Raw genomic sequence first — 57,671 nt, forward strand, 5'->3', positions numbered from 1 at the left:
GGGCACGGGCCTTGGACTTTCCATCGTTAAACATCTGGTGGAATTGCATCATGGCAAATTGTCTGTAGAGAGTGAACTGGGCATGGGAACAACGTTCCGGGTTATCCTTCCATTCATTCAGGATGAAGAGATGTAGGCTTCTGGTTAGGGCATGTCTCAAAATTCGCTGAAGTGCATCTTTTACCGCCTTTTCGCCCCCTGCTGCGTCACTTTCCCTTGACGTGCCCCGGCACGCCTGCGGAAAACTTCCTGGCTTGGAACGAAAATTCGGAAAAATCTGCTTCCTTCAGAATTTTCAGACACGCCCTATCAAAATGTAAAAAGTGTGTATTGTTTTACACCGCGTTAACAAATTAGTGCTATGATAGAAAAAGTGTTGTGGCAACAGACAACCTATGAAGAGAGAAGGGGTATCATGGCACAGCGTTTGCTAGTTATTGAAGATGAACCTACATTATCGAGATTACTCACGTATAACCTGACACAGGAAGGTTACGACGTTACGGCAGAGGATCACGGATCTGCAGGATATGATCGGGCCTTGTCCCAGGAATTTGATCTCATTTTGCTGGATCTGATGCTTCCGGGCATGAATGGTCTGGACATTCTGAACAAGTTAAGAATACAGGGTGTCAGTACACCTGTCATCATTCTGACGGCCAAGAACGGTGAAGCCGAGGTTGTACAGGGACTGAAATCGGGTGCCGATGATTATATTACCAAACCCTTTGGTGTATCTGAGTTATTAGCCCGAGTGGATGCGGTATTAAGACGTTATTCCAATGGCGAAGATTTACCACAGCTTGAGGACAAAGATGGCTCGCGAATTATTCTGGGAGAGCTGGAGATTTATCCTCTGAAATATGAAGTGACACTGGGTGGACAATCCATCAGTCTGCGTCCGAAAGAGTTCGAAGTACTTCTATATTTGGCCAAAAAGCCGGGTGTTGTACTGACAAGGGATGATCTGATGAACGCTGTGTGGGGCTTCGATTATATTGGAGGTCAACGAACGGTGGACGTACACGTCAGCTCATTACGTAAAAAGCTGGAGCTGGACCCGGAATCGGTTCACATTGATTCCATTCGTGGTGTAGGTTATAAATTGGTTGTCAAAAGAAAAACTCCCCATCATTCAAGTTAGCAATGATCGGGGAGTTTTATTTTACGTTCGTTTAACATAAAGGAAGATTTTACTTTACGTAGAGGGAGTAGCATGGACTTATCTGGGTGATACTTTATACCTACATAATCTATCTCAAGACGGAGCTAATACGTAAAGGAGATTGCGCATTTATGCCCATGTTGCTCGAAGTGAAACCTGACCAGCCTCATGTTGTTTTACATAGTGAAGAATTAATAACATCCGAAATGAAGCAGAGTGAAGAAACGGTTGTTGCTGAAAAACCTTTAATCCATTTGCATGATTATTATCGTCAGGTACCTGTCGCAAGCGTCCATACGACCTGTGGAGAAGCTGCCACGATGATGAATCAGGATCAGGAGCACCCATGTATCGTATTGTGTGATGATCAGATGAAACCCACTGGATTGTTAATGCGAGAGACGTTATATCGGATGTTAAATGGCCGTTTTGCCGCAGATCTATTCTACCGAAAGCCGGTCATACAAGTAGTGAATAAATCTCCCGTTATTGCAGATATTCATATGGAAGCCTCAACAATTATTGATATCGCACTTGGACGGGATGAACAGCATTTCTACGATTGTCTGCTGGTTACGGACCAAGGCAGACTGCTTGGTGTGCTGACGATGCGTGACGTAATGTCGCTATCCCGCAGACTGCAACAGGTTGTTACGGAAGAACGCATACGTACAGTAACCGAGAGCAGACAGGAGATATCCAGAATCAACAATGCGGTCACCAAGCTGGTGAATGCAGCGAATCAGACCGTTCATGAGGCCCGTGGGATCATGGCATTGTCCAAGCGGGGCGAAGAGAGTTTGAAGCACGTCGATGCTTCCTATAACCGGGTACATCAGCATATGGAGAGTCAAGGACAACATGCGGATCACATGCTGAATTCGATCAAAACAGGCTCAGGCATGGCACATTCCATTCGCTCCCTGGCAGATCAGAGTGGTCTCCTTGCCCTGAATGCTTCCATAGAAGCAGCTCATGCCGGTGAATATGGACGAGGTTTTCAGATTGTTGCAGGCGAGATTCGAGCGCTCGCGAAACAGACCCGTGAGGTTGCGGGGAACATGTCTTCATTGCTAGAGAATATTGGTGGATTGACCCTTCAGACTGTTGAACTGGTTAAGGCAAGCGGAGCGGAGATTGACGACAGTTCGGTACATGTCACCGCAGGGGGAGCAACTTTCCGACAACTGAACAGTGCGGTGAGAGATTTGTCTCGTATAGCAGAGGAGATCGCCATGGAAGGCGGGAAAGCTGGAGAAGTGGCAGAGCACATTCGTACGAAGCTGGATGAGATGGTTTCGAATAGTGAGTAATATAAAGTAGTCAATAAGGCAGACATCAGGAATCAGATTGATCCATCAAGCAGATCATGAAGGTTAAGGATGTCTTTTTTACATTCCGTTAACATGAAAGTGATACTGTTTTTACAATGAAAGGGTAGGATATTAAAGATGGCCGAGCAGCGATGAAAGATTATCAGCATCGGTCTCAACGTAAAGGGAGTTTTCGTGTCCCTGCAGCGAAGGAGAAGTGAACATCCATGAAGGACCTCATTCACATTGAAAATCTTAATTTATATTATGATACGCATCACGCGCTTAAAAATATATCGATGGATCTGCCGGAAAAAACCGTTACTGCGTTCATCGGGCCGTCAGGTTGTGGTAAATCGACATTGCTTCGCACGTTAAACCGGATGAATGACATGATTCCGGGTGTTCGTGTGGAAGGACAGGTTATGCTGAATGGCTCTGACATTTACAGTAATGAGATTGAAGTGGAGACACTGCGTAAACGAGTTGGCATGGTGTTTCAACAACCGAATCCTTTTCCAAAATCCATATACGATAACGTCGCTTATGGGCCGCGCTTGCACGGGGTAACCCAAAAGGCTGAACTGGACCAGTTGGTGGAACAAAGTCTTGTCCATGCTGCACTGTGGGATGAAGTGAAGGATGTATTGAAAAAGTCGGCACTTAGTTTGTCCGGCGGACAACAACAGCGTCTCTGTATTGCACGGGCGCTGGCTGTACAGCCTGACGTTCTATTGATGGATGAAGCAACGTCTGCACTCGACCCGATCTCCACATTGAAGATTGAGGAACTGGTGAAGGAATTGCATCACAAGTACACGATCGTTATGGTTACCCACAATATGCACCAGGCGGCACGGGTATCTGGACGCACGGTATTTTTCCTGAATGGTGAAGTGGTGGAGGCAGCTGATACGGAGACGTTATTCTCCACACCGCAAGATTCCCGGACCGAGGATTATATATCTGGAAGGTTCGGTTAAGCGAGCTGAATTGGAATGATCCCGGCATACCCGGAGATGATGGATAAGGAGGACATGAAATCTATGATTCGCAGAAAAGAATTTGATCAGGAGCTTGAAGAGCTGCGTACCTTGCTCAAACAAATGGGTGAACATGTAGGAGCAGCATTGGATGGTGCTATTGAGAGTTTACAAACGATGAACGCGGAGAAAGCTCAGGTCATCATCAAGAATGATGCGAATCTGAATGCCCTTGAAGACAAAATTATGGAACTTGGCTCCAAACTGATCATCACACAACAGCCGGTGGCGAAGGATCTCAGACGTATTATCGTGGCATTCAAAATCTCCAGTGATCTGGAGCGTATGGGAGATCTTGCGCTCGATGTGGCGAAGGTGACACTCCGGATGGATGGACAGAAGCTGATTAAACCTCTGGTGGATATCCCGCAAATGGCAGAAATCGTGAAATCCATGATCGATGAATCCATCGAATCTTTCCTGAAAGAAAACACAGATCTGGCCTACAAAATGGCTCAGACGGACGATCAGGTCGATCAACTGTACAGCCACATGATCAGTGATCTCTACACGTTAATGACTGAGCACCCTAATCAGGCTTCTCAGGCTATGCTGTTGATGATGGTTGGACGTTACATTGAACGGATTGGCGACCATGCAACCAACATTGGTGAGAGCACGGTATACCTGGTGACAGGTAAACGCCCGGATCTGAATCAATAGAAGAGTATTGTTTTAGAATTGGGAAATCAGTGCTGATTAAGTAATAAAATCATATGAATGGAAAAGGACTTTCACTCAGGTAGGCTGTGTCACAGGCTGTCTGCGGAGAAGGTTCTTTTTTGCGAATAAAATGAAGTGAAAAGAGGCTATTCTTTTTGATGTGACAGGTGGGTATGGTATCATGAGAGTAGATGTAATTTGAAGAGGTTGACCATATAATACGCGAGGTGCTGGAATGGACAAGTTTATTCTCATAGATGGAAATAGCATTATTTACAGGGCGTTTTTTGCAATGCCGCCTCTGACCAACTCGAAAGGTTTGCATACCAATGCGGTGTATGGCTTCACCACGATGCTGCTGAGACTGCTTGAAGAGCATAAGCCTACACATGTCATGGTTGCATTTGATGCAGGCAAAATCACGTTCCGCCACGAAGGGTATCAGGAATACAAGGGCGGTCGGGAGAAAACACCACCAGAGTTGTCAGAGCAATTCCCGTTGCTCAAAGAACTGCTGAAAGGACTTGGCATCGCTCAGTTTGAGCTGGCTGGATTCGAAGCGGATGACATCATCGGAACGTTAACCAAACGCGCAGATGAAGCGGGCAGACAGGTGCTTGTTGTATCGGGTGACAAAGATATGCTGCAGCTTGCTTCCGAACATGTACATATCGGGTTGACGCGTAAAGGGGTAACCGATATTGAGCTGTATGATCCTACTCAGATTAAAGAGCGTTATGGTCTGACTCCGCTGCAAATCATTGATCTCAAGGGTCTGATGGGCGATGCGTCCGATAATATTCCGGGTATTCCCGGGGTTGGAGAGAAAACAGCATTGAAGCTGCTGCACCAGTTCGGATCCGTAGAAGATGTTCTTAACGGCACAAGTGAGCTGAAGGGTAAGATGAAAGAGAAGATCGAGGCTCACGCCGAAGATGCCCGGATGAGCAAACAACTCGCGACGATTCATCGGGAAGTTCCGCTGGAGCAGACGTGGGAGGATATGCAATTCGCTGGATTAAAAGAAGAACATGCCGGCCCTGCATTGGCCAAGCTGGAATTCAAATCCTTGCTCGAACGCCTGTCGTTCAGTGGCAGCATCGGTTCTGAACAGGAAGCGGTCCCTGCTGCCGAGGTGGAGTCTTCCATTGCAACAGAGGACAACATCAGTGAGCTGTTCAGTTCCCTCGATTCCATTGATGTCCTCCACGTGGAGACACATGGGGATAACCCGCACCAAGCGAAATTGATTGGACTAGCTCTAGGTTCCGCTGGAACGTATACGTTCATATCTCCCGAATTGCTTCATTCCGAGGCAGCGGCTCCAGTGCGGGCATGGCTTGGTAATACAGAGCAGCCGAAGCGGGGGTATGATCTTCATCGTGTGGACCTGGCCCTGCATGCGCATGGCATTGAATTTGCTGGTGCGTCATTTGATGTACAGCTGGCGGCGTATTTGCTTGATCCAACGGAATCCAACCAGACGATTAGTGGACTCACGACCAAGTATGGTCTGCCATCGCTTGTTGAGGATGACACGGTTATGGGCAAAGGGGCCAAGTACAAGGTGCCGGAAGTAGAAATCTTGGGCGATTTCCTGTGCCGCAAAGCTGCTGCAGTCGCAGCCATTATTCCACTTCAGGAGCAGGTGCTGGAAACGGATGAGATGAATTTGCTGTTCCATGAACTAGAGATGCCGTTGTCACGCATATTGGCGGACATGGAGAAACAGGGCATTAAGGCCAATACAGCCGATCTACAGGCTTTGGGCAGTGAGTTTGAAGAACAGATCAGCAGGTTGATGGCTGAGATCTACAAGCTGTCAGGAACGGAATTTAATCTGAATTCACCGAAGCAATTGGGTGAGATTTTATTTGATAGATTGGGCTTGCCAGTGGTGAAGAAAACCAAAACGGGTTATTCCACAGATGCTGAAGTATTGGAGAAATTGGCTCCTTATAATGATGTGGTCAAGCATATTCTGCAATATCGTCAGCTTGCCAAGCTGCAATCCACTTATGTGGAAGGATTGCTCAAAGAGATATCCGATCGGGATGGCAAGGTGCATACGTATTATCGTCAGACCATTGCTGCAACGGGACGACTTAGCAGTCAATTCCCGAACTTGCAGAACATTCCGATTCGGATGGAGGAAGGTCGCAAAATCCGGAAGGTATTTGTTCCTTCAGAGCCCGGATGGTCCATTTTGGCAGCAGACTATTCCCAGATTGAACTTCGTGTACTGGCCCACATTTCGGACGATGAGCGCTTGAAGGAAGCGTTTGTCAATGATATGGATATTCATACAAAGACCGCTTCGGATGTATTTGGCGTGAAGCCTGAGGATGTGGATGGGGATATGCGTCGTTCCGCCAAGGCAGTTAACTTTGGTATCGTGTATGGAATAAGTGATTATGGCTTATCACAGAACCTGCATATTACACGTAAAGAGGCCGCGCAGTTTATTGATCAGTATTTTGAAGTATTCCAGGGTGTCCGCCGATATATGGATGACATTGTGAAGGAAGCTCGTCAGGATGGTTACGTCAAAACGCTGTTGGAGCGACGTCGCTACCTGCCAGAGATTAATGCCAGTAACTTCAATCTGCGTTCCTTCGCAGAGCGTACGGCGATGAATACACCGATTCAGGGAACTGCGGCAGATATCATCAAGCTGGCCATGGTACAGATGGATGAAGCGCTGCGGGAACGCCAGCTGAAGAGCCGTATGTTGCTTCAGGTGCACGATGAGCTTGTATTCGAAGTGCCTGCCGATGAATTGGAACTGATGAAAGAGTTAGTACCATCTGTTATGGAAAAAGCATTGGAACTGTCGGTTCCACTGAAAGCCGAAGTCAGCTTTGGTGATAACTGGTACGAAGCGAAATAAATCAAGTGCTGCGCGGTTTTTCCGGTATTTTACAATAGGCCTTTCCATGTATGTGATATAAGAAAAGGGTCCCGCTGAGCGCCATCTTCCGTTATAATATAGGGGAGGTGAGAACATCATGCCGGAATTACCGGAAGTCGAAACAGTCAGAAGAACATTGAATCAACTTATTGTAGGCAAAACGATTGATCATGTTACCGTTAGCTTGCCGCGGATTATTCAGCGGCCGGACGACATAGATGCATTTGCAATGGAACTCGCGGGACATACCGTCATTGGGGTGGAGCGCCGCGGCAAGTTTTTGCGTATTTTGCTGGACGGGCTGGTGCTTGTCTCCCATCTGCGGATGGAAGGAAGGTACGGTGTGTACGAGCAGCATGAAGATGTGGAGAAACATACACATGTGATCTTCCATTTTAATGATGGTACGGAATTGCGTTATAAGGATGTGCGTCAGTTCGGTACGATGCATCTGTTCAACGCAGGTGAGGAACTGGTGTCCAAACCTTTGCTGAAGCTGGGACTGGAGCCGCTTGATCCAGCCTTTACGGTAACTGCATTCCGTGAGGTGGTTGGCAAGCGCACAACCAAAATCAAAGCAGTCCTTTTAAATCAGGCATATGTGGTTGGTATCGGGAATATTTATGTGGACGAGGCTCTATTTCGTGCAGGTATCCATCCCGAGACCATCGCCAAGACACTGACCGAAGCTCAGTTAACGGTGCTCCATGAAGCGATTGTGGCTACGTTGCAAGATGCAGTGAATGCAGGGGGATCTTCCATCAAGTCCTATGTGAATGGACAGGGTGAGATGGGAATGTTCCAGCATCAACTGAAAATCTATGGACGCAAATCAGAACCTTGTACAACTTGTGGTACGTTAATTGAAAAAACGGTGGTTGGTGGCCGTGGCACGCATTTTTGTCCGAACTGTCAGCTGCTGTAACATGAACTGAATGAACGAAATGATGAAATCATAGCACCCTTGGATTCCTCCCTCCATATACTGATATGGCAGAAATAAGCGGGCGTATACCCATACTGGCATCTTCAGTTGGCACGAGTACCGCACAGAGGAGGAGTCCGGGGTGCTGCATCATTTTATTTCATTGCTGGCGCTTGCTTTGGCGCTTAGTTTAGATGGTTTTGGAGTCGGGATTACATATGGGTTACGGAGGACTAAGATTCCCCTGTTATCTATCGCTGTTATTTCGATCTGTTCGGGATTGGTTATTGCCTTGTCGATGCAAGTAGGTGTGTTGTTGTCCCATGTGGTGTCACCGGATATCGCTTCGATTGTGGGAGCCGTCATATTGATAGGTATTGGTGCATGGTCACTGTTGCAACTCATTCGAAAGCAAGGCAAAGAACAGCTGGAAACAGACACTGGAATGGGTGAGGCAGCAGAAGCAACGGTAACTGGAGTGGGAGAAGCACAAGAGAGACTGTCGGATTCAAAGGGCAGAAATCAGGTGCTTGCACTGGATCTGGAGCAGTCGGCTTCAAATGGATCACTGGAACGAATGGTATTTACACTGGAACTGCGCAAGTTGGGCGTTGTTATTCAGATCCTTCGCAGTCCCTCCAAGGCGGATATGGATAACTCGGGGAGTATCTCTGCTCAAGAAGCGATGTGGCTTGGTATTGCCCTGTCTCTGGATGCGTTTGGAGCAGGATTGGGAGCGGCACTTCTGGGATTCCCTACACTATGGACAGCACTCATTATTGCACTGTTTAGTGGGGCGTTTCTGTCACTCGGTATGAAGGTGGGATTGCGATTCTCAGCTCTGCGCTGGATGCGAAGACTGTCTGTATTGCCAGCGCTATTGTTAATGATTATGGGGATAATGAAGTTGTTATGAGGTGAAACGATGAATATAGGCTTAACCGGCGGGATCGCGACAGGCAAAAGCAGTGTTTCCGCCTATCTCGCCAGTAAGGGAGCGTTGCTCATCGATGCAGACGTTATTGCCCGGGAAGTTATGATGCCCGGGCATCCCGTGTTGGCCGCCGCTGTTAAGCGGTTTGGACAAGCCATACTGAACGAAGATGGAACACTGGATCGGAAAAAGCTCGGAAGCATTGTTTTTCAACAACCAGAGGAACGGAAGGCATTGGAGGCCATTACACATCCGGCGATCCGAAGAGAGATGCGCGAACGGGCTGCTGCATACGCATTGCAACATCCGGATAAACTTGTGGTGTCTGATATTCCATTGCTCTACGAATCAGGTCTGGAGGACGGTTTCGAGGAAGTTATGGTCGTATATGTCCCGAGATCGGTGCAACGAGATCGCTTGATGAGTCGGGATGGAATGACTGCAGCACAGGCCGAGGCTCGAATGGATGTACAGATGGATATTGAGCGCAAAAAGCAGCTGGCAGACATTGTCATCGATAACAGCGGCTTATGGTCTGCGACGGAGCAGCAAATTGACTCATATCTACAGCGTAAGGGTTTGTTATGAGAGTATTGCGCAAGAAACGTGTACTGCTGTTGATGTTTGTGTCCTTTGTACTGGTGTTATTTCTGAATACAAACTGGATGGCATGGTTCTATCCAATACATTATAAGGAAGAGATCCGTGCCCAATCTCAGAGTTATGAGGTTGATCCGTTTCTGATTGCTTCCATTATCAAGGTGGAGACCAATTTCAAGACAAGCAAGGAATCCAAACGAGGTGCCATTGGTCTCATGCAACTGATGCCAGACACGGCCAACTGGATACTGGAACAAGCCAAAATTCCCGACACTTCGCTAGAGGAATTGAAGCACGAGCCTGAACGAAATATTCAGTTAGGTACTTGGTATCTGAGGAATCTGTCCGATCAATTCGGTGGCAATGAAGCGGTTATGATCGCTGCCTATAATGCGGGCCCAGGCAAAGTGAACAGTTGGCTTAGAGATGGTGTATGGGATGGCTCGTTCGATACAGTGAAAGATATTCCGTTTGGTGAGACGCGTCACTATGTACAAAGAGTCATTTACTATTATAATCAGTATGTAAAGATCTATAATACGTTCTAAGTATATAAGTAGAAGCACAGAGCAGGCCGGTTGTTCACCGGCCGCTCCATGCTCCTCTGTGTAGCGTATTACGATGCAGATATTATTGGTATTGACCTGCCAATTGCTGTTCTGCAATTGTTACCAGACGCTTCGTGATGTATCCACCGATCGAACCGTTCTCGTAAGAAGTCATGTTACCTTGGTATCCGTCTTGTGGGATGCTGATTCCGAGTTCTTGAGCAACTTCATATTTCATTTGCTCGAGTGCTGCGGAAGCTTTAGTTACCACCAAGTTGTTGGAGTTACCATTGCTTTGTGCCATTGCTGTTCACCTCCTCGCGGGTTGGTAAAAGTATTATGTGTCGGCAATGCGTTTTTCATTACAAAATCAGTACAGGGAATATGTGGTAAAAAGTAAAACGTGGGAAGTGATCTGATTTGAAGTGTCCTTATTGCGGTTATATGGGTACCAAAGTACTTGATTCGCGTCCGGCCAACGAAGCAAAATCCATTCGTCGTCGCCGTGAGTGTGAGCAGTGTGCCCGAAGATTCACAACGTTTGAGATGATTGAGGAGACTCCACTGATTGTCATAAAGAAAGATGGCAGCCGGGAAGAGTTCAGCCGGGACAAGATTCTCCGTGGGCTTATTCGTGCCTGTGAGAAACGTCCAGTCTCCGTAGAGACCCTGGAGATGATGGTATCTGAAGTGGAGAAATCTCTGCGTAATACAGCCGATGCTGAAGTTGAGAGTCGCCAGATTGGTGAGCTGTTAATGGAGCAGCTGTTTCCCGTGGATGAAGTGGCTTATGTACGCTTTGCGTCCGTGTACCGCCAATTCAAAGACATCAATATGTTCATGAAAGAACTGAAATCCCTGTTGTCCAAAGACGATCTGGAGGATTAGTGAAGTGGGGAAAGGGAGAAGAGCAGTCTGGAGTTCCAGTCCGTGTGTACCAGAGAAATCGGTTGTTCTTCTCCAATCACTTTGGATCTTAAAAAGTGATTGACAGCGAAAGCTGGATTTTATATGATATAGGAGTCGCCTGTGGAACGTAGCAGCGCTGGACAAGTTATCTATTTCATATCCTGGGGCCTTAGCTCAGCTGGGAGAGCGCATCGCTGGCAGCGATGAGGTCAGGGGTTCGATCCCCCTAGGCTCCATACCTTAAAATCGTTGAAACCCTTGTATAGCAAGGGTTTTTTTTGTTGCTTTATTAATCAGAAATTGTACTCTTCGAGCAGAATTTTTTGAACTTGGGAACGAAGTCTTAATTAATAAATTTCCATTCAATATTATATTACTGAACCTACACATGATAGGTTGTTCTCGCAAGAGTCGAATGAAATTGATGAGCATTCGACTCTTTTCTTTTTCCAAAATTAAATCAGGAAGATTCGTAACCATGCACCTAGGCGATGACCTCTCCTCCCTTGAATCGTGAAGTTTAAAGTTTTCTTTACATTTCATCTATGAGATAGCTTTTTTGATAAAATATAATGATGAATGTTGACGTAATTTTATCCTACAACAGACGAATTGGATCGGAAAAAGGCTTATTAAGGGTTATAGAGAGGACTCATTTAAAGCCGTATGACGCGATCAAAATTGCAGCATTTATGAGTCTTCGTTGGGATTACTGACAAGTCGGAGGTGGCGGTTAAAGATATAGATTCGAATATTTACAGTTTACTAGAATTTATTGTGCTCGTTTAATCGTTACTAGTTTTTTATTAATGGAGGGTGTTAGAGATGAGAGATACAAGACCCAATACCCAAGCATGGCGATTTAGTTCAATAAGCCAGATAGCAGCATGGAAGTTGTTCGTTCGGATATTATTAATTGTAACGTTGATCGTATCAATGCTTCCGTCGGCAGCATCGACCGTATCGGCGAGTACAGGGGTAACGTATTTAGACGAGAACGGCGTAGAACAAACGCAAGCTGATGTAACGATCATCGACAGCAACAATTTTGAGGATTATTCTACCCTTTCAAGCGGCTGGTATTTGTTCCGTGGTTCATGGACTAAGTCTAGCCCGATTATGGTAGGGGGCGGTGCCCATATTATCCTTGAAGATAACAGCGATGTAACGGTGTCCGGGACTGACTACGATGCCGGAATTTATGTTTCTGTTGGCAGCTTGAAGATTTTTGCACAATCTACTGGAGCAAGCATGGGCAAGCTGGAGGCTAATGGTAATCTGTATAGCGCGGGTATCGGAGGTAGTAGTGGGACGATTACGATAAATGGCGGCGTTATAACAGCCACTGGTGGTCTGTATAGTGCGGGTATCGGAGGTAGTAGTGAGACGATTACGATAAATGGCGGCGTTATAACAGCCACTGGTGGTCAGAGTGGTGGCGCGGGTATCGGAGGAGGTAGTAGTGAGACGATTACGATAAATGGCGGCGTTATAACAGCCACTGGTGGTCTGTATAGTGCGGGTATCGGAGGTAGTAATGGGACGATTACGATAAATAGCGGCGTTATAACTGCCACTGGTAGTCAGAGTGGTGGCGCGGGTATCGGAGGTAGTAGTGAGACGATTACGATAAATGGCGGCGTTATAACTGCCACTGGTCGTATGTATAGCGCGGGTATCGGAAGTAGTTATGCGATTACGATAAATGGCGGCGTTATAACTGCCACTGGTGGTCAGAGTGGTGGCGCGGGTATCAAAAGTAGTTATGCGATTACGATAAATGGCGGTGTTATAACTGCCACTGGTAGTCAGGGTGGCGCAGGTATCGGCGGGACGATCATTGTGAGTGGAACTTACGAATATTGGACGAATACTGAAAATAGCGCGCCTAGTGCGATAACGGGGCGCGGCAGTTTCGACGGAGATACTAGCACATTCGTAGGATTTGCATACGTCAAATTACGTTCAGTCGAATTAATTAACAGCGCAACGATTACGGTGACAGCCCCTGTGACAGGAGCTATGCCAAGCCTGGCAGCAGATGTCGGCACAGCGAACTTTACGTCGGAAACTGTAGCGTGGAGTCCAGCTGCGACGACATTCGGCGGAAATACGTCCTACACGGCTTCCGTAACATTGACGGCGGAAAGTGGATATACATTTGCCACCACGCTAACGACGGCAACGATCAATGGCAACACGGCTACAGTGACGAATAACACAGGCACGACGGTGACCCTATCGTATGCATTTGCAGCAACAGCAGCGGAGATTAACAGCGCAGCGATTACGGTCACTGCACCTGTGACTGGAGCTACACCGAGTACGACAGCAAATGTAGGAACGGCGAAATTTACGGCTGGAACTGTAGCATGGAGTCCAGCTGCGACGACATTCGGCGGAAATACGTCCTACACGGCTTCCGTAACATTGACGGCGGAGAGTGGATATACATTTGCCACCACGCTAACGACGGCAACGATCAATGGCAACACGGCTACAGTGACGAATAACACAGGCACGACGGTGACCCTATCGTATGCATTTGCAGCGAAGGCAACTCCTGGCGGTGGAGGCACATGGGTACCACCTTTACCCCCTAAGGACTCATCATCGCAGCCTGAACCGAAGCCTGAACCTCAGCCTAAACCGACGACGGTAGATGTATTTAACAGCAACATTTTGAATAGCGCTAGCCTGGTCGAAAAACTTGATGCCCTAGCTGCAGCAGCAGAGAAAGAGAATACGATGGCGGATTTTGCGGATACTCATGGGCACTGGGCAAAACCAACGATCGATACTTTTTTGAAATTGCAGTTGATTCAAGGCTATGAGGATGGCACATTTAGACCTAATGCAACGATTACACGCGCAGAATTCACTACGATGCTGAGTCGCGCATTCAACATCCAAACTGATATCAGCGGTAATGTGGCGTTCAAAGACCTCGACAAACACTGGGCGAAAGATACGATCGTAAGTCTTGCCGCGTTAGGGGTAATCACAGGCTATGAGGATGGTACATTCATGCCAGAGCAGACGATTACACGTGAAGAAATGATTATCATGTTGTCTCGTATCATTAACCTGAATAACGTGGCGAAAGACACATCCAAAGGCTATTTCACTGATCTGAATCAGTCCTACGTAGCAAGTGAAATTAGAACAACAGCGCAAGCGGGCATCGTCAACGGCAAAGAAAAGGATCGCTTCGATCCTAAAGGCATGGCGACTCGTGCAGAAGCGCTCCAGATCATTTTGAACGCACTGAGACTTGATCCGCAGGTGAAGTCGTTGTTGGATTCACTAACTTAATGGATTGCAGTATGTCATACTCCGTTAGTGTGAATAGATCGGAAATGAAATGGAAAAAACCTAGTCAGGACAAGGCTTCCACGGTTTTAATCGAACCACGTCGGACAGCCGTTCCATTGCTGGCAGGGATGAGGTCAGGGGGTTCTATTTCCTTAGGCTCAATAAGAGTGTGACAAAAAAACGGCAGAGATGCCGTTTTTTTTGTTGGAATCAAATGTTTCTGATGTCACAGCAGGAAAATTTGTTTCTGTTTCTCTGTGGCTAATAACGAATGTAGGTAATTGACGCACAATGTTCTAGTGGAGTACCTATCATAGCCGAGACAGGTCGCTTTCACTTAGCCGAATATTCGACGAATCTTACAAAGATCGTGGCTACTTCGGCGCGGGTGGCGGTGGCTTTGGGAGCAAAAAAGTTGTCCGGCTTGCCTACTACAATGCCGATGTCCCGCAGTGTCTGAACGGCCTCCAACGCCCAGGAGCTGATCTCACTCTCGTCCGTGAAGGATTTAGAGTGGCTTTCAGGTATCTCATAGCCTTTGTACTTCATGTAGTTGTACAGTATTACCAGCATCTGCTCGCGCGTCATCGGTGAATTGGGGTCAAACAGGTCTGCGTTTGTACCGTTGATTATGCCTTTTTCGGCCGCCCACTCGGCTGCCGCGGTGTACCATTGTCCGTCCGTCACGTCGCTAAAGCGGGAACTCGTGTAGCTGGAGAGGTTTACGTTCTCAAGATTGGCCAGTACCTGCACGAACATTGCACGCGTCATTGCGTTGCCCGGTGAGAACGTTGTGGACGTCGTGCCGTTGAAAAGATCGTATGTGTAGGCGAAATTTATATCGTTGTAGAACCAGTCGTCCATGTTGACATCCCTGAAAGGATTGCCCGATATCACGAGGAAGCCCAGTGGGATGGCGTCATCAAACGCCAGCTCCGTACCCTCACGGATGTTCAGCGACATGCCGTTGTCTAAGCCAACTCTTGCGCCGCTTGATCCTACCACAACCGTTCCGCCGCTCCGTATCTTCGATCCGCCGTGGATAAGCACCTGGTTGCCGTTTGGCAGGTTCACATGCGCGTCTTTGCCGACTACTGTGATTGTACCGTCGCTCGCGATCGTCGAGCCGCCAGAAATGGTCACCGTGCTGTTGCTGGCGGGTAGTGTCACTTCGGCGCTCTTGTCTGCCGGAATGGTTACCTTACCGTTTGAGTCTATCGATGTGCCTTCGGGCACCTTGATCTCCGTCCCTCCCTTGGTCGTAATCGTGCCGCCGCCGGGCAGGGTGGTGTTGCCATTTTTGTCTGTGATAGCGGGTTTATCCTTCGGTGTATTCAATGTGTAGGTCGATTTCGACATTCCAGCGTCTGTCCCGGTGTTCGTATTGTTAGTGTTGTGTGTATTACCACTGTTGCTTGTATTACCGTTGTTGCCCGTAGTACCACCAGAACCAGGTACGGTAGGAGTCGTCGTCTTCGTCGGCATCGCCGGTGCACTGATCTCCGCGCCGTCTCCCTTCGCGTTCACCGCAACGATTTTGAAGCTGTAATTTTGGCCGTTTGTCAGGTTCTTGAAGGTATACTTGGTCTCCGACGCATCGATTACGACCGGCGTTACGTTGCCATACCATACCTTGTAGCCCAATATCGGACTGCCACCGTCGTCAGCAGGAGCAGTCCAGCTCAATGTGACCTGTCCGTCACCCGCTGTCGCCTTGATGTTGCTCGGCGTATCAGGTACGACCGGTTTTCTCTGCGCGAACATCCAATCAAAGACATCTGTGTAGTCATTGTTCCAAGCCGGCAAGTTAGAGGATTGCGCCGTAGGTGCTATACTCCAAGTTCCCATAGTGATCTGGTTATAAAGAACCGCCGCTTCAACTTCATGCGCTATATAATCAGCCAGAACAGGTGTATTTGCAGGATTAGGCCTCAGATTCGGCTGATCAAATTGATTGTAGGGCCACGTAAGAGCCTCATTACTCTCAAAGCGTGAAGCCCTTGCGTTGATCATTTTCGGCATATTGTTATTAATGAAGTTATTGAGGTTAGTCTGGTAGCCTCCAACATTATGAGCATTTAAAAACATCCAATAGGCCAGGTTGTTGTGAGCGTCATTGTCCTTAGCGTTCGGTGATCCGCTTACCGGGGCCATAGGTGCAGCGGCAGCGAAGAAGCCAGGATAGCTGTTAACTAAGTTGTTTGTATACTGGCCGCCCCAGGAGAAGCCCGCCGCGTAAACACGATTAGGATCTACTTCACCGCTGGCAATCAGGGCGTCTATGACCTTCTTAACATTTTCTGTTGAGGGAACAGATACGCCATTATAGGAAATATTCAGTACATGACTGGCGTACTTATCGGGATTTTGCTCCATCTTTTTCATTAGAGCGACCGAGCCGTTGGCGGATTTCATGGCCGCTTTTTGGTCTGTCGCAGCATTTGTGCCGCCGCGTGACATGCCGTGAGTATAAACATACAGCGGCAATCCTTTGATCACTTTACCGTCTTCATCCTTGTGAAGGTAGAGCGAGCGATTGACCGAATTGTCCGTGAATGTTGTAAACTTGTCAAGGATCGGATTCACAACTTTTTCCTGTTCAAAAACCACGTTGCGAAGTGGACTCCCCTCTGTCAGTACGATTTCACCTTTTTGGACAATGGTGTAAACCTGCTTTGTCGAGTTACTGCTGCCATCCAGCGTTGTGTTGCCGCCGCTCTCTGAATAAAACTCGGACTCAACAACGATGTAACGACCGCTCGCCAGTCCGTCCTGATAATCTGGTGAATTGCTAACCTGCCCCACATAGCCGCGTACCTTTGGCTCGTCATTAGCGTATACCCTTGTGATCTTGCGCGTCCCTTCAAAGGTCACTGCTTCGCCGTTCAGGGTCGTGTTCCTAGCTGATAAGGCAAACAAGTCCGGATTAAGCGCGGAGCCTAACGCCGACTTCCCCTCGCCTAAATCAATGATAACAGCCGTTGTGTACTCGCCACTGGCGAAGTTGTCATTCCACACGATAAAGGGAAGTATCCCCGCGTCCGGATCATTTTTGAATGTCACATGAATGGTATGGTTAGCCTCAATATTCGAAAAGGTATACGTGCCAGCAGAGAGAGTCACGGTCTCGCCGTCTACTGTTACAGTATCTACAATTTTGCCGTAATCAGGGGTAAACGTAATGTCTTTGTTAGAGCCCCGATCAACTCTGAGAACATCGCCGGGTGGGTTGGACATGATAGAGCCGCCCGGTCCCGCAGTGGCGGTGATTGAAAATCTGGTGTCGACTTCATTGGCTGAAATGAGCTGCAGGCTGTCTGTAAATGAATCAGAGCTGGTATAAGCCGCGTCGGGAATTCCAAAAGAGGAAACGACTTCATAGCGATCAGCGCCTTGTTCTGTCGAGTTATTGATATAGACCTCAAAGGTAAGCATTCCCTCCTGTAAGATCAAATTTCTTTTGGGTATTCTCATCTCCACGATATATCCTGTTTCCGTGATCTGGGTCCATGCAGCTCTGCCTGGAGCGGCCTGCCCTGAAAACACACCCGTCGAGCTGACGCGCCATTGGTTAGAGCCGCTGGTTCCGGTGCCGACATAAAACTCTAGACTGTCATACCGGTGATCTGCGCCAGCTCCCTGATATAGATTACTGTCATTCACAACTACGCGGGCATATATGTAGTCATGATCCCAGAGGATTCTGGCTGTGCCCGTGGCATGGGGCCTTGGGTCGCTGGGCACAGTGCTTTTGTTGATGTGATGTTCCATGGTTTGGCTCCAGAGTGGGTCGTTTGACCCGAGTTCGGGAGTGCCAAAAATGGCAGTCGGTGATTCATTCGTTACTGCTGCGATCTCGATGTCTTCATTGTCGGCAGCATAGCTCGTAGGCATTAGCGACGCTGCCATTATGAAGCAACAGAGGAACGCGAGCATTCTACTAAATCGTTTTGGCATAAATGAAAATCCTCCTTATTTTTTGGTCGGTGCGCTCATGGTTTCACCTGCACCATATTTGGAAGCGTTTTACAAGCGCCCAACTATATATATTATGTTCGTCAGGGGTTCAATCCTTTAATTTAAACCTAGCGTATATTTACAAATGAAAACGATTACTTCGAAGTATAGGGATAGCGTTGCAGTCTGCATTAATTCAAATTGCAATAAAAAAGTGCACGTTATTGACAAGATAGTACATTGAATTGAAAGTCTTGAATACGTAATATGAGAAGAAATGTAAGCGCATTCTTTTTAAGGCGCTTCTCTATTTCCTTGAGCGAGGTGGTCTAGTTTTAAAGGTGAGAAGGGGTTGTATGCTTCTGAATATTAACCGAAGGGGAGAATGCTATGCGGAAGCGAATTTCAATCATAATGTTAGCTTTTCTTTTGACCTTTAGTAGCTGTTTTAGTCTTGTCCTGCCATTTAACAATCAAGCTTCAGCGGACACAATAACACCAACGATGTTGGCACATTATCCATTGCTTGAGGATGTACAGGATATATCAGGTAATGAAAAGCATGGAACGGCCGTAGGAAATATTACGTACACCGATGGTCTCACTCTACCTGGGGGAACAGATAGTAATACGAATTACGTGCAGCTTCCTACGGGCTTGTTTGATCATCAAGAAAATACAACGATTTCTGTATGGATCAAGAGTAACACGGGGAGTGGGAACTACTCTGCATTATTCTACGGTACGACAGCAGCTGGCAATAACTTGCCAACAAATTACTGGATGTTGAATCCATCGAATCCAAGTGGTGATTTTAAGTCAGTATTTACGAATAGCAATAATGTTGACCAGCCTTGGACGACTGAGGTAGGGGTATCAGGCACTTCTACGTCACAGTACAAAGGTCAATGGGTTCACTATACAACGGTTATTACAGAACGCTCTATTACAGGTTACATTAACGGTGTAAGTATAGGCACGACCGCCAAAGAGAAAACAACAGCAAGTTTTGGTACGGATTTGCAAGCTTACATCGGTCGCTCCAATTATTTGGGGGATCCTACTTTTGCGGGCAGCTTTCAAGATTTAAGAATTTATGGAGAAGCACTCAATAGTGAGGATATCGCTGTAGTATATGAACAATCATTGAATGAAAAGCAAATACAACAAAGCAAAATAGAGCTAACGTTAGGTGATATATCGGCAGTTACTGAATCTCTTGAACTTCCTTCTACAGATAAGTATGGTGCATTGATATCATGGACTTCCAGTGATGAAAGTGCGATAAGTCCAACCGGGGAAGTTTTTTTACGAGAGATGGAGCAACAAGTGACGCTAACTGCAACCATTTCTTTGGGTGGAAGCCAAGCAACGAAGGAGTTCATTGTTACCTTACTACCTAAGGGTGACTCTATTGAGCAGATTACCGTTCAAGAAAAGATGCTAAAAGATGATCTTATTCTTCATTACAACATGAAAACGACCGAAGAAGTAGACGGTCAACTCGTACTGAAGGATGTTGCCAATAAGGCAGTTACATTTGACGGAATATTTAGAAATCCAAACAATGGACAATTCATTTCAAACAGTGAGGTTGGCTTTGTTTCCTTCAATGGTGGAAGCTCTACATCTAATAGTGGGCATGTTGAGATTCCTAAGGGCTCAAATGGACTAGATCTACTACACGGTCTGAATGAGATTACAGTATCTTCAATCGTGAACTGGACGAATGATGGTACGAATCGCTGGATCTTCGGTTTGGGTACGGTATTAACACCAGAAACGAACAAATATTTCTTCGTAACACCACGTCACGGTAGTGGATCAGGTAATATGATTGCTACAGGTATCTCCAAAAATGGCTGGCCAAACGAAGCATTAGTTACAGGTAGCGCAAACTCAAACCTGATCGGTGGGCAGTGGAAGCATGTAACGGTGTCCTTGTCCGAAGCTAGCAATAGGATAACGTTATTCGTGGATGGAGTTAAGGTTGCTTCAGGTAATGCGAAGGGACTAAAGCTGTCAGAAATTATTAACTCGGATGCTCCGTTCTCTGGTTTTATCGGTAAGTCAATCTTCTCAAACGATCCGTATCTTCAAGGTAGCGTAGCTGATTTTCGAGTATATGATCGCGCGTTGACGGAGCAAGAAGTAGGCGAGTTATATCAACAAGAGGGAGCAACTCACATCTCAAAAATACGTCAGCTCACTGTTGATGATGCAGCGAATCAACTTGACATCAGTCGTTACTTAGGTGAAGGCGATAAGAGCGCTGATATGATAACAAGAAACGTTACATTACCGACAAGCGGTAAAAACGGCGTGAGCATTACTTGGAGTTCTAGTCATCCTGATGTCATTTCTAACAGTGGCACTGTACAACGTCCAGCTGTTCAGGAAGGTAATGTTCAAGCAAAGCTTACGGCCACTTTAACGTATCAAGGCGTATCGACTACAGCTATATTCCCTGTTACGATCTTAAAGCAATTCGATGATCAGCAGAAGGTTGATCTGGACGCTGAACAAATAGAGATCTACAATGCGGACAACGTTAAAGGTAACTTACGTCTTGTCACTACAGGTGAACAAGGCTCCACAATTACATGGGTATCTAGCAGACCGGCAGTTGTTAAAGGAACGGCTGAAGCGGCTGGTAACGTTACACAGCTAGGCTGGGTAAGCCGTCAAGCTGCGGATACGCCCGTTACGCTAATAGCTACAATTACGAATGGTGCAGCTTCTAAACAGCTTACGTTTAACGTTACGATTAAACAAGCAATTGCGCCAGTTCAGCTTGATGCTTACTTCTTTGCGTACTTTACAGGTGAATATGAGGGTGGTGAAGAGATTTCCTTCGCTACAGCTGAAGATCCATTGTTCTGGAAAGCGCTGAATAATGGTAAGTCGATCCTTCAATCCGATATGGGTGAAAAAGGACTTCGTGATCCATTCGTTATTCGGTCACCAGAAGGTGATAAATTCTATATGCTGGCAACCGATTTGAAAATGGGTGAAAGTACAAATTTCGACCAAGCTCAAATTACGGGTAGTCATTACATGATGATTTGGGAGTCGGAGGATCTCGTTCATTGGAGCGAGCAGCGTATGATCGAGGTTGCTCCTAAGACTGGAGGAAATACATGGGCACCAGAAGCAATCTATGATCCAGTAACTGGAGAGTATATCGTATTCTGGGCATCATCGATGAAAAACACAGAGACATATGGTGACTATAACGGAAGACCGGAAGGTCAGTACAATGTGATGTACTACGCAACAACAAGAGACTTCTACAACTTCTCTGAGCCAAAGGTCATGATTGATGAGTCACTTCCGACCATTGATACAACGTTTATTGAGCATAATCAGATGTTGTACCGATTCACCAAATCAGAAGTGAATACCAAAGTGTATGTGGAGAAAGCATCAACTTTTTACTATGACAAGGACAATATTGCAGCAAACGGCCTTCAATACAACGCTGTTCCGGGTACACGTGATAATAAACTTGGCTTGATCGGAAATAATGGAAACAACGAAGGGCAAACGATTTTTAAGGATAATAATAAAGACAAATGGTATCTGTTCCTTGATTCATGGCCATATCATGTGCGATATACAACAGATCTGGATAGTAGCACGCAATATATGAACAATGTATTAAGTAGTGATCAATATGCACTTCCGCCAGGACCACGACACGGAACGGTAATTCCAATCTCACGTGCAGAGTATAATGCTTTGCAAGAGAAGTATGCATGGAAAGGTCCAGCACCATCAACAGACCCGGTTGTACATTACTCATTCGATGCAAATACAGTGAATGGTACAACGTTGAATGACATTTCTGGTAATGGTCATCACGCAACACTCGTAGGTGGAGCAACGATTAATGAAGAGGATCGTATCGGTAAAGCTGGTGGTGCACTAGAACTTAATGGATCAACAGGATATGTGAAGCTACCAGATAACTTGATTCAATCCTTGAATCTTGAGAAGGCTACGTTCTCTACATGGGTTCAAATGGACAGAAATCAAGCAAATCAAAGAATATTTGATTTTGCTTCCGAAACAGGCAGACAGGTTAACCGCAACACCATGTACTTGAGCACACAAGGGGATACAGGTAGTCTGGAGTTTGCTGTCGTAACACCTTTTACAGAGAAATTTAGCAGTGACAGCACGCGACTGGGATCAGAATATAAATATGCGGTGAGAAATTCCGGGCTATTACCAACAAAGACTTGGCAGCATGTTGCAATTACAATGGATGAATTTGATGCCGTATTGTATGTGAATGGTCAAGAGGTTAAACGTAGCTCGACATTTAACGTTGAGCCGAGAATGTTACTGGAAACAACGATGAATTATATTGGTAAATCGAGAAACAGCTCTCATAGTTTATTTGATGGTAAATTTGATGATTTCCGTATTTATAATCGTGCATTATCCGTTGAAGAGATTGCAACATTAGCTGATGAAGACGTTACTCCTCCAGTAGAGCAGCCATCTGGGGCAGAGCTCATTCTTCACTACGATATGAATGATATCGATGGTGCGACGGTTATTGACCAAACAGGAAACTTCAACGGAAAATGGATGAATCCGTCTAAAGCAGAATGGATTCGTACACAAGATGCTGGTGTACTAAGCTTTACTGGTGGCACAACTAACTCTTATGTAGAACTGCCACAAGGAGTACTTGATGGATTAACGGATATGACCGTTTCATCCATTGTGAACTGGAGCGGTAAAAACGCTGCCGAGTGGTTATATGCATTAGGAAGACCAAACAATAATACGCACTATACGTACTTCACACCACGTTATAACGCTAACGGTCTAGCTCGCCTTGGTATCGCGACGAATGCTTGGAATAATGAGTCTTCAACTTCTACCACAGGCTTAAAGAATAATGAATGGAAAGTAGTTACGACTGTTGTTTCAGGCACGGATGGTACACTAACGCTTTATATTGATGGTGTTGCTGTTGCATCAGGCTCAACGAATGGAATGACACTAGAACAAATAAAAAATACCTTAGGTAGTAGTGGGTACATCGGTAAGTCATTCTATACAGCTGATCCATACTTCGGCGGTATGATTGCAGACTTCCAAATCTATGATGGTGCTATGACTGCGGCAGATATTACATCACTTAAGGCTCATGCAGATCAGAAGATTGCTTTGATGGAGGGCATGCTTGTATCAGCTGCGACAGAGAAATTAACGATTAATGATCTTCTTGCTTCTAATACATCAAAAGATGCGATTATAAGCAATGTCACATTGCCAACATCGGGTGCTTATGGCACAACAATAAGCTGGACTTCAGATAAGGGGAATGTCATCTCAACTACAGGTGCCGTAACCAGACCAGCTAACGCAAAAGGTGATCAAGTTGTAACGTTAACAGCAGTATTTACAGATGGTACAGAGACAGTTAACAAAACTTTTCAGTTGACGGTTAAGGCATTGCCAAACGATGTCACTTCTGTAGATGAAGCAAAAGCAACACTAGTCGTTCATAACATTAATGATGTAAGAGGTCATATAACACTACCAGCATCTGGACTATACGGAACAACAATTACTTGGGCTTCTGCTCAACCAAACGTCGTTTCAGTTACTGGAGAAGTAAAACGTCCGGCGCACGGCAGTGGAGATGTAGATGTGAAGCTTACAGCTACGATTAAGTTGAATTCAGCATCCACTACGAAGGAATTCATTGCAAAGGTGAAGGAACTGCCTGCTGATGAAAAATATGCGGGATACTTTTTCACATATTTCACTGGAGAAGGTACTGCAACAGGCGAGCAAGTTTACTTTGCACTAAGTAACGGCAATGATCCATTGAACTGGCGAGAATTGAATGACGGTAAACCTGTATTGACCTCTACCTTAGGGGAGAAAGGGGTACGTGATCCGTTCATTATTCGTTCGCCTGAAGGTGACAAGTTCTACATGATCGCTACCGATCTGAAAATTAACGGCAATGGTAACTGGGGCAGAGCACAGACATGGGGCAGTCGTTCCATTATGATTTGGGAATCGAATGATCTAGTCAACTGGACAGATCAACGCATGGTAGAGGTTGCACCGGAAGAAGCGGGTAATACATGGGCACCAGAAATTATGTACGACAAGACAACGGGTGAATATATCGTATTTTGGGCATCAAGAATGTTTGATGATGCATCCCATACAGGCAGTGCTTATCAAAAAATGATGTATAGCAAGACAAGAGATTTCTATACGTTTACGGAACCGCAAGTATATTTGGATTATGGATATTCCATCATTGACACAACGATGATTGAACATGAAGGAAAAGTGTATCGCTTTACGAAGGATGAGCAGGACAACGGAGCTGCTGCTCCATTTGGCAAGATGGTCTTCCAAGAGGTGGGTAACTCGATCTTAGATCCAACCTTCAAGATGATTAATCAAGGCGTTGGTAACATCAAATGGGTTGAGGGTCCAACGATCTTCAAATCAAATACAGATGAAAAATGGTATTTATTCGTAGATGAGTTTGGTGGAAGAGGTTATATTCCATTCGAGACAACCAATCTTGCATCAGGTGTCTGGACATTATCTTCTAACTACAATTTACCCGCGAGTCCGCGTCACGGAACGGTAATTCCCATTACACAACGTGAGTATGATGCACTTAGTGGGAAGAACGTACCCGTTAGAGGAATTAGCCTGGACCAAACGACGTTGTCCATCGTAGAAGGTAAATCAGGGCAATTGACAGCTACCGTATTACCAGCTAATGCAACGAAAAAAGCAGTAACATGGAGCTCTAGCAATCCAGCTGTAGCCACTGTAAGTGCGACGGGTCGAGTAACAGCGGTGGCAGCAGGAACAGCAAGTATTACAGTCACTACAGTAGATGGTGGGTTTTCATCCAGCGCTACAGTAACGGTAACACCATTGGTTGATGGAACACCACAAGCACCAGGCAGTGGTAATGGAAATGGTGGCGGTGACGGTAACATCCCTGCACCTACAGTACCAACAGCTCCAGGTGGAAGTGAGCCAGTGGTCATGGACAACGGCCAAATAAACATTAAACCAGTTGTAAATGAGAGCGGTACTTCTGAAGTGAAGTTAAGTGCGGATACAATGAAGCGTGCGCTTGATCAAACGACAGGCGGTAAGCTGCAGGTGCGAGTTGATGGTGATCAAAGCTTGAACGCGCTAATTATTGAGTTGGCAGTAGATGCACGTTTAACAAATGGAACATCTACGGTAGATCGCATCGAGATCAACACAGGCTCAGCAGTCGTGACCGTGGCAACCGAAATGCTTGGAACAGGAACAAACGCAGGGAAAACGTTAGGATTGTCGCTTAAGAAAATAACAGCTAATCAACTGCCAGCTGGCGCACAAGCTGGGCTAACCGGTGAGGTCGTATACGATATCGTGTTAACGATGGATGGTAAGAAGCTTACAACGTTTGATGGTAGAGATGATCTCGTGATTGCATTGCCATACACATTAAAGGCTGCCGAAAATCCAAACAACGTCATCGTATACGATGTGAAGGACAACGGTGAGCTAAGCGTGGTGACGAATGGTAAATACAATGCAGCGACAGGAAAAGTAGAGTTCAAGCCAACGTATCTGAGCAAGTATACGGTAGCGTATGTTGCAACGAGCTTTAAGGATGTGATCCAAGACTGGGCGAAGGATGCAATCTCAGCATTGGGAGCAAGAGGTATTGTGAAGGGTGTAGGCGACGGCGAGTTTAATCCGAATGGTCAAGTGACAAGAGCAGAATTCATCACCATGCTGATGAAGTTGTTTGAGCTATCGGATGAGAGCGCAACGACAAGTTTTAATGATGTGAAGCAAGGAGAATGGTACCATGGAAATATCGCAACCGCGCAGAAGCTGGGGATTGTGAACGGGAAACCAGATGGACGATTCGGAGTTCATGAGAACATTACACGAGAAGATATGGCGGTTATGGTATACAAGGCGATCCAAATAAAGCAACTGGCGTTAGCAAGTGGTGAAGCTACAGCCTTCAAGGATGTAGCAAACATCGCAAGTTATGCAAAGCAAGCGGTAGAGGCAATACAGAGAGCAGGTATAATAAACGGTGTAGGTAATGATGAGTTTGCACCGAAGAAGAATGCCAGCCGTGCAGAAGCAGCAGTGATGATCTATAATGTGTTGGGTTTGATGTAGACACGTGAAGTAAAGGGCAGTTGCTATTGATTCACTCTGATAATAAAGTTGGGCGGAAAAACTTTTTCCGTCCACTTTATTATTTGTTTAATCAGTGAGTGGGATGAAAAATGATATCAACTATGTCATAGGTCTGTTCATTTTACCTTAATACGGGCTCAATTCTCCCTCTAAGATTATCTGTATAGGCCAGATTTCCATCCGTCGTAATTACGGTAGCTTCGATATGTTTCATTTGATTTACTTGATGAATAATCGAGACCGCATCTAACCCAAATAATTCTGTCGTATATATATCGCAGTCGAGCGATCGATCCGCAATAATTGTTAAAGAAGCGATATTACTTTCGATGGGATAACCTGTTCTGCTGTTAAATATATGATGGTACTGACTCCCTTCCTTTTCTAAAACTCTCTCGTATATTCCTGATGTAACAACGGATTGCTCGCGTATACTAACGAGTGCTGCTGCATTTCCTCTAGGTAAAAAGGGATTTTGGATTCCAACCTTCCAGTGACTGGACCCGGTGGGAGAATCGCCATGAACCAAAACATTGCCGCCCATATCGACCATAGCTGATGCAGCTCCGTTTTTTTTGAAAAATGACATAACTTGATCGGCAAAATAACCTTTAGCAATCGCTCCAAGGTCAATTTCCATGCCCTTTTTGAATAAATGAACCGTTTGCTGCTCATCGTCAAGCTGTATATGCTCCGGATTCAAGAGTTCCAGCACCGCTTTAATCTCTGTATCCTCCGGCACATGTGCCTCGTGGAAACCAATTCTCCACAATTTGATCAAAGGCCCTATCGCAATATTCAGAAAAGAATCCTTATTCAGGCTGTGTTCTTTGCCTATCTTAATAAGATCATACAGTTCCTTGTCTACTCTAAGCGGATGTGATGCGGCTTCTTTTTTTAACATGGCAAGCTGCGATTGCTCACTGTTGGCACTAAACACTTGTTCATAACGGATGAGCATATTCACTGCTTCCTCGGCAAGCTCTTCAGCATCTGTCCCCTCGATATAGAGGGATATGTTCGTTCCCATCAGCGGTATCGTTCTCGTAAAAGGTTTCATGATAGCCTCCTATATTGCACATTGTTGTCCGTGATTGAGAAAAGTATGGATGAGGTCATGATCCACGCTATTCAGCTTTTTTTCTCCATGATGGGCTATAAAATAATCCAGACTCATCTTCTCTATAGGGATTGGATAGATGTTGTATTCCGAAGGGCACTCCTTGATATGAATACTTTCAGGCACAAAGGTCAGACCTAAATTATGCTTTGCCAGCTTCAGTACCGTGTAAATTTCTTTGCTCTCCATCACGATATTAGGCTGTATCTTGTAAACACTGAGCAATTGATCAATCTGTTTTCGGATTGCCGAACCCTTGGACGTTAGAATAAGCTGTTGATTCAAAATGGTGCTAATCTCAAACGTGCCCTCCGGGATAATTGCAACATTCTCTTGATATAATTCACAGCAACGCGGAATGATAGCCTGGTAACTGTGCCTGCCCCAGTTAAACGAGTTCAAGTTAGGGGAGATACTGCTTGAATTTTGCCCGATCCAAAAGTCCAACTCATTATTTTGGAGACGTTTCTCATTTTTTTCAGGTAAATCCTCGACAAGATTAATTTTATAAGCAGGATGAAGCTCCAGAAAAGCTGGTAAAAAAAGAGGCGTTAAGTACGCACCGAGGCTCGGAAGAATGCCGATCCGTAACACTTTATTGTCGAGATCCGATACATATGATATTTCCCTCATAAGCTTGGCGTAGCTATGTTCGAGTGACGTTAGGTATTGATAATATATTTTTCCCTGCTCCGTTAATCGGTACGGAAGTTTGTTGCGAGTGATTAGCTCACAGCCCAACTCACTTTCGATTTTCTTGATAACCTTAGTGAGGTAGGGCTGAGATATGTAAAGGGATTGGGCAGCCCTGCTATAGTTGCTGTATTTTAATAGGCTGTCAATGTAACACAAGATATCTTGAGATTCTAACTTAGACATGTCCCTCACCCTTTGTGAAATAAGTAACAAACTTTGAATTTGAGGTGATTATAACAAATTAGTTATCAAACTGCAATGAATAACTATTAGATCATTTGAGCTTTGAATGTTAGAGTTATGCCGAAAGAACGATTCTGACATTTACGAACATCATCTCGAATGACAGAGAGGGGATTATGATGAACTATTTAGCTATCGTAGGCACAAATTCGGATGTGTCAACCAACCGGACGTTACTTCAATTTATGCAAAAGCATTTTGCTAGTGAAGCCCAGATTGACTTGTTTGAAATTAAGGATTTGCCTGCTTTTATTGAAAAAGATGAATTAGAGGATGCTGAAGTTGATATTCCTGTGAAGGTACAAGACTTATTAGATCAAATCTCTAAAGCGAAAGGTGTCATTATCGCTACTCCTGAGTATGACCATGCGATTCCTGCCGTTCTGAAAAGTGCGCTGGAATGGATCAGTTATACCACTCAAACCTTGAAAGACAAGCCGGTTCTGATTGTGGGTGCTTCACATGGTGCACTCGGTTCTTCCAGGGCACAAGCGCACCTTAGACAAATCCTGGATTCGCCTGAGCTTGGTGCGAGAATGATGCCTAGCAGCGAGTTTCTTTTGGGAAAATCACAGAGTGCATTTGATAGCAGTGGTAATCTCATTGACGCTGACAAAGTAGCGGAGCTTGACGAAATCTTCAATGAGTTTGTTTTGTTTACGGAGATCACTACGGAACTGCTGTCAAAACGAACGTTGAAGAAAAAAACGAAAAAATTTTCCTGGCAAGAGTAGGGGGCTAACTACAATGAAAATCATAGCGATCGTTGGCACAAATGCAAAGAAATCGTATAATCGCAAGCTGCTTCAATTCATGCAAAAGCATTTTGAGTCCAGAGCAGCCATTGAGATCCTCGATATTACAGATGTTCCGATGTTTAATCAGTCTGATAACCAAACAAACAGTGCCATTATACAATCGTTTAATGAAAAAATTATGGCAAGTGATGGTGTTATTATTGCGACTCCAGAATATAACCATTCCATCCCTTCATCCCTTAAAAGCCTGCTGGAATGGTTGAGCTTTGAAATACATCCGCTGGCTGGCAAGCCCGTGATGATCATTGGTGCGTCACAGGGAACACAAGGCTCTTCGCGTGCACAGCTACATCTTCGTCAGATCCTGGATGCACCAGGTGTTGAAGCTAATGTGATGCCAGGATATGAGTTTTTACTTGGAAGTGCACATAAAGCATTTGACGAATCAGGTAACCTGAACAATGAAGGAACGATCGATTTCCTGGAAACATGTTTCTTGCGGTTCCTTCGGTTTGCCAAAATTTCAAATCAGTTGAACGAAGAAGAAGAATTCACTTATCATCCCGGTGTGTATGAGGTCAATGCCATAGGTCATAGTGGCAATCTGCCGATGAAGGTATCCTTTAGTGAAAATCGGATCGAAAGCATCGATATTGATTCCACGGGAGAAACCGAAGGTATCGCGGATGTTGTTTTTGTAAGAATCCCGAATAAAATTATCGAGGGACAGACGCTGAATGTGGATGCTCTCTCCGGTGCTTCTGAAACGAGTAACGCTGTGATTAACGGTGTATCCAAAGCGGTTAAACTTGCCGGAGTTAACCCGGATATTCTGAAAAGACGTCCAAAACCTGCCAGCAGTCAGATGAAGAATGATGAGGAATATATTTGTGATGTAGTCGTTGTAGGAGGCGGCGGCGCTGGACTCAGTGCGGCTGCTACAGCTTTACAGTATGGAGCAAGTGCGATTGTGCTTGAGAAATATCCTGCTGTTGGGGGAAACACGATCCGCTCAGGTGGTCCTGTTAATGCTGCAGATCCTGTATGGCAACAACAGTTCACTGAGAATCCAGGGGAAAGACAGACGATTGAGAATTTATTAAGTACCGATGAGAGCTTGATCCATCCGGAATATATCGATGATTTTCATGCACTCAAAGAAGAGTTTACTGCGTATCAGGAACAGTTCGGCACAGAAAAGGCTTATTTATTTGATTCCCCGCTGCTTCACAGAATGCAAACGTATTTCGGGGGCAAACGAACGGACCTGAATGGAAACACGATCTATGGACAGTACGATCTGGTTAAAGTACTTACAGACCATGCCTTGGAAAGTGTGCAATGGCTTGAGGATATCGGTGTTGAATACGATAAGAGAATCGTGTTTGCTCCAGTGGGTGCCCTTTGGCGCCGTGGTCATAAACCTGTCAAAAGTTATGGCTCTGCCTTTATCATTGCACTTAGCAAATATGTAGAAGAGCATTCAGGAAAAATTATTACAGATAGCCCGGTCAAACAACTGATCATCGAAGATGGAAAAATAACAGGTGTTATCGCAACCGGAGTTAACGGACAGAAAATTACCATTCATGCAAAAGCAGTTGTTCTTGCTAGTGGTGGTTTTGGTGCAAATACACAGATGCTCAAGGAATATAACACGTACTGGAGCCATATTGACGATGATATCAAAACAACAAATTCCTATGCGATGACTGGTGATGGAATATCGCTTGGTAAGAGTGCAGGAGCAGCACTGACAGGCATGGGCTTCACTCAAATGATGCCGGTAGCCGATCCGGAAACGGGCGAACTCTTCAGTGGACTGCAAGTACCGCCTGAGAACTTTGTCATTGTGAACAAAAAGGGAGAACGATTTGTTAATGAATTCTCTGGACGAGATGTCTTAACAAAAGCGGCTATCGAGCAGGGAAGTTTATTTTACCTGATTGCGGATGACGAGATTAAGAAAACCGCAGCGAATACAAGCCAGGAAAAGATAGACCGTCAAGTCGAAGCAGGTACCTTGTTCAGAGCCGATACCATAGAAGAACTGGCAGTGAAAATCAATATGGAACCTGAAGTTCTTAGAAATACGATTGATAAGTATAACTCATATGTGGATGCGGGCTTTGATCCGGAGTTTCATAAGGATACGTTTAGCTTAAAAGTCGAGAAGTCTCCATTCTATGCCGCACCTAGAAAACCGGCGGTTCACCATACCATGGGTGGTATCCGAATCGACACCCAAACTCGCGTATTGGATGAAAACGGTCAGCCGATTGCACATCTGTATGCCGCTGGGGAAGTTGCAGGAGGTATACATGCGGGTAACCGTTTGGGCGGTAATGCCTTGACTGACATATTTACTTTTGGACGAATCGCTGGTAAGACTGCTGTTGATGAGATGAACTAAACGCCTCCCACTAAACACAAGGATTCTCGAGTGTTTAGTGGTTTTTTTATGATTCATAGCAGTGATACTTATTTATTTGAAAACGCTTTAAATTTACTGTGGACAACAGCCATGTCGGATGATATATTGTTTCTGTAAGAAACAATATTATTTTTGATTGAAATAATAATAAGCGTGTCCATGGTAGGGCGGAGGATATGATCTCTCGGTGCTTAAGCTTGGACATCACAAAAAGGACGGGGAAACGATGACTAAAATTGAGACAAGCATTCAATCCTTTGACGGTACACAGCTTTATTTCAGCAAGGATACAGTAGAAAATGCAAAAGCCGCTGTTGTTATTGTACACGGACTAGCTGAGCATGCAGGGCGCTACGATTATGTGACAGAGAAGCTGAGCCAGCGTAGGTTTAACGTATATCGCTTCGACCATCGCGGTCATGCCAGATCGGAAGGACAGCGAACGTTCTATAAAGAATTTGATCATCTTATTGAAGATGTTCGTGTCATTGTTGAGGCGGCATTGCAAGAGAGCGGTGACCTTCCACTGTTTGTGATCGGGCATAGTATGGGTGGTTTTGCAACCTCATCCTTTGGAACGAAATATCCTGGCAAGGTTAAAGGCATCGTGCTATCCGGAGCGCTCACTCGTTACAATACAAAAGTTGCCGGAGAACTGCCGATGGATCTTCCTACAGGCACGTATTTCCCGAATGAACTGGGCAGCGGTGTATGCAGCGATCCTGAAGTTGTATCCGCTTACGCAAATGACCCGCTGGTGGAAAAGCAGATCTCTGTAGATTTATTTAACAGTCTGGGAAATGGCATAACATGGCTCAAGGAGAACGCCAAACAGTTTACAGATCCCGTGCTTGTACTGCATGGAGCCAATGATGGACTGGTCAGCGAAAAGGATTCTCGTGACTTTTACGGGGATATCGCTTCAACGGATAAAACACTCAAAATATATGCTCATCTGATGCATGAGATATTTAATGAACCGACTCGTGATGATGTGATTGAAGAAGCCATTACATGGATTGAAAAACGGATCTGATTTCAGTAGAGTTAGAGAGAGAATCTGAATATGAAAGGGATTACTGATGAAGTTAGATTGGATGGGCGACCATCGGGCACTGATTGAGAAAATTATCAAATACGGTAATGCGTACTCAAACACCTATAAGCTGCAGCGAAGTTATGGTACAGATATGATGTTCTCGGCTTCACAGATTCAGACGCTGGAATACATTCTGGAAGCCGAGGACAAGGAAGAGAAGATGTCGGAAATGGCCGCACGCCTGGGCGTAAGCCGGAGTACATTTTCCAAGAACGTGAAGAATCTGACGGAAAAAGGTCTGCTCGAAAAATTTCATTTAAGCGGCAACCGCAAAGACATATACGTCAAACCTTCGGCAAAAGGTCGAGAGGTATATGCGAAGTACACCGAATTTGTAAGGGAGCTTTGTTTTAATGAGATTTTCAAGTATGCAGATCAGATTTCAGAAGCAGATAAGCAGAACTTTGTTCGCATCATGGATTTATTTGCCGACGTGCTCGTCTGGTATGGTGAAAAAGAACAGGAAGCGCGCAAGTTAATCAGAATTGATTCCTCTGAAACGTGAACCTTGAAATTAAGGGCACCAGCCCATTCCCTCCGCGAATGTCCGTCATACAGTATAAAGTGCTTGATGCAGCAGAGGCTGTAGGACAATTATTCAGCAGGGAGTGGGATGTGTGAAATCATCAACCAAGCTTACCGGACGGGTTATTTACAAAGGTGATCCAGGATATGAAGCGGCGCGGAAGAACTGGGACCCGCATACGGACAGATTTCCCAAAGTTTTTGTTTTTGCCCAACGGACGAAGGATGTATCCAACGCGATCCGATGGGCTCGTGAGAATAATGTTCCGATTCGTCCGCGGAGTGGCAGACACGCGCTGGAAGTGAATCTTTCCCAAGTGAATGGCGGTATCGTGATTGATGTGAGTGATCTGAATTCCATCAAACTTGATAAAAAAAATGGAACGGTTGTTGTTGGAACAGGAAACCGCGTGGGAAGAATTGCGAATACCCTTGCCAAACAAGGTTTCATAGCTCCTTTTGGTGACAGCCCTACTGTCGGGATCGGTGGAATTACATTGGGTGGGGGTATTGGGCCTCTCCAGCGTACCATTGGTCTCATCAGTGATAACCTGCTTGAGGTAGAGATGGTGGACGCCAAAGGAAAAGTGATTCGGGCCAATAAAAATCGTAATTCAGATCTCTTTTGGGCCTCGCGGGGAGGCGGTGGTGGTAACTTCGGAGTATACACTCGTTACAAATTCAAAGTGCGCCGTGCTCCAGCGAAGGCTACTGTATTTAAAATCACCTGGCCATGGTCTCAATTCGAAGAGGTACTTAAAGTATGGCAGAGGTGGGCTCCCTCAGTTGATACGAGACTGGGCAGCGAGTTGTCCATCGGACCGAAAAAGGGTGGCAACGTCCTTATGGAAGGGCTGTTCTTAGGCTCTAAAACAGAGGCTCTCCGTTTATTACAGCCAATTACGAGTGTTGGCAAACCGACGAGCTCCGTTGTTCGTTTGTTACCTTACACGGAAGTTGTGAAGTTCTTATTACAACCTGATCCGACCGAGACTCAACGGTATAGCAACCAGTTCTCGTCCGGTTTTGGACGAAAACCATTCCCCGACAAAGCCATTAAATCGATGCGCACATTTTTGGAGAACTTGGAAGAGGGGCCAGGCGGATTCTATTTCCTCAACTGGGGCGGAGCAGTAAGTCGCAAATCACCTAGATCAACCGCCTTCTTCTGGCGTAAAGAGAAGTTCTATGTGGAATGGACCAGTACGTGGCTCAAACCATCCCATGCCGCCAAAAATATCGCACTCGCTCGTAATACTCGCAAGAAATTGCAACCATACATTGTGGGTTCCTATATCAACGTTCCAGACCAAGGGATCAAGAATTCCGGTCCAGTGTACTACGGAGCCAACTATGCCAGACTGCGGAGAGTCAAAGCCAAGTATGACCCAAAAAATGTGTTTAACAATCCGCAAAGCATTACTCCTGCTCGGATCGTGTAGTCCATGTTCAGTTGTTCAATGCCTCTTCAATGAGTGAAGAAACACGCCTTAATTGGCGTGTTTTTTGTTGAAGTGAACTTATTTTCAAAAGAAAACTAAAAAGCCGCCCTCGGTCATATGACCAAGAGCGGCTTCTTCACATGTTAAATACGCATGGCAGTTAATGAACTATTAAGCTTTAACTTGTTCTCCAGCAAATACTTCAACGTTCATAGGAGCGGCCATGAATGCTGCTGCTTGTTGTACAAAAGCTTGGAAATGCGCGCTTGTGTTATGGGATGCTGTAGCAGCTTCATCTTTCCACAGTTCGATCATCGTGTATTGTTGTTCGCGTTCTGTGCTTTTTGCCAGGTCATAGCTGATGTTGCCTTCTTCTTGACGTGTTGCAGCAATCAGTTCTTTCGCAGCTGCGATGAATGCTTGCTCTTGATCCGGTTTAACTTGCAAATGAGCGTGAATGATAATCATAATGTAAAACCTCCATATTGTGTTTGTTTGGAATATGTTAAGAATGTATGCTTATTGACCAATATAACCGTAGCTTACAGGGAACCGTTCCTGTTATTATGCCCAAGTTGTGATGGTTTCTACAGGCAGACGGTAGGATGGGTGACCTTCTTTGGCTGATTTACCGATCGAGATCAGCATCACCGGTTGATAACGCTCTTTATCCATGCCGAATGTTTCAGCAATTTGATCTTTTTCGTAACCACCAATTGGATTGGTATCATAACCATGGGCACGTGCAGCGAGCATCAATTGCATGGAAGCAAGGCCAGCATCGATCAGGTTAACGTCGCGAAGATCAGAAGTAGCCATTTTTTCGTAATAAGGCATTACGGTTTTGAGTTGCATATCCTTAATGTCTTGTGGCATGTAACCAAGTTCTACAGCTTTACCAAAAATCTCGTCCATGTATTCAACGTTGTTCATGTCAATGAATACGCCAATGACTGCGGAGGAAGTCAACACTTGGTTTTGATTAAATCTTGCAAGTGGAGCAAGCTTTTCTTTACCTTCAGCCGTATCAACAACCAGAAAACGCCAAGGCTGCAAATTGATCGAAGATGGTGCACGGGAAGCTTCTGACAGAATTTCAGTCATTTCTTCACGGCTGATTTTCACTTCAGGATCGTAAAGTTTAACAGAACGGCGACCGTAGGTAATCTCGTTAAAATCATTGGTTTTTTGGAATTTGCTTTGAATTGTACTCATGCATGGATCTCTCCTCTATATATGGGTTTAGAAATTGTTCTGCATACGTTCCAGGAAATCGGCGAGTGACTGAACTTCGTCTTCACTGAAATCCTGTAAAATCTGGTTGATAAAATTGGTCTTCTCAGCTTTGTAGCCTTCAATCTGCTTCCGACCGTGGTCCGTCAAACGAACAAAAGTTACCCGATTATCATCAGGATTCTTACGTCTTGTAACCATCAGGTCCGCCTCAAGCTGTTTCAAGTGGCGTGTAATCGCAGCACTATCAATGTTAATGATTTTCTGCAGCATGGATTGGTTAATCTCATCTACCTGATCCAGCTCATGCAGAATTTCAAAGCGAGAGGAACTGATACCTGTACAGCGTTCGAACTTGGGACTGATTTTGTTACCCAACACGTTCAACAGATTGATGATTTGTTCTTCTTTGGAAACAATACGTGTCATGACTAGACCTCCCGGGTGAATCTGAATCATGAACAACGGCGTATGTTAACCAATGATTAATGTTGCAGTATACAATGCCATTGCCTAATGATTATTTGGATGCTCTCGATCATTGATGTATCAATATTTGATGCGTCAATCATTGATGGCTCAATTAATATATCATGCCTTTTATGATTTTGCAACAGGTTAGAAAATGTTGCTGATGCTGGCGTTATTATCCCGCTACGTATACATTGCAGTCCGTATATGTTGTCCAAATGGATAAGTTAATATTGATTGTGCATGTTATTGAGAATTGTTATCAATTAATTTATAATGAAATGAAATATACATAATGAGCAAAAATTACAGGCAGTTCATAAGAGCAGCAAGAAGGTATGTCGATGTAATATGGCGGGAGGGAAAGTACAGCGGATATGAATTTGAATGATCACATCAGATTGTGGAATCATGTTTTTGTCAAAATACTGGATGTACGCCAAAACGCTTTGCATCCTGGGGAGAAGTTGAAGAATTATCAACTACCAGCAAGTACCTATCTATATATCACCGACGGAAGTGCACGGATACGAATGGATCAACACAGATACATCGTGGAGGGATTCCACATCATTCATGGAGGCAAGCAGGCGTATTTAAACATGGAGACGGATTCGGGCGTGGCGTATTATATGATTTTGTACAAAGCCATTCTAGCCTTGCCCTGTGGGATGGAAATTCAGTATCTGATGGACCATGAACGTCCGTTTCAGGACCAATATGCACTTGTACCAACCCGTCCGCTACACATGTATCAGTGTATGGAGGAATTGAAGCAGGAGTGGGAGCAGTCTACTAAGCTTGCAAAGTTACATGCCAAAATCTTATTTCATCAATGGGTATATCTTTTATTGACAGACTTACACGAACAATCCATTCAGCCACATAAACCGGATACGGTCACACAGGCTATTGAATATATGAATGCTCATCTCCATGAGCCCATAGCTCTTGATGTAATGGCAGAAGTAATGGAATGCAGTGTGGGGCACTTGTCGAGGCTGTTCAAACAAAAGTTAAACATCAGTCCCATCCAGTATCTTGGACAGATTCGAATGGAGAGGGCCGCACATCTTCTGGTGCATACCAGTGCTACGCTACAACAGATTGCAGAACAGATCGGCTATCCGGATGCACATTCACTGAGCCGCAGTTTCAAAAAAATAAAAGGGCTTTCTCCAATTCGCTACAAAAAAGGAGTAAGCCAACGGTTAAACAACTTGAAACAGCCATTGGTATTGAACAACAAGCAAGATTTGCCCAGCGTAATGCAAGAAAATGCCCTTCATTCGCTACATTCCCATCTATATAATGATATTGATTATCAATATCAAAAGAATGTTGGAGGGGAATTAATAATGCAAGGAAAATTCAAAATGACAGCACTAAGCATGATGTTGTGTTTCACGCTATTGCTCACGGCCTGTTCCAGCCCAGCACCGTCTGCAAGTGGTACGCAAACAGAGAGCAATGCGGCTACTACACAATCGGGTAACCAGGCAACGGAGGCAGGGAAATCGACTGCACAGCCGGAGACGCGGACCGTCTCTACAATGAGGGGAGATGTGGTAATCCCGGCCAATCCGCAGCGTGTTGCTTCAGATCAATATATGGGGTATCTGCTGAAACTGGGCATTGTACCGGTTGGTGTAAGAACATTTATGCTGAACGAAGGATGGATTGAAAAGTCTGGCATTGCTGCTGATGTTATAGCGGGTATTGAGGATTTGGGAGGAGAGTTCCCAATGAATCTGGAGAAGTTAGTGTCACTTGAGCCGGATCTCATCATCGGTTCCATTGATAAAAATATTGAGGATTACGAAAAAATTGCAACGACCGTCTTTTTACCTTATTGGGAAGGCGATAAAACTTCCGGCCCACTGGAAAAGCTGCGCCGGATTGCTGGTGTTTTTGGAAAAGAGAAGGAAGCAGAGCAATGGATCACGACATATGAAGAGAATATCGAAGAGACTAAGAAGCAGATTGATGGTGTAATTAAAGAAGGCGAGACCGTATCCATCATACAAATAGGGTACAAAGCGTTGTATGTACTTGGTGCAGAAGGCGGGAACTATGGTAGTTCCACGATCTATGAGATGCTGAAACTGCCTCCAACGCAGCAAGCACTCGAAATGAAGGATGGATTCGAGACGATCTCCCTTGAAGTACTGCCTGAGTATATGGGAGATCATATCTTCTTATATGGTTCGGGTAGTGAGGACGCCAAAGAGATCCTGAACAGCGAGGTTTGGAAACGTCTGCCTGCTGTGCAGAAAGGACAAGTCTACGCCTACGGTTCCTTGGATGGTACAGAGGATGAGTTCGTCATGGAAGATCCCTATTCACTGGAATTGCAGTTGGATAGTATAAAGAATTTACTATTGGGAGCTGAAAAATAGAGTGTAATCAGTTCACATAGAATCGGATCAGAACAGGGAGGGAACGTGAGCATGGAGGAAAATGATTGGATCAAACAACTGGAGCGACTACATTTCTCTGCTGTCCACGTCTGCCATTACTCTAGCAATCCGGGGGCTGTACAGCGTCGGATCTGGAAAAGGTTCGCCATTTGCAGGGTCATCGCGGGCAAGGGATCTTTGTCTATGGATAACATTGTACATACGGTATCTCAAGACGAATGGTTTTTGTTGAAGCCAGGAATACATGTGGAGTTTCAGACGGATATGGAAGCACCTGTCCGATATCAGATCATTTTATTTTCCTGTGTTACACTTACCCGGCGTAAGTATGCTTGGCATACCGAGGCATTTGATCTCCCTGTGACGGGCAAACTTAATGTTCCTTCCAATACACGTGAAATTCAGGAGATGATGGATACCCTGATGAGTGGACAACACTCGATTACGAGTCTGGAAAAGACGCGCAGGAAACATCTTTTGCATCAGTTGTTGATTCAGTTAATGATGCACGTGAATGAAGCAACACCCCCTGTAGCGGGGATGGATTTGGCACTTGATTATATGACGCATCAGTATAGGGAAGACATTCGAATTGATCAGATGGCCCGCATGGCAGGGCTTAGTGTGAATCATTTTATAAGAACATTCAAACGGCAATTAAATATGACCCCGATTGAATATATCCTGAAACTACGTATGGCAAAGGCCAAGCAGCTGTTATTTTCTTTAGATAAAATCAAGGAAATTGCGGAGCAAGTGGGTTATAAGGACGAGCACTATTTCAGCAGAGTTTTCAAGAAAAACGAAGGAATCGCCCCAACGTTGTATATGAAAAATAAAGTAAATCGCATTGCCACCTTATATTACGGGTTGGACGATTATGTGATAACGCTCGGTTTGAGGCCAGTATCCGCTTTATCCTATGGTCAGAGGGTGGCTCGTCATGTTGCCATACCTGCGCTTCAAGCACACAGTCATCAGGGACTTATCCTGGATAGCTTCAATCAGAACTATGATGATTTGAGGCGAGTCCAACCGGACCTGATTATTACAAGTGATCGTTTGGAGACAAATGATTCCCTGCATCGTATAGCGCCAACCGCCATGCTGGAGCATACTAACCATTTTGGCGAGAGGCTTCTGTACATGGCGGACATTATGGGTCGTAAGGAAAAGGCGGTACAGTGGATAGAACAACATGCTGAACTGAGCCGGGTTCTTCGAGGGCGCATTCAATCGAGGTGGGGGAAACAGAGTGCCATGTTCATCCGGGTGACTTCTCATTTCTACCGAATGTATGGATTGAACAACCAGACAGGGGCCCTGTTGTATGATGATCTGGGATTTTATTTGCCTCGTGATTTTCCGGAACAACAGTGGGCTGTAGAGAGTAAAGTTTGCGATTTGCAGTTATACGACGCGGATCATGTGTTTGTAATGGTCGATCCCACAGAAGAGGCACGTGCTCAACTGAGGCAATTACAGCAATCCGGTGAATGGTTGGCATTAAAGGCTGTTCAAGAAGGCCATGTATATAATGCAGGAGATATTTTTTTCAAAACGCTGGGTCCCACCGGACGCATGTGGGCCATGCGATATGTGGCAGAGCAACTTGGGGTTACCTTACGGTGATATTGTGCAAGAGAAGAGAGTGGAATAATCCATGGTAAGCCTGTATGCTTTTCCCTACTATAGTGATAATGATTATTATTATTAAATAGTAGAGGGGATTTACTACAAATGGTAAGACAGAGAGCAATAACGATGATACTGTTGGCCCTGCTTGTGCTCGTTCTGACGGCATGTAGCAAGGCATCAGAAGTAACAGAAGCAACGCCTCCGCAACAGGATACACCTGTGGAAGAGAGTGGTACGCAAACGATTGAGCATCTTAAAGGAACAACGGTTGTACCGCAAAAAATAGAGCGTATGGTGGTATTATCTGCTGCTTACATCGATCACATGTTGACGATTGGTGAGAAACCAGCAGGCGTTAATGTAGAAGTTCGTTACGGAGGAGATTATTTGCCTTACTTTGCAGATCAGCTTGCCGGCATTCCAACGGTAGGGTCTGCAGACAGTCCTAACCTGGAGGCTATCCTTCAGATTGATCCGGATGTCATCGTTATTGAGAGTCGAACTGCGGAGAGTACGTATGATCAGTTGGAGAAAATCGCTCCGACGATTGTACTGGGTACTGAATGGCTGGATTTTGTTGATGATTCAACATATTGGACACAGGATCTGTTGACTATTGCCGGGATGTACAACAAAGTGGATCTGGCAAAAGAAAAGATAGCCGAGGTAGAACAGCAGGCGAAGCAACTAAAAGCGAAGATCGAACAACTGGATCAAAAAAAGTTGGCTTATCTGCGTGTAAGAGAGAAGACCTTGCAAATATACGCGGCAAAAGGACATCCAACCAACACACTTTTGTATCATGATCTTGGATTTGTGCCAACGACTGTGACACCTGCCGAACAACGTGAGGACCTGTCCATGGAGAAAATTGCAGATGTGGATGCTGATTTCGTAGTTCTGGAGATTGACCCGAATGCCGATGAGTATTTAAACAACATCAATGCAAGCTCACTCTGGAAGGGAGTACCGGCTGTTGGTGCAGATCAGGTCTATACGACAGATTCCTTCTGGTTGTTTAAGGGCTGGGGAGCAATTGGGCGAAGCGAGATTATCAACGAAGTTGAAGACATGATTAATAGATGAGACGTTATCCAAGACATGATTATTCAGAGATGTCGGAAGCGTTACAGCAATTTTTTGTGACGACGATCCGGGTGGACTGCGATGATTCCAAGTATCCTTTCCGCGTGAAGGATCTGCTGAATGATGAGAAACGAAACTCGATATTGCATGAACAGGCTGTGCAGCAAGGGCTTCAACTGGGTGGCAGAGGAAGTGTGGCCGTTGGTACACTTTTTGCTAAGCGTTATTCAGTGTTCGTTATGTCTGTCATCTCAGCATTTAGTCTATACGACACTACACTTAGCATTGCGGACGATGATGTGTGGTTTGAATTGAATGGAGCAGGTGGCATGCGATATGAGACTTCGCTGGAGAGCACCTTTCTGGAGGGGGAAGATCCTGTTCAGCGCAGGTCAGAGAGCGGCTTGCTCAAAAAGAGAGTGTTGCTACATCTGGAACCTGTCCTGCGAGCGGTAGCCGTTGCTACAGGTGCGAGCGATAAGGTCATGTGGTCTCTGGTTGCCCATAATGTGCAACAATTGTATGCACGTATGATCAATGATCAGAGCATTTGGAAGACGGATCAACGGCTTGCACAGATTAAGGAAGATCAAAGCATATGGCTTGATCGGCAAAATGATAATGCATGTACATTTGCCAATGAGCAGCAGTGCTTCGAACATTCCGGGTGGCAGGGACCGCCGTTCCTGATACGCCGATATTGTTGTTTGGCATATCAGGTTGGGAGCGGCAGTCACGCACATGGATATTGTAATAGTTGTCCGAAGCTGGATTCGGAATCCCGATTGCGCAAACTTCTCCATCAGTGAACAGACACTTTTGTACCGCACGGTATGAATCTGTTTCAGACAATCCATTTTCTCTTCGATTTCCAGTGGATAGAATCTATGATCGACAAGTTACACAACCTGCAGCGGCTTGAGCCAGCGTCTGCGGGTTTGTTGGCTTTGCACAGGGTCACAATACCTTTGCATTGAGGTATCGTATTCGTTATACTTCAAGCTATTGATCAATTAATCACTAACTATTGGAGGACGGATTATCATGGCTAAGGAAACAGTAGCGTCAGTTAACCGGCGAAATGATATTATCTCTGCAGCAATTGACGTATTCGCGGAAATTGGCTATTATCGTGCGACTACAGCCCAGGTGGCTGAACGGGCACAGATCTCACAGCCGTATATATTTCGTTTTTTCAAAACAAAGGAAGCTTTATTATTAACTGCAATTGAAGTCTCATGGACACGGGTGATTGATTCGTTTCGAATTGTGGTGGAGACGGCGACGCCAGATCAGTTGGAAAATGATCTAATTGAAGCCTATGATACGATTCTGGAATCGCACAAGAGCGAAATAATGCTTCAGATGCAGGCGCAAACGATCCGGGAAGAAGTTATTCGTCAGGCGATGCAAAAAGGCATTAGTGATGTACGAAGTATGGTACTGGAAGCTTTCACCGTTGCAGGAATTGCTGAACCGCTAAAAAGAACCGTGATTTTTCTGGCAATCGGGATGTTGTGTAATGTATCTACAGCACTGGATATGCCGGAACTGAAGGAACGATAGAGAGGAAGGTAAAGTCCCTTCTTGAATTTTAGTTATTGATCAATCACTAAATGGTTAAGAGAGGTCGATCTACGATGAAAATAGTGGTGGTAATAGATGGAATCTACCCCTATGGCAGAAGACAAATGAACGAGGTAACAGAAGAACATCCAAAGCAGCCGCATACCCGCAAAGGCAAGACACGACTTGCATATGAACAAATGTTATTCAGCACAAGATGGAGCAGAGCTCAGGTGATGATCGTTCGCTTGCCAGATTATTATGGCCCAACGGCTAATCAGGCCTCTTATCTGGGTTCGACCCTTGAAGCGATAGCGAAAGGTAAGATGGCTTTTTTTATCGGAAATATGAAGGTGCCGAGAGAGTACATCTATTTACCGGATGCTGCAGTCATGGTAGTGGAGCTGGCAAGCAGAGAGACGACGTATGGACAGAACTGGAACATTCCTGGATCGGGGATCATCTCGGGTCATGACATCGTGCGATTGGCACAGAAGGCTGCGGGAAGAAGCAAACCTGTGATGGCGTTAGGAAAAGTAGGATTGTCGGTGATTGGACTAGGTGTACCCGTTATGAAAGAAATTGTAGAAATGTTATATCTGACCGAGGAACCCCTGATCTTGAGTAGACAGAAGTATGAGGAACGGATTGGCCCGGTTGTGGCAACATCTTTTGAAGAAGGAATTGCTTTGACGATTAAGGAGTTGAGTTGCAGGGAGAGTTTAGGGGAATATATTTTTTAGATAATAGTAATTGATTGATCACTAACTACCTTTGAAGGTTTCATAGGTATATTGAATAGGGGGCGCACAAAGCTAGTCCCGGGCATAGAGTGTACTATTGTAAAATGCGGAGATTGACGTGGTGTACAAGGAGGGGGGATTTTCTTGTGAGCGGTATGTCCAAAAGGAAACGCAAAATTTCCTCAATCATTACAGGTAAAAGGAAAGCCAAAAAATTAAAAAAGCACTCTATCCCAAAGAAGAAGAGTAAGTCTTGTAAGAAAAGCAGACGTAAATGCAAAAAAAAGAAAAGCCACAGGATTCCTTTCCTTCGCGGCCCACGTGGTTATCGGGGAATGAGAGGATTCACTGGAGCAACAGGTGCTACTGGGTTAACCGGAGACCCTGGGTATCCCGGCATATGGGGAGCAACCATTTTAACAGGACGGACCGGAGTAACTGGAACCACGGGAAGTACCGGAATAACTGGAGTCACAGGTGCAACAGGAGCTACCGGACTGATGGGTATCACAGGCGTAACTGGAAATACAGGATTTACAGGTCCGACCGGTCCAACGGGTGAGGCGGGAGCAACTGGATCTACAGGAGCTACAGGTGCGATTGGTACTGGATCAACTGGAGTCACAGGAACTACCGGCGCAACTGGAATTACCGGATTTGGTGTTACAGGCGTGACCGGTGCCACAGGAAATACTGGTACAACCGGCTTTACAGGTCCAACTGGAGTTGCTGGATTAGCTGGGGATACCGGATTCACTGGAGCAACGGGCTCAACAGGACCGACTGGAGTAACCGGTATTACTGGATTCACAGGGATCACGGGCGTGACTGGAGTGACGGGAATTACCGGTTCGACTGGTGTAACGGGACCGACAGGGACTACAGGAGAAACTGGGATTACAGGTACGACCGGCTCAACCGGTGAGACAGGTTTGACTGGAACTACTGGTGAGACAGGTATCACCGGAGTTACAGGCGCTACAGGATTTACTGGGGAAATAGGAGCAACGGGAAGTACGGGTCCAACTGGAAATACTGGCATAACCGGCACGACAGGGATAACAGGTGCGATCGGCGCAACTGGTGCCACTGGGGAAACGGGACTTACTGGTACGACAGGCCCCACTGGGGGGATCGGGTCTACGGGAGTTACTGGCGTTACGGGTACAGTAGGTACGACTGGACTAACTGGCGCAACTGGTACTACTGGAGAAACAGGCAACACAGGAACGACAGGAAGTACTGGTGCGACCGGAGCGACTGGCGTCACTGGAGAGATGGGTCTAACAGGTATTACGGGTGAGACTGGAGTTACAGGAAGCACTGGTACTTCTGGAACAACCGGAACTACAGGAAGTACTGGAATAACAGGTACGACTGGTGTGACAGGACTCACTGGGGCCACTGGTATAAGTGGTGTCACTGGTGAAACAGGACCAACAGGTACAACCGGATTAACTGGCGTTACTGGAATTGCGGGCACAACAGGAACGACTGGAGTAACCGGTGCAACAGGTATTACTGGATTTACAGGCACTACAGGTGCGATCGGAGCAACTGGTGTCACTGGTACGACTGGTGTGTCAGGACCCACCGGGGCTACTGGAGAAACGGGTACCACCGGAGTTACAGGTGCTACAGGATCTACTGGGGCGATAGGGGCAACGGGAAGTACAGGTACAACCGGCGTTACTGGCATAACCGGTACGACCGGTACTACCGGAGTTACAGGCATAACCGGCAATACTGGTGTAACAGGAGAAACGGGGATTACTGGTGCAACCGGAGTTAGTGGCACAACAGGAATTACCGGAGCTACCGGAATTACGGGTGCTACAGGAAACACGGGTACGACAGGTGTAACTGGAGAAACAGGGGTAACCGGAATCACCGGTGAGACCGGAGCCACAGGGATTACAGGTACAACTGGACTAACTGGCTTTACTGGAACCACGGGTATCACAGGCGTGACCGGAGCTACCGGACTGACTGGTGTCACTGGGGAAACGGGACTAACAGGATTCACAGGCACGACAGGACCGACGGGACCGACTGGGGCGACTGGAGCAACCGGAATTACAGGTATCTCGGGAGTGACTGGCGTAACCGGAACGACGGGAATTACGGGAGCGACCGGGGTCACTGGTGTCACTGGAGAGGCGGGTCTAACAGGAGGTATAGGTGCAACTGGTATTACCGGAAACACGGGTATCACAGGCGTGACCGGAGCCACTGGTGCGACTGGGATCACAGGAACCACGGGTACAGCTGGTGTAACTGGCCCAACAGGTGCGACTGGAGAGACGGGGCTAACAGGAGTCACAGGTGTCACCGGGGAAACGGGTCTAACTGGGGCAACAGGTGTAACGGGCTCAACCGGTTCGACTGGCCCAACAGGAGAGACAGGACTAACAGGTATAACTGGAGCTACTGGAAGTACGGGTGCGACGGGAACAACTGGTGTTACAGGTGCAACCGGAGTTAGTGGCCCAACAGGAATTGCTGGTGTAACAGGCGCGACAGGACTCTCTGGTTCTACTGGTAATACCGGAGCTACGGGCATAACGGGGGTCACCGGAGAAACAGGACCAACCGGCACGACTGGCTTAACTGGCGTTACGGGTACAATTGGTGTGACCGGAGCAACAGGAAATACTGGAGTTACCGGAACCGGAACTACGGGGGCTACAGGAAACACCGGAACGACAGGTGTAACTGGAGAAACAGGGTTCACAGGACTGACGGGAGCGACCGGGGCCACTGGTGTTACTGGGGAGACCGGTCTAACAGGGAACACAGGTGTAACGGGCCCTAACGGTTCGATTGGCCCAACTGGTGAAACAGGACCAACAGGCACGACTGGTTTAACTGGCATAACGGGAACAACTGGTATTACGGGAGTAACTGGAGCAACCGGTGTAACTGGAGTCACAGGTGTAACAGGCTCTACCGGTTCGACTGGTCCAGCAGGAGAGACAGGACTAACAGGTATAACTGGAACTACTGGAAGTACGGGCGCGATAGGAACAACTGGTGTTACAGGTGCAACTGGAGGTAGTGGCACAACAGGAATTACTGGTATAACTGGTGCGACAGGACTCACCGGGTCTACTGGTACAACTGGTATTACCGGAGCTACGGGCATAACCGGGGTCACCGGAGAAACAGGGCCAACCGGCACGACTGGCTTAACTGGTGTTACGGGCACAATTGGTGCGACCGGAGCAACAGGCGTCACTGGAGCTACAGGTCCAACAGGGGTCACAGGTACGACTGGTGTGACGGGACCGACCGGTGCAACTGGAGAAACGGGAATTACAGGTTCGACTGGCCCAACTGGTGAAACAGGACCGACGGGCACAACTGGTGCAATTGGTATTACAGGTCCTACTGGTGCGACTGGAGAAACAGGAAGTACAGGTGCCACCGGGGCTACAGGTGCAACGGGATCTACCGGTTTGACTGGCCCAACAGGAGAGACAGGATTAACAGGTATAACTGGAAGTACGGGTGCGACGGGAACAACTGGTGTTACAGGTGCAACCGGAGTTAGTGGCATAACCGGGGTCACCGGTGAAACAGGACCAACAGGTACGATTGGTGCAACGGGTATCACGGGAGTTACTGGTGTAACAGGAGCCACAGGAATTACTGGTGCAACCGGAACTACTGGAGCTACAGGTCCAACAGGGGTGACCGGTACGACTGGTGTGACGGGATCAACTGGAGAAACAGGGCTCACAGGACCAACCGGTACAACTGGCTTAACTGGAGTTACGGGTACAACAGGTACGACTGGAGCAACGGGAAGTACGGGTACTACGGGAGCTACTGGTGTAACGGGAACAACTGGCATCACAGGTCTAACAGGAATTACTGGTCCAACTGGTGTTACGGGATTAACTGGAGCCACTGGTGCGACTGGCATAACCGGAGTCACAGGTACGACTGGAGTTACAGGAGCAACGGGGAGTACGGGTTCCACAGGAATAACTGGCGTAACCGGGCCGACTGGTGCGACTGGAATTACTGGCCAAACTGGTGTGACAGGATCAACCGGAGTTACTGGAGTTACGGGAGTAACTGGACTTACTGGATTAACTGGGGAGACGGGTCTAACCGGGATTACAGGTGCGACTGGTGCCACTGGAATTACTGGGGGAACCGGTCCAACGGGTATTACTGGTGAAACAGGAATAACCGGCACGACCGGGGTAACTGGCATAACGGGTGTGACTGGAGCTACTGGAATTACAGGAGCCACCGGCACAACTGGCCAAACTGGAGAGACGGGTGTAACAGGGGTCACAGGTACGACTGGTGTGACGGGGCCCACCGGGGCTACTGGAGCAACAGGAACCATGGGCATTACAGGAGAGACGGGTGTAACAGGCGCTACCGGTACGACAGGTGTAACGGGACCAACCGGTGCCACTGGCATAACCGGCACGGCAGGACCAACCGGTGCCACTGGCATAACCGGCACGGCAGGACCAACCGGTGCGACCGGAGCCACTGGGGAAACAGGTATAACAGGGGTCACAGGTACGACTGGTGTGACGGGGCCCACCGGGGCTACTGGAGCAACAGGAACCACGGGCATTACAGGAGAGACGGGTGCAACAGGCGTTACCGGCACGACAGGTACAACCGGAGCCACTGGTGCGACTGGCATAACCGGAGTTACAGGTACGACTGGTGCTACTGGAATTACTGGGGCAACCGGTCCAACGGGTATTACTGGTGAAACAGGAATAACCGGCACGACCGGGGTAACTGGCATTACGGGTGTGACTGGAGCTACTGGAATTACAGGCGCCACCGGCATAACTGGCCAAACTGGAGAGACGGGTGTAACAGGGGTCACAGGTACGACTGGTGTGACGGGGCCCACCGGGGCTACTGGAGCAACAGGAACCACGGGCATAACTGGCATTACGGGTGTAACAGGCGCTACCGGTACGACAGGTGTAACGGGACCAACCGGTGCGACCGGAGCCACTGGGGAAACAGGTGTAACAGGGGTTGCAGGAACGACTGGCGCGACCGGATCTACGGGAGTTACTGGCGTAACCGGCTCGACTGGAGAGACGGGTGCAACAGGCGTTACCGGCACGACAGGACCAACCGGAGCCACTGGTGCGACTGGCATAACCGGAGTTACAGGTACGACTGGTGCTACTGGAATTACTGGGGCAACCGGTCCAACGGGTATTACTGGTGAAACAGGAACAACCGGCACGACCGGGGTAACTGGCATTACGGGTGTGACTGGAGCTACTGGAATTACAGGAGCCACCGGCACAACTGGCCAAACTGGAGAGACGGGTGCAACAGGGGTCACAGGTACGACTGGTGTGACGGGACCCACCGGGGCTACTGGAGCAACAGGAACCATGGGCATTACAGGAGAGACGGGTGTAACAGGCGCTACCGGTACGACAGGTGTAACGGGACCAACCGGTGCCACTGGCATAACCGGCACGGCAGGACCAACCGGTGCCACTGGCATAACCGGCACGGCAGGACCAACCGGTGCGACCGGAGCCACTGGTGCGACTGGCATAACCGGAGTTACAGGTACGACTGGTGCTACTGGAATTACTGGGGCAACCGGTCCAACGGGTATTACTGGTGAAACAGGAATAACCGGCACGACCGGGGTAACTGGCATTACGGGTGTGACTGGAGCTACTGGAATTACAGGCGCCACCGGCATAACTGGCCAAACTGGAGAGACGGGTGTAACAGGGGTCACAGGTACGACTGGTGTGACGGGGCCCACCGGGGCTACTGGAGCAACAGGAACCACGGGCATAACTGGCATTACGGGTGTAACAGGCGCTACCGGTACGACAGGTGTAACGGGACCAACCGGTGCGACCGGAGCCACTGGGGAAACAGGTGTAACAGGGGTTGCAGGAACGACTGGCGCGACCGGATCTACGGGAGTTACTGGCGTAACCGGCTCGACTGGAGAGACGGGTGCAACAGGCGTTACCGGCACGACAGGACCAACCGGAGCCACTGGTGCGACTGGCATAACCGGAGTTACAGGTACGACTGGTGCTACTGGAATTACTGGGGCAACCGGTCCAACGGGTATTACTGGTGAAACAGGAACAACCGGCACGACCGGGGTAACTGGCATTACGGGTGTGACTGGAGCTACTGGAATTACAGGAGCCACCGGCACAACTGGCCAAACTGGAGAGACGGGTGCAACAGGGGTCACAGGTACGACAGGTGTGACGGGACCTACCGGGGCTACTGGAGCAACGGGGACGACGGGAGTTACTGGTGTAACCGGCGCGACTGGTGCCACTGGCACAACTGGCGTAACTGGTGTTACGGGTACAACAGGAACGACTGGGGCGACCGGATCTACGGGAGTTACTGGCGTTACCGGCACGACAGGTACAACAGGCCCAACCGGAGCCACTGGTGCGACTGGCATAACCGGAGTTACAGGTACTACTGGGGCTACAGGGGCAACCGGTCCAACGGGTATTACTGGTGAAACAGGAGCAACCGGCACGACCGGCACAACTGGCCAAACTGGAGAGACGGGTGTAACAGGGGTCACAGGTACGACTGGTGTGACGGGACCCACCGGCGCGACTGGTGCGACTGGCATAACCGGAGTTACAGGTACGACTGGTGCTACTGGAATTACTGGGGCAACCGGTCCAACGGGTATTACTGGTGAACCAGGAACAACCGGGGTAACTGGCATTACGGGTGTGACTGGGGCTACTGGAATTACAGGAGCCACCGGCATAACTGGCCAAACTGGAGAGACGGGTGTAACAGGGGTCACAGGTACGACTGGTGTGACGGGACCCACCGGCGCGACTGGTGCGACTGGCATAACCGGAGTTACAGGTACGACTGGTGCTACTGGAATTACTGGGGCAACCGGTCCAACGGGTATTACTGGTGAACCAGGAACAACCGGGGTAACTGGCATTACGGGTGTGACTGGGGCTACTGGAATTACAGGCGCCACCGGCATAACTGGCCAAACTGGAGAGACGGGTGTAACAGGGGGCACAGGTACGACTGGTGTGACGGGACCCACTGGTGCTACTGGAGCAACGGGAACTACGGGAGTTACTGGCGTAACCGGCGCGACTGGTGCCACTGGCATAACCGGCACAACTGGCGTAACTGGTGTTACGGGTACAACAGGTACGACTGGAGCAACAGGAACCACGGGTATTACTGGCGCGACCGGAGCAGCTGGGGCTACAGGGCTTACAGGTGTATCAGGAGCCACAGGCACAACGGGTGTAACAGGAGCCACCGGAAGTACTGGTTCAGCAGGAGTTACAGGTATAACTGGCGCGACTGGAGCAACTGGAGAAACAGGAATAACGGGAGCTACAGGACTAACTGGTGTAACTGGGACAACAGGAACTACAGGTGCAACTGGGGTTGCCGGAGTTACGGGAACTACTGGGGTTACAGGCATCACAGGACCAACCGGCCCGACTGGACCAACTGGGGCTAATGGAATTACGGGGGCAACCGGTGTAACGAGTGCAACCGGAGCTACGGGAGCCACTGGAGCAACAGGAATCACAGGAACAACAGGTGCAACCGGGGCCACTGGACCAACCGGCCCCAATTTTGCAACACAAGGGTTCTCGGCATTCCTGGCTACACTTTCGACAGCAACCAGCACTCAGTTAACCAACTGGACGACCACGGCTCCTTATTACGGTAATGCCAACTTCAATGCAACCACAGGAAACTATACCGTCCCGGTAACTGGACGATATTCGATTGTGGCCACAATCAATTATGCAACGACCGCAGCGATCGCCTTATCACTGGGTGCTGGAGTGAACCCTGCTTTTCTTGTCCAGAGGACATCACCTACGGTTACAACACTGGTTAGTGGTTTATTGCCCGTACTGAATATAGCCGTTACACTACTAACACTGCGGGCAGTGCTGGGAAGCGGTGCAGTAACTTTGGCGGTAGAAGTGGCATTGAATGCGGGAGATGTAATTGGACTGTTTTATGCCGCAAACGGGCTGACGATTACGTTGAATCTGGGCAGTGGTGCTACGAATGGCATCGTGTGGTCTGTGCACGAGATCACCTAAAAACTTCTTAACGGATTGCGCGCCTATGGACAAATTCGTGAAGTTGTAATAAGTTAGTTTGAAGATATTCGAAATATCTTTTGGAAAGTGGACTAACAAGTGAGGTGGATTTCATGATTCCTATTTTGGGACGCATTAACGAATTAAGTCGAAAGCAACGCAGCAGCGTTGGTTTGACAAAAGCAGAAAAAAGCGAGCAGCAGGAGCTTAGAAAACAATATTTGCAGGCTATTCGAGGTCAGGTGCTGACTACCATGCTGGCAGTATCCGTTGTAGACCCACTGGGTCATGATGTGACCCCTGAGAAATTAACTAATGAAAAATTGCAGCGCCGTGAACAAACCGGCCAATAGCATTCCCTTTTTGAAGACAGACCAAGGTTACATCTTGGTCTGTCTTTTTTTATTTTCTGCAAATCATCCGTTCAGCAGGAACTGCATCAATAATCCAGTTAGGATTTCGTGCGAATTAACAAGCATGTCAGATATTTTTAGTTTTGATGACAATAAAGCTGCCGCGAACTTCAAAACATCCCCGATAACTCATATAATAACGCTAATATATTTCAGAAACACAAAGAAAAAGTACATTATTCTCAATATAACTGACAACAAACTTACATCAAATAATCAAAGAAAGAATAGTTCATATATGTATCTCGAAAGGGTTGATGAATCATGAGCCTGGAAGCTTTGAATGAACGTGTGAAAAATGATCTAGCTTATTTGTCATTTGGTGGCGCGAACTGGGTACGTCCAAGAGAACATGCGGATGGTCATGTCTATGATGTCGTCATTGTGGGCGGGGGACAAAGTGGATTAGGGGCAGCATTTGGGCTTCTTCGTGAACGGATCTCCAATATTGTTGTCATTGACGAGAATGCATCGGGGCTTGAAGGACCTTGGGAGACTTATGCACGTATGGTTACTTTGCGTACACCCAAGCATCTGACTTCTATCGATCTGGGTATCCCCTCGTTAACCTTTCGCTCATGGTGGGAAGCACAGGTTGGGCCCGAAGGTTGGGAAGAGGTAGATAAGATCCCGCGTGGGGACTGGATGAATTATTTACGCTGGTATCGGGAAGTATTGAATCTACCTGTGCTTAATGAGGTGAAATTGACACTGGTTGAGCCAATAGAGGACGGTATACATCGACTTCATGTGAATAAGGCAGGAGCTCAGACGAATGTGATACTTGCTCGCAAAGTAGTGTTTGCTACGGGAATACAAGGTGGTGGAGAGTGGCATGTACCTTCCATGATTGCGGATAGATTACCTCGGGATCGGTATGCCCATACGTCTGAAGCGATTGATTTTGATCAATTAAAAGGTAAACGGGTTGCAGTGCTTGGCGGCGGCGCTTCGGCTTTTGATAATGCCAGTTATGCGCTTGCCACTGGTGTGGCGGAAGCTCATGTATTTGTACGGCGGGAACAGCTGCCTAGTGTTAATCCTATTCGCCAGATGGAACAATCCGGTATGATCGAGCGATACCACGCTCTTCCGGTTGCTGATAAATATGAAGTGATCTCTCATTTCTTCAAATTCAATCAACCGCCAACCAACGATACGTTTAATCGTGCGGCAGCCTGGCCTGGATTCGAACTGCATTTGAACTCACCTTGGCTCAGTGTAGAAGCGACGGACCAAGGCGCGATTGTGCACACGGCAAAGGGAGCATTTACGTTTGATTTTCTAATTATTAGCACAGGTCTGCTTAGTGATCCGGCACTCCGTCCTGAACTGAAGCTTGTAGAGCCATACATCGCGCGCTGGGAGGACTGTTATCAGGCACCGCCAGAGCATCGCAATGCATTGCTGGATGCACATCCGTATCTGAGTTCGGGGTTTGCAATGACCAGCAGAAGTGAACAGGGTGAGAAACCGTTGCACGGACTGTTTGTATTTAACTACTCTGCACTTGCCAGCTGCGGTCTGTCGGCATCGGCCATATCTGGGACCAAGAGTGCGGTGCCCAAACTGGTCACTGCCATAGCGGATCAATTGTTCCTCGATGATCGGGAGGTTATTTTGCACCAATTCTATGCGTATGAAGAACAGGAATTCACGGCTTTGTGGGTGAAAAGTGGTGCCCTCGCTGAGTAACCGCACTCTATAATATTGTGAACGTGTGGCATCTGTTGCTGCACGTTTTTTTGTTTTTCATATGATGAAGGTTACACTTGCCTTTAATTTGTTGTAAAATGTCGGTTGGAACATGTTAAAGGCAGGGATAATAGATGAATGAAATGAACTATGAACAATTTAGAGCCCATTTGAAGAAAGCGTCGCGTAAACGAAATGTACCTTTGATTAAGATCGTTGCATTTCAAGAGAAATACATGAAGATTGAAGAAGTTCAATTTTACGATGTGGAACAAAATCATATGAGTGTTCAGGCTTGCAATACGTTGTGGATGCATCTGGAGAATAAATCTTTCCGTAATATGGTGTCCCAACATTTGCAGTTTTATAGAGACATGGAGAACCTGGGTCGGCATTCCTTTGAGAATCTGATCAAAGAACTATATGATACGTCTGTTCCTGTGCTGCTCGATTACAATCCCGCTCATTATTACACCTCTGGGCAGCTCGCTGAGATTCTGGTCATGGATGAGGAGAGGCTGATTGAACAATTGGAGATGGGCCGCTTCAAGGGGGCGTTTATTAATGAGGATGGCAAATGGCTTAAACCCAAACCGGATGTAATGCTTGTAGAGTCATAAACGTCATGAGATTCCCATGAAAAGCAAAATCCTGCAACGCCGCGCATCAAGCGCTGGAGGCTGCAGGATTTTTAATGGAGATTCGAAAGGTTGCGCGTTCAGGAGTCAGAGAAAGGGACGATTGGACAAGGAAATAAGTCGAAAGATGCGGGTTTTTGAATGTTTTTAAATTATTTTGAATGAAAGTGGTTGTTTTTTGAGGAGTTTATGATACTATAGAAGCAGTTGGAGGAATGAAGATGCTGACTGAAGAACGATATGCTGCAATTATAGAGCGCTTACATTTACAGGGAATTGTGAAATTGCAAGAGCTTGTTGATGTGTTAGGTGCTTCTGAATCAACGATTAGACGTGACTTGATCGATCTGGAGAGTCGTCAGATGCTCAAACGCATCCATGGCGGTGCCGCCCTGGTGAATGAAAAAACGCTGGAACCGGGTATGGAAGAAAAAACGTTCAAAAACATTCAACAGAAAACAACGATTGCCCGTTTGGCTGCACAGGAGATCGAAAATGGCGAATGCATTTATCTGGATGCAGGAACGACAACGTTAGCCATGATTCCTTTTATTGAAGCTAAAGACGTAACGGTGGTTACCAACGGACTTTCACATGTTGAGGCATTGGTAAGCAAACGTATTCGCAGTTACTTGCTCGGAGGTATGATGAAAATTCATACGAAAGCAGTCATCGGCAGTATCGCATTACAGAACATGGATAATTTCCGTTTTGATAAATGTTTTCTTGGAAGCAACGGAGTTGATCCCGAAATGGGGTATACAACACCGGATCCGGAGGAAGCCTTGATTAAAAGGCGTGCACATCAATTGTCGGGAAAATCTTATGTGCTGGCTGATTCCAGCAAAATAGGGGAAATTACTTTTGCCAAATTGTTTGATTTGGAGGAGGCCGATTTGATTACCGAGCAGATGCCAGAACATTGGCGGCCTGGAATCGCCCAGAAAACTAAAATAATTGAGGGATAACGATGATATATACGATAACACTTAACCCGTCCATTGATTACATCGTGGAAGTGGATGAGCTGAAGCTTGGCGGATTGAATCGAATGAATCGGGATTTGAAGCTCCCTGGAGGCAAGGGTATTAATGTCTCTCGCATACTGAATCAACTTGGAGCAGATAACACGGCCATTGGTTTCCTTGGTGGATTCACAGGACGTTTCATTAATGACAAGTTGCAAGAAGATAACATCCGGACAGACTTTGTCACAATTGCAGACGATACTCGCATTAACATCAAGCTGAAGCATGGAGAAGAGACAGAGATTAATGGTCTTGGACCTGCAATAAGTGCAGAAGAGGCAGAACAGCTGCTTCACAAATTGTCTTCATTGCACAAAGGAGATATTGTCATTCTCTCCGGAAGCGTACCTCCTTCACTTGGAACGGATTTTTATGATCGTCTCATTAAAGTCTGCAAGCATACGGGTGCCGAATTTGTAATTGATACAACGGGCCCTGCGTTAATGGAAGCTCTTGAACATGCACCATTGCTGGTGAAGCCAAATCATCATGAACTGGCTGAACTGTTCGGTGTAACGATTGATACTCGCGAGGAACTGGTGTTATACGGGCGTAAGTTGCTGGAAGCCGGTGCTAAACATGTGTTGATCTCCATGGCAGGAGAGGGTGCACTATTCATTACCAAAGCGGAAGTTCATCATGCAAATGTGCCAAAAGGCACTGTGAAAAACTCGGTTGGTGCCGGTGACTCCATGATTGGCGGATTCGTAGGTACCTATGTACAGAGCGCAGATTTGCTGGAAGCTTTCCGCACAGGGGTTGCATCTGGAAGCGCGACTGCGTTCTCGGATGACCTGGCAACACGTGAACTGATTGACGAATTGCGTAATCAAGTAACCATTACGACGATCTAGTCTAACGGTCATATAAAAGGTTTTCATTGTAATTGTATTGTAGTGAGGCCTGCCTATGCAGGCCGACTGAACTTAAGGGAGTGTACCAAGATGAGAATAACAGACTTGATGATCCAGGAAACGATGATCATGGACCTGCAAGCCACAACCAAAGATGAGGCTATTGATGAACTAATTGCAAGTCTGAACCGAAGCGGACGAATTAATGATCCGGTCCTGTTCAAGGAAATGATTTATAAAAGAGAAGCTGAATCCAGCACGGGGATTGGTGGCGGAATTGCGATGCCACATGCCAAAACAACAGCGGTGAACGAACCAACGGTTGTATTTGCCAAGAGTAGAAAAGGGCTTGATTTTGAAGCGTTGGATGATCAGCCAGCTCATGTGTTCTTCATGATTGCGGCTCCAGAAGGCGCAGGTAATACCCATCTGCGTACGCTTGCAGCTCTTTCCAGGTTGTTGATTGATAGCGATTTCATCTCACAATTGATGAGTACAGATACACCTGCGGAAGTTAGTGCATTGTTTGATGCCAAACAGGCGGAAGCAGCTGAGAAGGAAGCAGCGAAAGAAAAAGCAAAAGCTGAAAAAGAAGCAAATGCCGCATCCACTTCTACTAGTGGTCAGCAACAAAACACTTCTGGTGTGATTGTAGGTAATGCCAATTCGGAGGATTTTGTTGTTGCGGTTACAGCCTGTCCAACAGGGATAGCGCATACGTTTATGGCTGAAGATGCACTTAAAAAGAAAGCTCAGGAAATGGGCATCAATATTCGCGTAGAGACGAACGGTTCCGAAGGAGCACAGAATGTCCTTACGGCTGATGAGATCGCTCGTGCTAAAGGGGTTATCGTTGCCGCAGACAAAAATGTAGAGATGGCACGTTTCGATGGCAAACCGGTATTGCAAAGACCGGTGAGTGATGGAATCCGTAAACCCGAAGAGCTGA

The 57,671-nt window shown here is 46.8% G+C and carries 37 protein-coding genes, 1 tRNA gene and 1 pseudogene (2 of these 39 running past the window's edge); 32 read left to right on the forward strand and 7 right to left on the reverse strand.

Annotation, left to right across the window (positions count from 1 at the left end; translation table 11 throughout):
- The 10 genes from V6669_RS09845 to V6669_RS09890 form a co-directional block, all read left to right on the forward strand.
- On the forward strand, nucleotides 1–136 hold the 3' end of the coding sequence (locus V6669_RS09845) for an ATP-binding protein (protein ID WP_338593372.1). The gene continues 1,685 nt to the left of window position 1, outside the view; only the last 136 of its 1,821 coding nucleotides appear in the window; its start codon lies beyond the left edge, outside the window; the stop codon is at nucleotides 134–136.
- 279 nt (nucleotides 137–415) lie between these two features.
- Complete coding sequence (locus V6669_RS09850; protein ID WP_091032528.1) at nucleotides 416–1,144, forward strand: response regulator transcription factor; 729 nt, start codon at nucleotides 416–418, stop codon at nucleotides 1,142–1,144.
- A gap of 152 nt (nucleotides 1,145–1,296) precedes the next feature.
- A complete protein-coding gene (locus V6669_RS09855; protein WP_338593375.1) occupies nucleotides 1,297–2,478 on the forward strand; it encodes a methyl-accepting chemotaxis protein in 1,182 nt (393 codons plus the stop codon).
- A gap of 227 nt (nucleotides 2,479–2,705) precedes the next feature.
- Nucleotides 2,706–3,461, forward strand: a complete 756-nt coding sequence (gene pstB / locus V6669_RS09860) for a phosphate ABC transporter ATP-binding protein PstB (protein ID WP_036609821.1) — start codon at nucleotides 2,706–2,708, stop codon at nucleotides 3,459–3,461.
- Between the two features lie 63 nt (nucleotides 3,462–3,524).
- The gene (gene phoU / locus V6669_RS09865; protein ID WP_017689478.1) at nucleotides 3,525–4,184 is read left to right on the forward strand and encodes a phosphate signaling complex protein PhoU; all 660 of its coding nucleotides are present in this window, start codon (nucleotides 3,525–3,527) and stop codon (nucleotides 4,182–4,184) included.
- Nucleotides 4,185–4,419: 235 nt separating this feature from the next.
- The gene (gene polA / locus V6669_RS09870; protein WP_338593379.1) at nucleotides 4,420–7,074 is read left to right on the forward strand and encodes a DNA polymerase I; all 2,655 of its coding nucleotides are present in this window, start codon (nucleotides 4,420–4,422) and stop codon (nucleotides 7,072–7,074) included.
- 118 nt (nucleotides 7,075–7,192) lie between these two features.
- Nucleotides 7,193–8,020 carry a DNA-formamidopyrimidine glycosylase gene (gene mutM / locus V6669_RS09875; RefSeq protein WP_338593381.1) on the forward strand — a complete coding sequence of 276 codons (828 nt, stop codon included), beginning with the start codon at nucleotides 7,193–7,195 and terminating at the stop codon, nucleotides 8,018–8,020.
- Between the two features lie 100 nt (nucleotides 8,021–8,120).
- The gene (locus V6669_RS09880) at nucleotides 8,121–8,936 is read left to right on the forward strand and encodes an MntP/YtaF family protein (protein WP_074094386.1); all 816 of its coding nucleotides are present in this window, start codon (nucleotides 8,121–8,123) and stop codon (nucleotides 8,934–8,936) included.
- A gap of 9 nt (nucleotides 8,937–8,945) precedes the next feature.
- The gene (coaE, locus tag V6669_RS09885; protein WP_338593383.1) at nucleotides 8,946–9,542 is read left to right on the forward strand and encodes a dephospho-CoA kinase; all 597 of its coding nucleotides are present in this window, start codon (nucleotides 8,946–8,948) and stop codon (nucleotides 9,540–9,542) included.
- The gene (locus tag V6669_RS09890; protein ID WP_338593385.1) at nucleotides 9,539–10,102 is read left to right on the forward strand and encodes a lytic transglycosylase domain-containing protein; all 564 of its coding nucleotides are present in this window, start codon (nucleotides 9,539–9,541) and stop codon (nucleotides 10,100–10,102) included. Before coaE ends, V6669_RS09890 begins: the two co-directional genes overlap by 4 nt.
- A gap of 82 nt (nucleotides 10,103–10,184) precedes the next feature.
- Here V6669_RS09890 and V6669_RS09895 read toward each other — a convergent pair whose 3' ends face one another.
- The gene (locus V6669_RS09895; RefSeq protein ID WP_017689472.1) at nucleotides 10,185–10,406 is read right to left on the reverse strand and encodes an alpha/beta-type small acid-soluble spore protein; all 222 of its coding nucleotides are present in this window, start codon (nucleotides 10,404–10,406) and stop codon (nucleotides 10,185–10,187) included.
- Between the two features lie 116 nt (nucleotides 10,407–10,522).
- Here V6669_RS09895 and nrdR point away from each other — a divergent pair, with 116 nt between their 5' ends.
- The 3 genes from nrdR (at nucleotide 10,523) to V6669_RS09910 (ending at nucleotide 14,326) form a co-directional block, all read left to right on the forward strand.
- Nucleotides 10,523–10,990 (forward strand): transcriptional regulator NrdR, encoded by a 468-nt coding sequence (gene nrdR, locus V6669_RS09900; protein ID WP_036609807.1) that lies wholly within the window; start codon nucleotides 10,523–10,525, stop codon nucleotides 10,988–10,990.
- Nucleotides 10,991–11,174: 184 nt separating this feature from the next.
- A tRNA-Ala gene (locus V6669_RS09905) sits at nucleotides 11,175–11,247 on the forward strand.
- A 589-nt stretch (nucleotides 11,248–11,836) separates the two neighbouring features.
- Nucleotides 11,837–14,326: an S-layer homology domain-containing protein gene (locus V6669_RS09910; protein WP_338593391.1), complete on the forward strand. Its 2,490-nt coding sequence runs from the start codon at nucleotides 11,837–11,839 to the stop codon at nucleotides 14,324–14,326.
- A 333-nt stretch (nucleotides 14,327–14,659) separates the two neighbouring features.
- Here V6669_RS09910 and V6669_RS09915 read toward each other — a convergent pair whose 3' ends face one another.
- Complete coding sequence (locus V6669_RS09915; RefSeq protein ID WP_338593394.1) at nucleotides 14,660–18,283, reverse strand: S-layer homology domain-containing protein; 3,624 nt, start codon at nucleotides 18,281–18,283, stop codon at nucleotides 14,660–14,662.
- A gap of 390 nt (nucleotides 18,284–18,673) precedes the next feature.
- Here V6669_RS09915 and V6669_RS09920 point away from each other — a divergent pair, with 390 nt between their 5' ends.
- A complete protein-coding gene (locus V6669_RS09920; RefSeq protein WP_338593396.1) occupies nucleotides 18,674–26,485 on the forward strand; it encodes an immunoglobulin-like domain-containing protein in 7,812 nt (2,603 codons plus the stop codon).
- Between the two features lie 142 nt (nucleotides 26,486–26,627).
- On the opposite strand, the gene V6669_RS09925 is transcribed toward V6669_RS09920, so the two are convergent.
- Nucleotides 26,628–27,566, reverse strand: coding sequence for an FAD:protein FMN transferase (locus tag V6669_RS09925; protein WP_338593398.1), 939 nt, complete (start codon nucleotides 27,564–27,566; stop codon nucleotides 26,628–26,630).
- 9 nt (nucleotides 27,567–27,575) lie between these two features.
- Nucleotides 27,576–28,505, reverse strand: coding sequence for a LysR family transcriptional regulator (locus V6669_RS09930; RefSeq protein WP_338593400.1), 930 nt, complete (start codon nucleotides 28,503–28,505; stop codon nucleotides 27,576–27,578).
- A gap of 176 nt (nucleotides 28,506–28,681) precedes the next feature.
- On the opposite strand from V6669_RS09930, the gene V6669_RS09935 reads away from it, so the two are divergent.
- The 5 genes from V6669_RS09935 to V6669_RS09955 all read left to right on the forward strand — a co-directional run bounded on the left by V6669_RS09935 (nucleotide 28,682) and on the right by V6669_RS09955 (nucleotide 34,823).
- Entirely contained in the window at nucleotides 28,682–29,299 is a 618-nt protein-coding gene (locus V6669_RS09935) for an NADPH-dependent FMN reductase (RefSeq protein WP_338593402.1), read from the forward strand.
- A 13-nt stretch (nucleotides 29,300–29,312) separates the two neighbouring features.
- The gene (locus V6669_RS09940) at nucleotides 29,313–31,736 is read left to right on the forward strand and encodes a flavocytochrome c (RefSeq protein ID WP_338593404.1); all 2,424 of its coding nucleotides are present in this window, start codon (nucleotides 29,313–29,315) and stop codon (nucleotides 31,734–31,736) included.
- Between the two features lie 247 nt (nucleotides 31,737–31,983).
- The gene (locus V6669_RS09945; protein WP_338593406.1) at nucleotides 31,984–32,793 is read left to right on the forward strand and encodes a lysophospholipase; all 810 of its coding nucleotides are present in this window, start codon (nucleotides 31,984–31,986) and stop codon (nucleotides 32,791–32,793) included.
- A 46-nt stretch (nucleotides 32,794–32,839) separates the two neighbouring features.
- Nucleotides 32,840–33,361: a MarR family winged helix-turn-helix transcriptional regulator gene (locus V6669_RS09950; RefSeq protein WP_338593408.1), complete on the forward strand. Its 522-nt coding sequence runs from the start codon at nucleotides 32,840–32,842 to the stop codon at nucleotides 33,359–33,361.
- 112 nt (nucleotides 33,362–33,473) lie between these two features.
- A complete protein-coding gene (locus V6669_RS09955; protein ID WP_338593412.1) occupies nucleotides 33,474–34,823 on the forward strand; it encodes an FAD-binding oxidoreductase in 1,350 nt (449 codons plus the stop codon).
- A gap of 171 nt (nucleotides 34,824–34,994) precedes the next feature.
- On the opposite strand, the gene V6669_RS09960 is transcribed toward V6669_RS09955, so the two are convergent.
- From V6669_RS09960 to V6669_RS09970, 3 genes are all read right to left on the reverse strand, one after another.
- Nucleotides 34,995–35,291 (reverse strand): putative quinol monooxygenase, encoded by a 297-nt coding sequence (locus V6669_RS09960; protein ID WP_338593415.1) that lies wholly within the window; start codon nucleotides 35,289–35,291, stop codon nucleotides 34,995–34,997.
- A gap of 96 nt (nucleotides 35,292–35,387) precedes the next feature.
- Nucleotides 35,388–36,038: a nitroreductase family protein gene (locus V6669_RS09965; protein WP_338593418.1), complete on the reverse strand. Its 651-nt coding sequence runs from the start codon at nucleotides 36,036–36,038 to the stop codon at nucleotides 35,388–35,390.
- Between the two features lie 27 nt (nucleotides 36,039–36,065).
- Complete coding sequence (locus tag V6669_RS09970) at nucleotides 36,066–36,485, reverse strand: MarR family transcriptional regulator (protein WP_074094402.1); 420 nt, start codon at nucleotides 36,483–36,485, stop codon at nucleotides 36,066–36,068.
- A gap of 419 nt (nucleotides 36,486–36,904) precedes the next feature.
- Here V6669_RS09970 and V6669_RS09975 point away from each other — a divergent pair, with 419 nt between their 5' ends.
- From V6669_RS09975 to V6669_RS10035, 13 genes and pseudogenes are all read left to right on the forward strand, one after another.
- A complete protein-coding gene (locus V6669_RS09975) occupies nucleotides 36,905–38,926 on the forward strand; it encodes an AraC family transcriptional regulator (RefSeq protein ID WP_338593421.1) in 2,022 nt (673 codons plus the stop codon).
- Between the two features lie 51 nt (nucleotides 38,927–38,977).
- Entirely contained in the window at nucleotides 38,978–40,579 is a 1,602-nt protein-coding gene (locus V6669_RS09980; RefSeq protein WP_338593423.1) for an AraC family transcriptional regulator, read from the forward strand.
- Between the two features lie 108 nt (nucleotides 40,580–40,687).
- Entirely contained in the window at nucleotides 40,688–41,671 is a 984-nt protein-coding gene (locus tag V6669_RS09985; protein WP_338593425.1) for an ABC transporter substrate-binding protein, read from the forward strand.
- Nucleotides 41,668–42,480, forward strand: coding sequence for a (2Fe-2S)-binding protein (locus V6669_RS09990; protein WP_338593427.1), 813 nt, complete (start codon nucleotides 41,668–41,670; stop codon nucleotides 42,478–42,480). The genes V6669_RS09985 and V6669_RS09990 overlap by 4 nt, the downstream gene beginning before the upstream one ends.
- A 235-nt stretch (nucleotides 42,481–42,715) precedes the next feature.
- Entirely contained in the window at nucleotides 42,716–43,237 is a 522-nt protein-coding gene (locus tag V6669_RS09995; protein ID WP_338593430.1) for a TetR/AcrR family transcriptional regulator, read from the forward strand.
- A 74-nt stretch (nucleotides 43,238–43,311) separates the two neighbouring features.
- Nucleotides 43,312–43,980 (forward strand): annotated as a pseudogene (locus tag V6669_RS10000) (NAD-dependent epimerase/dehydratase family protein); the annotation flags it as partial.
- 335 nt (nucleotides 43,981–44,315) lie between these two features.
- Nucleotides 44,316–52,094, forward strand: a complete 7,779-nt coding sequence (locus V6669_RS10005) for a hypothetical protein (RefSeq protein ID WP_338593432.1) — start codon at nucleotides 44,316–44,318, stop codon at nucleotides 52,092–52,094.
- Nucleotides 52,095–52,207: 113 nt separating this feature from the next.
- A complete protein-coding gene (locus tag V6669_RS10010; RefSeq protein ID WP_338593434.1) occupies nucleotides 52,208–52,447 on the forward strand; it encodes a DUF896 domain-containing protein in 240 nt (79 codons plus the stop codon).
- Nucleotides 52,448–52,771: 324 nt separating this feature from the next.
- On the forward strand, nucleotides 52,772–54,202 hold the full coding sequence (locus V6669_RS10015) for an NAD(P)-binding domain-containing protein (RefSeq protein ID WP_338593436.1): 1,431 nt from the start codon (nucleotides 52,772–52,774) through the stop codon (nucleotides 54,200–54,202).
- Between the two features lie 134 nt (nucleotides 54,203–54,336).
- Complete coding sequence (locus tag V6669_RS10020) at nucleotides 54,337–54,822, forward strand: hypothetical protein (protein ID WP_338593438.1); 486 nt, start codon at nucleotides 54,337–54,339, stop codon at nucleotides 54,820–54,822.
- Nucleotides 54,823–55,061: 239 nt separating this feature from the next.
- Nucleotides 55,062–55,808, forward strand: a complete 747-nt coding sequence (locus tag V6669_RS10025) for a DeoR/GlpR family DNA-binding transcription regulator (protein ID WP_017689448.1) — start codon at nucleotides 55,062–55,064, stop codon at nucleotides 55,806–55,808.
- A 2-nt stretch (nucleotides 55,809–55,810) separates the two neighbouring features.
- Nucleotides 55,811–56,722, forward strand: a complete 912-nt coding sequence (pfkB, locus tag V6669_RS10030) for a 1-phosphofructokinase (protein WP_338593442.1) — start codon at nucleotides 55,811–55,813, stop codon at nucleotides 56,720–56,722.
- 90 nt (nucleotides 56,723–56,812) lie between these two features.
- Nucleotides 56,813–57,671: the 5' end (the start) of a PTS fructose transporter subunit IIABC gene (locus V6669_RS10035; protein WP_074094412.1), read on the forward strand. 1,109 nt of this gene lie beyond the right edge of the window; 859 of the gene's 1,968 nt are visible here — the first part of the coding sequence; its start codon is at nucleotides 56,813–56,815; the stop codon falls past the right edge of the window.

This window comes from Paenibacillus sp. Y5S-9, assembly GCF_036894235.1.
GTDB lineage: Bacteria > Bacillota > Bacilli > Paenibacillales > Paenibacillaceae > Paenibacillus.

Bases quoted from the DNA above. Each gene is read 5' to 3' on its own strand.
- V6669_RS09965 (WP_338593418.1), bottom strand. From the start codon at position 36,038: ATGAGTACAATTCAAAGCAAATTCCAAAAAACCAATGATTTTAACGAG.
- V6669_RS09940 (WP_338593404.1), top strand. From the start codon at position 29,313: ATGAAAATCATAGCGATCGTTGGCACAAATGCAAAGAAATCGTATAAT.
- V6669_RS09950 (WP_338593408.1), top strand. From the start codon at position 32,840: ATGAAGTTAGATTGGATGGGCGACCATCGGGCACTGATTGAGAAAATT.
- V6669_RS10010 (WP_338593434.1), top strand. From the start codon at position 52,208: ATGATTCCTATTTTGGGACGCATTAACGAATTAAGTCGAAAGCAACGC.
- V6669_RS09935 (WP_338593402.1), top strand. From the start codon at position 28,682: ATGATGAACTATTTAGCTATCGTAGGCACAAATTCGGATGTGTCAACC.
- mutM (WP_338593381.1), top strand. From the start codon at position 7,193: ATGCCGGAATTACCGGAAGTCGAAACAGTCAGAAGAACATTGAATCAA.
- V6669_RS09980 (WP_338593423.1), top strand. From the start codon at position 38,978: ATGGAGGAAAATGATTGGATCAAACAACTGGAGCGACTACATTTCTCT.
- V6669_RS09915 (WP_338593394.1), bottom strand. From the start codon at position 18,283: ATGCCAAAACGATTTAGTAGAATGCTCGCGTTCCTCTGTTGCTTCATA.
- V6669_RS09850 (WP_091032528.1), top strand. From the start codon at position 416: ATGGCACAGCGTTTGCTAGTTATTGAAGATGAACCTACATTATCGAGA.
- pstB (WP_036609821.1), top strand. From the start codon at position 2,706: ATGAAGGACCTCATTCACATTGAAAATCTTAATTTATATTATGATACG.
- V6669_RS10015 (WP_338593436.1), top strand. From the start codon at position 52,772: ATGAGCCTGGAAGCTTTGAATGAACGTGTGAAAAATGATCTAGCTTAT.
- phoU (WP_017689478.1), top strand. From the start codon at position 3,525: ATGATTCGCAGAAAAGAATTTGATCAGGAGCTTGAAGAGCTGCGTACC.
- V6669_RS09985 (WP_338593425.1), top strand. From the start codon at position 40,688: ATGGTAAGACAGAGAGCAATAACGATGATACTGTTGGCCCTGCTTGTG.
- V6669_RS09920 (WP_338593396.1), top strand. From the start codon at position 18,674: ATGCGGAAGCGAATTTCAATCATAATGTTAGCTTTTCTTTTGACCTTT.
- V6669_RS09995 (WP_338593430.1), top strand. From the start codon at position 42,716: ATGGCTAAGGAAACAGTAGCGTCAGTTAACCGGCGAAATGATATTATC.
- pfkB (WP_338593442.1), top strand. From the start codon at position 55,811: ATGATATATACGATAACACTTAACCCGTCCATTGATTACATCGTGGAA.
- V6669_RS09970 (WP_074094402.1), bottom strand. From the start codon at position 36,485: ATGACACGTATTGTTTCCAAAGAAGAACAAATCATCAATCTGTTGAAC.
- V6669_RS09960 (WP_338593415.1), bottom strand. From the start codon at position 35,291: ATGATTATCATTCACGCTCATTTGCAAGTTAAACCGGATCAAGAGCAA.
- coaE (WP_338593383.1), top strand. From the start codon at position 8,946: ATGAATATAGGCTTAACCGGCGGGATCGCGACAGGCAAAAGCAGTGTT.
- V6669_RS10025 (WP_017689448.1), top strand. From the start codon at position 55,062: ATGCTGACTGAAGAACGATATGCTGCAATTATAGAGCGCTTACATTTA.
- V6669_RS09890 (WP_338593385.1), top strand. From the start codon at position 9,539: ATGAGAGTATTGCGCAAGAAACGTGTACTGCTGTTGATGTTTGTGTCC.
- V6669_RS10005 (WP_338593432.1), top strand. From the start codon at position 44,316: ATGAGAGGATTCACTGGAGCAACAGGTGCTACTGGGTTAACCGGAGAC.
- V6669_RS09945 (WP_338593406.1), top strand. From the start codon at position 31,984: ATGACTAAAATTGAGACAAGCATTCAATCCTTTGACGGTACACAGCTT.
- V6669_RS09910 (WP_338593391.1), top strand. From the start codon at position 11,837: ATGAGAGATACAAGACCCAATACCCAAGCATGGCGATTTAGTTCAATA.
- V6669_RS09855 (WP_338593375.1), top strand. From the start codon at position 1,297: ATGCCCATGTTGCTCGAAGTGAAACCTGACCAGCCTCATGTTGTTTTA.
- V6669_RS10020 (WP_338593438.1), top strand. From the start codon at position 54,337: ATGAATGAAATGAACTATGAACAATTTAGAGCCCATTTGAAGAAAGCG.
- polA (WP_338593379.1), top strand. From the start codon at position 4,420: ATGGACAAGTTTATTCTCATAGATGGAAATAGCATTATTTACAGGGCG.
- V6669_RS09990 (WP_338593427.1), top strand. From the start codon at position 41,668: ATGAGACGTTATCCAAGACATGATTATTCAGAGATGTCGGAAGCGTTA.
- V6669_RS09930 (WP_338593400.1), bottom strand. From the start codon at position 28,505: ATGTCTAAGTTAGAATCTCAAGATATCTTGTGTTACATTGACAGCCTA.
- V6669_RS09895 (WP_017689472.1), bottom strand. From the start codon at position 10,406: ATGGCACAAAGCAATGGTAACTCCAACAACTTGGTGGTAACTAAAGCT.
- V6669_RS09975 (WP_338593421.1), top strand. From the start codon at position 36,905: ATGAATTTGAATGATCACATCAGATTGTGGAATCATGTTTTTGTCAAA.
- V6669_RS09925 (WP_338593398.1), bottom strand. From the start codon at position 27,566: ATGAAACCTTTTACGAGAACGATACCGCTGATGGGAACGAACATATCC.